Here is a 57,671-nt window from a genome sequence, read left to right as displayed (position 1 = left end):
ACTTTCATTAACACTTGTTAACAAATAAAGTAGGCACTTTAAAAGATTCCTTATAGATTTGCCCCTGTCAAAACCAATAAAATTTCAAAATGATGAAAAGATTCATTCTCGTAATCATAATGATGATTTCAACCCTTGGTATTTATTCTTTCAAAATGAATGCCATAGATGCGAAAAAAACAAGTTATGCATCGTACTACCACGATAAATTTAACGGTAGAAAAACAGCAAGCGGAGAGATCTTTGATAATGCAAAGTTCACCGCAGCCAACAGAACGCTTCCATTTGGAACAAACATTAAGGTAACCAACCTTAATAATGGTAAAGAGGTAATAGTGAAAGTAAATGATAGAGGACCTTACCATTCATCAAGAGCTTTAGATATGTCTAAGGCAGCGTTCGATGAAATCGGAGATACCGGCAGAGGTACAATTCCGGTGGAATATGAAATTGTCGACTAAAATTTATGATTTAAATTTTAAAAAGCCAACTGATTCAGTTGGCTTTTTGCTTTGTTTTAAAGGCTTAATTCTACCAGCGCAGGACAATGGTCAGAATGTACGGCTTCCTTCAAAATAACGGCTCTGGAGAGCTTATCTTTTAAACTGTAGGAAGTGAAATTATAATCCAGTCTCCATCCCTTATTTCTTTCCCGGGAATTTTGTCTGTAACTCCACCATGTATAATGGTCGGGTTCATTATTAAAAAACCTGAAACTGTCGATCAGTTCACATTCATTGATGAAATTTGTCATCCATTCTCTTTCCATCGGTAAAAAACCGGAAACATTTTGTAAACCTTTCGGATTATGAATGTCTATTGCTTCATGACAGATATTAAAATCTCCTGAAATAATAAGATTCGGAATTTCTTTCTTTAAATTTTTAACGTACTCTAAAAAATCATGGCAAAACTGCATTTTAAAATCCAGCCGTTCGATGTTTGAAGCAGAAGGAACATATACAGAAATGGCAGAGAATCCATCAAAATCTGCACGGATGATTCTTCCCTCATTATCATAGCTTTCAATACCGCAGCCGTATTCTACATGATTGGGCTTTATTTTAGACGCAATTCCGACGCCACTGTAGCCTTTTCTTACTGCGGAATGCCAGTAACTGTGATATCCCAGTTTTTCGAGACTTTCAATATCGATCTGGTCGTTTCCTGCTTTACTCTCCTGAATGCAGATAATATCCGGATCAGCCGTTTTCAGCCAGCCTAAAAAATCTTTCGTAAAAGCAGCACGGATTCCGTTGACGTTATAAGTGATTAATTTCATAATTCAAAAGTATTAATAAAAAAGAAGCGGAAAAAATCTTTGATTTTTTCCGCCCCTCTCTTCACCCGAAGTCAAACTATGAAAAACTACTTGGGTTCCAAAATACTGAATGGAATGATACACTCTTCCAGTGAAATCCCTCCATGCTGGTACGTTTCTTTATAATAATTCACAAAGTGATTGTAATTCTTTGGATAAGCAAGGAAAATATTATTCTTCGCAAAAATATATTTAGAACTTAAATTTCCTTTCGGCAAAAACAGCTTTTCAGGATTCGTAATTGCCCAAACATCACTGTCGTCATACGTTAAGCTCTTTCCGGTCTTGTAACGAATATTCGTGGAAGTTTCTCTGTCTCCTACAACTTTACTCGGTTTTTTAACATAAACCGTTCCGTGATCCGTAGTAATCACCAGTTTGAAACCGTTTTCTGCGGCAACTTTAATAATTTTCAATAAAGAAGAATTTTCAAACCAGTTCAACGTTAAAGACCTGAAGGTCTTATCATCACGGATCAGCTGATCTACAATATGATTATCCGTTTTCGCATGAGAAAGAATATCAATAAAATTATAAACAATTACCAACAGATCATTGTTTTTGTGCTGATTAAAATCGTCGTAAATTTTTCTTTCGAAATCAGCATTCAGAACTTTCAGATACTTCATGGATTTTGAGCTCAGACCGATCCTTTTCATTTGATCTTCTAAGAAATCACGCTCAAATTCGTTTTTATTTCCTTCTTCATTGTCGTTAAACCATTTGTCAGGAAAACGTTTTTCAATCTCTGAAGGCATTAAACCTGCAAAAAAAGAATTTCTTGCATACTGGGTTGCAGTCGGAAGAATACTGTAATAATAATCCTCAGAAACCTTGTTGTAATACTTCGTAAATAAAGGTTCAATAACTTTCCACTGGTCATAACGAAGATTATCAACCATCAGAAGCAAAACCTTATCTTTTTCAACCTCAGGTTTCACTTTATCCTTGAAAAGCGTATGGCTCATGATCGGTTTATCCGAATCGTGAAGCCAGTCTTCATAATTCTTTTCAATAAATTTGGCAAACTGAATATTGGCTTCCTCTTTTTGTGACTGAAGAAGATCCGCAAACTCATTATCCGTTACTTTATCAAATTTAATTTCCCAGTTAAGGATTTTCTTATAATATTCCGCCCAATCCTGATACGTTCTTAAATAAGAAAGCTCCATCGAAAGATTTCTGAATTCCTGCTGATACTGCAGAATCGTTTTCTGCTCCACAAGATTATCCTGCTGAAGATTTTTCTTTAATGACAGTAAAATCTGGTTAGGATTTACCGGCTTCAGGATGTAATCTGCAATCTGCGATCCGATTGCCTCCTCCATAATATGCTCTTCCTCACTTTTCGTTACCATAACGATTTTCAGCGAGTTGTCCTTATCCTTAATCATCGGAATCGCTTCAAGGCCTGAAATTCCGGGCATATTCTCATCAATCAGCGTCAGTGCAAACTTCTCCGAGTCCATGAGTTCAAGAGCCTCATTAACATTATTAACGGGAGTTACCTGATATCCCTTTTTTTCAAGAAAAACGATGTGTGGTTTAAGTAGATCTATTTCATCATCTATCCATAATATCTTTTCCGACATAATTATTTTTTTACATGGTTATTGTATCAAATTGCTGACCAATTAATTCTAAAATCTGCCAAAATCCGCAGACGTAAAGTTAAATATAAGTTAAATGAAATAACGGAATAATTACGTTTTTCTTTTATTTAATTTCCACTTTTTAAATATTCCAGAGCTCTTTCCAGAATTTCGTCTTTTCCATGCTGTATTCCTTTCACTGTAGGACGTACGATAATGTCCGGAATAATCCCGATTCGCTGCGTTTCTCTTCCGTCCGGATAATACGCTCCCAAACCCGTAAAACACGTTTTAAGACCGGCAATATTAAATGAAATGACATCACCATTTGCTCCCGAAGTGTATCCTCCGATTACTTTTGCTTTCGGATGCTGCTTAAGCATCATTACGGTTGTTTCAGCCTGACTTTGCGTAACCTCATTCACCAGAATGACCACATTTCCTTTATAATAATCCGGATTATTTCTTCCGATGTTGTTTTTGCGGCGGTAAAATTTGCTTAAATAATTGGTTTCTGGAAAAATAAATTCATAATAAATTTTATTTTCAGGAAGCAACAGTCTGCTCAACGGCAAAATCGTCATATTCGGATAATTTCTGGAATCGAAAATGATCGATTCTGTATTTTTCAGATTTTCGAACATATCATTCAGATCAGATCTTTTGATTAATCCCATGTTCACATAACCCATCTTTTTTTCATCATCGAGAAACTTCCATTTTTCAGGAACCGTAGGATTTTCGCGAATAATTTCTTTCTGAAAATATGTTTTTACTTTTATGGCTAAATTAATTCCGTCCCTTTCAATTTTAAGCCCGAGAGAATCTTTATTGGTGTACAGAAAAAGATATTTCGACTTATTGATCTTTCCCCATGAATTCGAAGCCGGAAGATATTTCCCAAACGAATTAATTTTCTGCGGAATCGTTAATCCTTCAACATCGTAGATCACATCACCAATTTTGAGCGGATTTTCTTCATTAAAAATAGTCGGATATATTTTTGTTACAACCAGCTTTCCTTCCGCATAAGAATACTGTACCGGAACATTTTTTCTTCCGTATTGGTTTAAACTAGTCAGCCTTGAAAATAAATAAGCGTGCGAATCATCCGTTTTGGTCACAAGTTCCGCTAAAGCTAAATGATAGCTTTCATCATTATCAACAGCAAGAAATTTTGGAATCATTTCCCGTAAAACATCATTCCAGTTCTGATCGGTTTTGTATTTGTATGCAAAAAAATATTCTGCATAATTCCAGTATCTGAAGAATTCCAAAAGAGCAATTTGTTTTGAAGTAAATTTCGAGCCGTAAGAATTTTCATTCCTGAAATAAACCTTTCTTCCGTTTAACCCGAAATAATAATTTTCACCGGTATTCCTGTTGTTCTCAATAAATTTCAGCTTTTCACGTACATTTTCAGAAAAAATACGCTGATCATCCATCCATCCGAGATCAAAATTTTTTAAGAAATAAACTTTATCGTTATCATTTACACAATTTTTACAAACTTCAGTTTTTCCGAGACTTTCAATCCAGTTAGAATACAATTCATTCAATTGATCTTTATTGTTAATATTTTCAAGTTCATCAATTTTCTGAAATAATTGTTGATCCCAGTTGAACTGTCCTTTCGATACATTCGGATGATAATATTTTAAAAATCCCCATACTTTACATAACGATTCAAGCTTTTGGGTTTCCGATAAAGTCTGCGCCGAAAAATGTAAGTTTAAAAATAAGATAATGAAAAGGGAGAATTTTCTCATGAAAAGGTTATTCAATCAAAGATAGCTTTTAAACACAAACAGCACAACTATTTATTCAAAGAAGATTTTATCCAGCCTTTGCTGAGTGAAACGCCTTTCCGAACGAAAATATGCAGCACAACTGTAAAAAAAATCTTTGCGGACTTTGTGTTAAAAACAAATTCAACAAAGAAAGTTACTTTTAAAACAACAAACAGTTTAATGAAAATTAATTACCTCTAAAATATAAAATTCCTAAATTTGTTTGCAAATACAGACGTTTTCAATGCAGAACAAGCTAAAAATCATCAATGATCCCGTTCACGGATTCATCAAAATTCCCCATGAAATTTTATTCGACATCATAGAGCATCCTTACTTCCAGAGATTAAGAAGGATAGGACAGACGGGACTTTTGAACCTCATTTTTCCGGGCGCGACACATACAAGATTTCATCATGCTTTAGGGGCCATGCATTTGATGTTTATGGCTTTGGAAACCTTGAAGCAGAAAGGCGTGAAAATTTCAGAAGAGGAAGAAAAAGGGGCAATGTTGGCGATTTTAATGCATGATATTGGTCATGGTCCGTTTTCCCACGCTCTGGAAAGTATGCTGATGGACGATTGGCATCACGAAAAATTATCTTTATTACTCATGAATCGCCTGAATGATGAATTTAACGGAGAATTATCCTGCGCTATCGAAATGTTTCAGGGAAAATACCACCGAAAGTTTTTTAACCAGCTTATTTCTTCACAACTCGATGTCGATCGTTTGGATTATCTGAAACGGGACAGCTTTTTTACGGGAGTTTCCGAAGGAAGCATCAATACACAAAGAATCATCTCCATGATGAACGTCTGTGATGAAGGTGAGCTGGTAATTGATGCAAAAGGCGTTTATTCTATTGAGAATTTCCTCACAGCCAGAATGTTCATGTATTGGCAGGTGTATTATCATAAAACATCCGCTCTGGCAGAATTTCTTTTGGTTAAAATTCTGGAAAGAGCCAAGCTTCTGGTTTCACAGGGAATCGATTTGCCGGCAACTGAAAACCTCAAATATTTTCTGCATCGCGGAAAAAGTGCAGCCACGGATGAAGATGTGGAACGTTTTACACAGCTTGATGATAATGATATTATTCAGGCAATGAAAAACTGGCAGAATGCAGAGGATATGATTCTCTCGTATTGGTGTAAATGTGTGATCCAGAGAAACCTTCCGAAAACCATTATTTCATCTCATCCTTTTGAGCCGGGTTTTATTGAAGAAAAAATAAAGAATGTGAATGAATTTTTCGGAATCGATAATGGGAGCGAACTGGTACACGAAATAAAAAGAAAACTCCTTCCTTACGATACCGAAAAACAGCCGATTTATCTGTTGCAGAAAAACGGTAAAAAAATCCGTCTTGACGAATCGGAAGACCAGCTTTTATCGGGCTTGATGGTAAACAAAACCACAAGGTATATTCTTACATTTCCAAGAAATATTTCACACATTATTTCTTAAAGAATATTAAAATTCACGTTCCGAAAACTAAAAAATGTTTGCGAATTACAGAATTTCTTATCTTTGCAGAATATGGAATTTACAGCTTCGCAAATTGCAAGTTTTATCGACGGAAAAATAATAGGTGACGAGAATGCACTTATTACTGGAGTTTCGCCCATAGAAAGCGGGGAAACAGGACATCTTTCTTTCATCGCGCAGGATAGATTTTCGCATTATTTAGAGACTTCAAAATGTTCCGTTATCATTGTTTCGGAAAAGCTTATCTCAAAAGATTCTTACCTTCCTACTGTTATTGCAGTAAAGGATGCTTATCTTTCTTTTCAGGTTCTCATGAATTTATATCAGGAAATGCAGGGAAGAAGAAAAGGAATCGAAAATGGTTCATCCATTCATGAAACTGCCGTAATCGGAGAAGATGTGTATATCGGAGCTTTTACCTACGTTTCAGAAAAGGCAAAAGTGGGAGAGGGAAGCCAGATTTATCCGCAGGTTTACATCGGAAAAGGGGTGAAGATCGGGAAAAACTGTAAAATTGACAGTGGAGCGAGAATTTACGATTACTGCATCATCGGAGACAATTGTGTTATTCATTCCAATACCGTAATCGGAGGAGACGGTTTCGGATTTCAGCCGACTCCGGACGGATTCAAAAAAATTCCGCAGTTAGGAAACGTTATCATTGAAGACGATGTGGAAATTGGTTCCAACTGCAGTATAGACAGAGCAACCATTGGTTCTACCGTAATCGGAAAAGGTACTAAAATTGATAACCTGATCCAGATCGCACACAACGTAAAAATCGGAAAAAACAATGTAATTGCCGCACAAGCCGGAATTGCAGGATCTACAACCATCGGAGACTGGAACCAGATTGGAGGTCAGGTAGGTGTTGTAGGACACATCAAAATAGGAAATCAGGTGAAAATACAGGCTCAGAGTGGCGTAAATTCCAGCGTAAACGACAGAGAAACCATCTACGGTTCTCCGGCGATCAGCTACAACGACTACCTTAGAAGTTATGTACATTTCAGAAACTTACCTGAAGTGGTAAAAAGAATAAATAATCTCGAGAATAACTCAAAAGATTAAACTAATGAGTGATATGCAAAAAACACTTCAGCAGGAAGTGACACTTTCCGGAATCGGACTTCATACTGGTAAAGAAGTAAAATTAACCATGAAACCTGCAAAAGAAAATACAGGTTTCGTATTCGTAAGAACAGATTTGGAAGGGCATCCTCAGGTCGAAGCAGACGTTAATTACGTTGTGGCTACAGAAAGAGGAACAACATTAGAAAAACTGGGAGTAAAGATCACAACTTGCGAGCACCTTTTAGCGGCTTTGGTAGGATGTGATATTGATAATGCCTTTCTTGAAATGGATGCTTCCGAACCGCCGATCTTAGACGGTTCTTCAAAATTCTTTGTAGAAGCAATCGAAAGCGTAGGAGTAGTGGAGCAAAATATAGCAAGAGAATATCTTGTGGTAAAAGAAGTTCTTACCTACAGCGATCCGGCTACAGGATCAGAGATCACTATTATTCCTTCAGATACCTATGAAGTAACAACAATGGTAGATTTCGGGACCAAAGTTTTAGGAACTCAAAATGCTACGCTTAAAAATATTTCTGAATTTAAAGAAGAAATTTCATCCGCAAGAACATTCAGCTTCTTACACGAACTGGAAATGCTTTTGGATCACGGTTTGATCAAAGGCGGAGATATTTCAAATGCGATTGTTTATGTAGATAAAGATCTTACACCGGAAACTACAGAAAAACTAAAGAAAGCCTTTGGTAAAGATAACGTATCGATAAGACCAAACGGAATTCTTGATAATTTGAACTTAAATTATCCTAACGAAGCCGCAAGACACAAATTACTCGATGTGATCGGTGATCTGGCTTTGGCAGGAGTGAAAATAAAAGGGAAAGTAATTGCCAACAAACCGGGACATTACGTAAACACACAGTTTGCAAAAAAACTGAACCGTCAGTGGAAACTGCAGAAAAAGAAAAATGTTCCTGATTTTGATTTAACAAAAGAACCGGTTTTCGATATCAACGGAATCATGAGACTGATGCCTCACAGACCACCGTTCTTATTGATTGATAAAATTCTTGAGCTTTCAGATTCTCACGTTGTAGGTCTTAAAAATGTTACAATGAACGAACCTTTCTTCGTTGGACATTTTCCGAAAGAGCCTGTAATGCCGGGAGTTTTACAGGTAGAAGCTTTGGCACAGACCGGAGGAATTCTTGTTTTGGCAAGCGTTCCGGATCCTGAAAATTACTCTACGTACTTTATTAAAATAGATAAAGTAAAATTCAAGAGAAAAGTAATTCCGGGAGATACGCTCATCTTCAAGATTGAATTGATAGAGCCTATCAGAAGAGGAATTGTTCATATGCAGGGTTATGGTTATGTAGGAGATACGGTAGCGGTAGAAGCAGAACTTATGGCCCAAGTTGCAAAAAATAAAGTTGATTAAATGATTCATCAGTTAGCAGCCGTAGATAAACGTGCGAAAATCAGCAAAAATGTAATCGTAGAGCCTTTTACTACAATTGCAGGGGACGTGGAAATTGGGGAAGGAACATGGATTGGTCCCAATGTTACCATCATGGATGGTGCAAGAATCGGTAAAAATTGCAGAATTTTTCCGGGAACGGTAATTTCTGCGATTCCTCAGGATTTGAAATTTGATGGTGAAGATACGCAGGTCATTATCGGCGATGAAACAACGATCAGAGAATGTGTAACGGTAAACAGAGGAACAAAAGCCCTAGGTTTTACCAAAATCGGGAAAAACTGTCTTATTATGGCAACTTCCCACATTGCTCATGATTGCGTAATCGGAGATCATGTGATCATCGTAAACGGTTGTGGTATTGCAGGTCATGTGGAAATCGGAGATTATACTGTAATGGGTGGTTTATCTGCTGTTCATCAGTTCGGAAAAATCGGAAAACATGTAATGATTTCGGGAGGAACTCTGGTAAGAAAAGATATTCCGCCTTATGTAAAAGTGGCAAGAGAACCGATGTCTTATGCAGGAATTAATTCCGTAGGTTTAAGAAGAAGAGGATTTACCAACGAAAAAATCTTTGAAATTCAGAAAATTTACAGAGCGATCTTCCAGATGAAGATGAATGTTTCCCAAGCGTTACTTTACATCGAAAAAGAGATGCTTCCGACGGCTGAAAGAGATGAAATCCTTCAGTTTATCCAAAACTCTCCTCGAGGGATCGTAAAAGGATACGGAACAGGGAAGGAAAGAGAATAATAAAGAAAAATTTAGCGCTGTTATCAATGAAAAGTCTGATTTTTGTTTTAATGTGTTTTACAGCATCTTTTTTGTCCGGACAAGAAGGATTAAAAACGGAGAAAACAGCCAAGACTTCTATTCTGGAAAGAAGACTACCTTCAAAATCCAGTGACAGCATTGCTAAACATAATCTCAATGATATTCTGAAACAGAATAATTCCGGCAGTAATTCAATTTTTGGAACCGCCAATCCCTATCATTCCGAGATACAGACGAATGTAAACAGACTGAATAATAATGTGAATTCATTCAATAATAATGTTTTCAACAGACTGCCAACTCAGGGAGAAGGAATACAATTTAATAAAAGAAAATAAAAAATATATAATAAATTAATGGCAACAAGTAACGATATCAGAAAAGGACTTTGCATCGAATACAGCAACGATATTTATAAAGTTATCGAATTCCTTCACGTAAAACCGGGAAAAGGTCCTGCTTTCGTTAGAACAAAATTAAAATCTGTAACCAACGGTAAAGTAATCGACAATACTTTCTCTGCAGGTCACAAAATTGATGAGGTAAAAGTAATCACAAGAAAATACCAGTATCTTTACGATGATGAAAATGGTTTTCACTTCATGAATAACGATGATTTCTCTCAGTTATACCTTAACAAAGAAATGATCGAAAACTCCAACCTGATGAAAGCGGGTGAAGAAGTAACCATCATTTTGAAAGAAGCAGACGAAACTCCGCTTTCGGCAGAATTACCGCAGTCCGTTTATCTGGAAGTGGTGGAAGCTGATCCGGGAGTAAAAGGAAATACGGCAACCAACGCTCTTAAAAATGCAATTGTAGAAACAGGAGCAAGAGTAATGGTTCCTCTGTTCATTGAACCGGGAGACAAAATCAAAGTAAGCACAGAAGACGGTTCTTACCTTGAAAGAGTAAAAGAATAATTATTCACAAATAATATGAGGCTGGAAGTATAACAACTTTCAGCTTTCATTTTTTATGGCAGTTTTGTAGTTTACCCTGAGCTTGTCGAAGGGTTCGGTCGGGCTGCAATTAAAATTGGAAAAACAAAACCGTGTCAGGATTCCAAACCTAGACACGGTTGAAAATTTAAAACATCATTTAAAAAAATATGACGTTTCATCAACCCCAAAAACTGAAAACCATTGCCGAACTTATCGGGGCAAAATTTGTAGGTTCAGAAGACTTCGAAGTGTTGGGAACGAACGAAATTCACATGGTAAAAGCCGGTGAAATCGTTTTCGTTAACCATCCCAAATATTACGATAAAGCATTAAATTCCGCTGCGACGATTATTTTGATCGATAAAGAAGTAGAATGCCCGGAAGGAAAAGCATTGTTGGTTTCAGAAGATCCTTTCAGAGATTTCAATAAAATCAATACCCATTTTACAAGAATCTATAACTTCACGGAAGAACTTCATGATGTAGAAATAGGAGAGGGAACAAAAATTCATGCTTCTGCGGTTATCGGAAATAACGTGAAAATAGGAAAAAACACCCTGATTTTTCCTAATGTTGTCATTGGCGACAGAACAATAATCGGAGACAATGTAGTGATACAGTCCAATACCGTTTTAGGCGGTGACGCTTTTTATTACAGAAAACTGAACGGCAATTTCGACCGTCTTATTTCAGTAGGAAATGTAGTGATCGAGAACAATGTAGAGATCGGAAACGGTTGTACTATCGACAGAGGAGTTACAGATTCTACCATTATCGGAGAAGGTTCTGTTCTGGATAATCAGATCCAGATCGGGCACGATACCGTGATCGGAAAAAAATGTCTTATCGCTTCTCAGGTCGGTATTGCAGGATGCTGTGTTATCGGTGATGAGGTTACCTTATGGGGACAGGTCGGTATCGCCTCAGGAAATAAAATCGAAAGCGGTTCTGTATTATTAGGGAAAACCGGAGTAAACAGAGATCTCGAAAAAGGAACTTACATCGGGATGTTTGCAGAAGATTTTAAAACGTATCTTAAAAAAGAAGTCAAACTGAGAAATCTCAAATAAACAAATTAGTTAGATTTATCTTAAATCAAAGAAATTTAATTAAATTTGTGTGCATTTAAAAAAGTAATAAATAAATTAAATAAATAATAAAATGTCAATTTTAGTAAACAAAGATTCTAAAGTAATTGTACAAGGATTTACAGGGAACGAAGGTACTTTCCACGCAAGCCAGATGATCGAATACGGAACCAACGTAGTAGGTGGTGTTACTCCGGGAAAAGGAGGAAGCGAGCACTTAGGGAAGCCTGTATTCAATACGGTAGCAGATGCTGTAGAAAAAGCCGGAGCTAACGTAAGTATTATTTTCGTACCGCCTGCATTTGCTGCTGACGCTATTATGGAAGCTGCTGAAGCTGGGATCAAAGTTATTGTATGTATTACTGAAGGTATTCCTGTAGCGGATATGGTGAAAGTAAAATCTTACATTGCTGACAGAGACTGCAGATTAATCGGTCCGAACTGCCCGGGAATCATTACTTCTGAAGAAGCTAAAATTGGGATTATGCCAGGTTTCGTTTTCAAAAAAGGTAAAGTAGGTATCGTTTCTAAATCCGGTACTCTTACTTACGAAGCTGCAGATCAGGTAGTAAGAGCGGGTTACGGTATCTCTACAGCAATCGGTATCGGTGGAGACCCGATCATCGGAACAACTACAAGAGAAGCTTTGGAATTATTCATCAACGATCCTGAAACTGAAGCGGTTGTAATGATCGGAGAAATCGGTGGAGGTCTTGAAGCGGAAGCAGCAAGATGGTACAAAGCAAGTGGTTCTACAAAGCCGGTTGTAGGTTTCATCGCAGGACAGACTGCTCCTAAAGGAAGAACAATGGGGCACGCAGGTGCAATCGTAGGCGGAGCAGAAGATACAGCTCAGGCTAAGATGGAAATCATGAGAGAAAACGGAATTAACGTGGTAGACTCTCCTGCAGATATTGGTGCTACTGTTGCAAAAATTCTAGGATAACATAAACATAACGATATGAAAAAATTTTTATTAGCCTCTGCATTGGCACTTTCTACCATGTCTTTCGCACAGATCGATTTTAGTAGCACAAGATTTGGTGTCACTGTCGGAGGAAACTATTCCCGAGTGAAGAATGCTCACAATCCTTCCGGTCCTAGATATACCGTTCAGGCAGGAGTATTGGCTTTAATACCGATAGGTTCAGACAACCAGTTCTTCATACAGCCTGAAGTAGTTTACTTTGGAGCAGGAGAAACAGGAAAAGATAAGGATGCTAAAAACTATCCCGGTTATGATGCGGTATACGCAAATAACTATCTGAGTGTACCGATTTCATTTAAAGGGTATTTTTCTGAAGCTGAATCTGAATTTTTTGGATTAATAGGTCCTAGATTTAATTTTTTATTAAGTCAGAACGTTAAAAACGCACCTAAGATCTACTACACAAAAGATCAGATTGATCCGAATTATCCTAATGTAAATGGTAAAGCGAGTTCATTTAACTTTGGAATAGGACTAGGAGTAGGATATAGCTATAAAAGACAGCTGGAGCTTACGGCAAGATATGATTTCGGAGTTACGAATACATATCCGGGACTTAATCAGGAGCCGAAAGGAACTGATAAAGGTAAGTCTGAGCAGGTTCTTAGCTTAAGCTTAAGCTACATCTTCAAATAAAAATTGATTCTAATCAGAACATAAAAACTCCCGAAACTGAATGTTTCGGGAGTTTTTTATATAAAATAATTCTGCTTACAGCTTATCCTTTAATCCATTTCCAGATTTCCTTCAGAGTAGCTTTATTTCCGTACATTAAAATTCCTACACGGTAAATTTTACCTGCCAGAAATATCATAAAAAGAGTCGTTCCTAGAAGCAAGCCAATAGACAGCGCAATCTGCCACGCCGGAACTCCGTAAGGAATTCTCGCAATCATGGCAACAGGAGACGTAAACGGAATAATAGAAAGCCAGAATCCTAAAGGACCATCCGGATTATTCATTAACGTGAAACTCCCATACATTCCAAGCATTAAAGGCAGAACTGCAAATAATGTGAACTGCTGCGTTTCTGTCTCGTTATCTACAGCAGAACCGATTGCGGCATAAATGGAACTGTAAAAGATATATCCTAAAAGGAAAAATGTTATAAAAACGAAAATAATTAAAGGGAAATTCAGTTCCAGTAAACTATGCGAAATCTGAGTTCCCATCTGTAAAACATCAAATTTTTCAGCAACACCTTCATTCCCGGGAATATTTTTCGGAATGGCAGAAAATCCGGTATTCAGAACCAAAGCTCCGATAACCGACATCGTGATCCAAACGATAAATTGAGTAAGTGCAACCATTGTTACCCCCAGAATTTTACCCATCATCAGTTCAAAAGGCTTCACCGAAGAAATAATAATTTCCACAACACGGTTATTTTTCTCTTCCAGTACGCTTCTCATCACCCTAACTCCGTAGATAATGATAAACATGAATGTCACGTACATTAAAAGCATACTCAGAACGCTTTTTACGCCGAAAGCAAGATCAGAATCTTCTTTGTTATTTTCCGAGACGTTAATCGTTTTTAAATTGAAACTTTTGTCAAGATTATCAAGCTGTACTTCAGCGATACCCAGTTTTTTTATTTTCTCTTTTTTGATGACTTCATTAATGTCCGAAACAATCTTCTGCTTCGTATCGAACCCGATTTTATTGTTGATAACAAGCCTCGTATTCTTTTCTAATTCATCAAAATTCTGATCTTTCAGTTCAGGCAGAACCAAAATCCCGTCTAGAGATTCATTATTCTTCAGATTGTTGATCTTTGACTTTTCATCTGCTGCAGAAACAAAAACATAGTTCAGTTTATCATTCGATTTCAGTTGATTTTTAAACAAACCGTTTTTGTCAACTACTTCAATAATGCTGTGAGATTCGTTAGCCTTAAACATCAAACCGATAACTGCGCCAAAACCAAGTAAAAGAATTGGAGCTAAAAGCGTTAATATGATGAAAGATTTTTTCTTAACCTGCGTAAGAAATTCTCTTTTTGTAATTAAAAAAATGTTATTCATAATTAAGAATTATTGCTTACCGCATTAATAAACACCTCATTCATACTCGGAATTTTTTCGTCGAATGATCTTACTTTTCCCACATGTACAAGATCCAGAAGAATATGATTCTGGTCAGTCTCATTTTTCAGATCAAAAGAAACCAGGTTATTTTCATGATTGATATTGAAAATTTCATACTTACTTTGGAAACTTTCCAGTTGATCGTTTTTTACATCAGAAAGCGTGATCCCAAAAATATTTTTCTTGAATTTCTCGCGTACATCGAAAACCCTTCCGTCGATAATTTTTTTTGAGTTATTAATCAAAGCCACATAATCGCACATTTCCTCCACACTTTCCATTCGGTGAGTAGAAAGGATAATGGTAGTTCCGTTATTCTTAAGATCAATAATCTGGTCTTTAATTAAATTGGCATTTACAGGATCAAAACCAGAAAAAGGTTCATCAAGAATCAACAAATGCGGACGGTGAAGAACGGTAACCACAAACTGTATTTTCTGCGCCATCCCTTTTGACAGCTCAGACAGCTTTTTTTTCCACCATTGGTCGATGTGAAGTTTGTCAAACCACTTTTTGGCTTCCTGCAAAGCATCATTCTTTTTCATACCTTTCAGCTCACCGAAATAAAGAAGCTGATCTCCAACCGTCATGTTTTTATACAGCCCGCGTTCTTCAGGCATATAACCGATATCTTTAATATGATCCGGATTAAGCTTTTGTCCGTTGATCTGTATTTCTCCGGAATCTGCCTGCGTAATTTGATTGATGATCCGGATAAAAGAAGTTTTTCCGGCTCCGTTTGGACCTAAAAGACCATAAACACTTCCTTTCGGAACATGGATGCTAAAATCATCCAAAGCTACCTTTTTTCCTGCGTTATAGGTCTTTCTAATATGTTCAGCTTTTAGCATTAATTTGTTTTTATAATTAGTATAAAAATGTTCCGAAAGTTACGGAATAATTAAGCTAAAAGAAAAAATCCTGATGATTATCAGGATTTAAATTATTGTTTCATAATCTGTGTGACTTTCATCGTGTTGTCACTCAGAATATATCGGATTAAATATTTACCGGGCTTTAGTTTTTCAATATTAATCTCACCGGAATTCATGTTTACCGAGTAGCTTGCGATCTGTGTACCCAAAATCGAGTAGAAAATCACACTTCTTATTTTCAGGTTCGGATCTTTCGCTTTTACGATAAGGAAATCCTTAGCCGGATTAGGATAAGCAACAAGCACTCCGTCATCAGACTTCTGAGAGAAGGAAGCCGGCTCCTTTATCTGCGCTTTCATATTGCCGGAAAATCCAACAAATGCGCCTAAAAAGATAAACAAAAGTAAAAGTTTTCTCATCAAATTATAATTTCTAAGGGATATTTTAACAAAAATAAATAATTCTGCAATTCTACGCAATAGTTTTTTATATAAGTTGTAGTAAATTTGCATTAAATTTCATTCAAAAAGTATTCCAAAATGATACATTCAAGAAATAGAAGGCTGAGAGTAAATGAATCTGTAAGAAGTCTGGTAAGAGAATGTTCTCTTACAACCAATGATTTTGTAATGCCGATCTTCGTAATGGAGGGCGAGAATAAAGAAGAACCGATCCCGTCGATGCCGGGAATTTTCAGAAGAAGTATTGATCTGACGGTGAAAGAATGTAAGGAATTATTTTCTTTAGGTGTAAAAGCTGTTAATCTTTACATGAAGGTTTCAGAAGACCTGAAGGACAATACCGGAAAAGAAGCATGGAATAAAAACGGACTGATGCAGAACACGATCAGAGCGATCAAAGATGCGCTTCCCGAAATGGTGGTAATGCCCGATGTTGCTTTAGATCCCTATTCTATTTACGGTCACGACGGAATTATCGAAAACGGAAAAATTGTAAATGATGCTACAAACGATGCTTTGGCAAGAATGTCTGTGTCACATGCAGAAGCCGGAGCAGACATTGTGGCACCAAGTGACATGATGGATGGCAGGGTTCAGGTGATTCGTGAAGCTTTGGAAGACAGTGGATTTACCGATGTGGGAATTTTAAGCTATGCTGCAAAATATGCAAGTTCGTTTTACGGACCTTTCAGAAGCGCATTAGACAGTGCACCAAAAGATAATATGGAAATTCCGAAGGATAAAAAAACATATCAGATGGATTTTCATAATTCCAGAGAAGCGTTGAACGAAGTTTTTAAAGATATTGAAGAAGGAGCCGATATTATCATGATTAAACCGGGACTTCCGTATCTGGATATTGTTTCTAAAGTTCGTGAAGCAATTGATCTTCCGATTGCGGTTTACAATGTGAGTGGAGAATATGCTATGGTAAAAGCGGCTGCGCAAAACGGATGGCTGGATAATGACAAAACCATTATTGAAAGCTTAACCTGCTTCAAAAGAGCCGGAGCTGATATGATTTTCACGTATTTCGCGAAAGAAGCTGCAATGATTTTGAACAGATAATTTTTTCACATTTTACTTTAAATAAAAAAAACATTTCGGATCGAAATGTTTTTATTGATGAACTCCAAATTAGGCTTTAGCCAAAACTTATTTTGAAAGCAAAGAAAAAATAATTAATGATTGTAAGCTTTGGCTAAAACCTGATTATAAGAATATCAGGAAATATTAAAATCTTTTCCTTTCGTAAATTTTGCAGCAAAAGGAGCCTGATTTCCTGTATATTTCAGAACGAAATTTTTCTTTGTATCCGTATCAACATTGGCTTTCACTTCAACATCCTGTGTCTGGAAACTCACATCAAGATTTACGCCTGCGTTTTTTTCAAGATTAATTTCCACGCTTTCTGCGTAAAATAAAGAAGTACTCAGATAATTAAATTTGATGTTCTTTCTGTATGATCTGGATTCGTTTTGGGTAAATTCAGAATATTTTCTGAGGATTTCTATTCCCGGAGAATCTATGTTGGTGATTCTGGATTTTGTAACCCCGTTTACTTTTACAGAAAAATCTTTGGCACTTTTAATGTCGCCTTTAATTCCGATATTGAAAAGAGAGGGAAGAGCAAGCCCGAATTCAATCATGCTGTCTTTCGTAAATTCAAAATCAGGAATCAGAGCCGGAAATTTCTGAACATTCATCAATTGATTTTTAACGGTACTTAACTGATCACTGCCAAATAAATAGCCTATGAGATTATTATTCGTGGTTCTCCAGTTTCTTCCGTTCCATTCGTAGATTTCACAAAGCAAAGTATCGGTGGAAGAATGCGGAAGCAGATCCATATCCTGCCATTTGAAAACTTCTTTCGCATAAGGTCTTCGGTTGATGATGTTTACACCAAGATCTAAAGCTAAAAGCTCGGTAAGCTGTTGATTATTTTCCATAGTAATAATAAGTGTTGATGAAAGCTTAAAATTATGGAAATAAAATAAAGTTTTTAAAAATTTTGAGTTAAATATTATTCGAAGAATCTTTAAACGATGTATTAAAATTTCACAAAACTTTCAAGTCCATTTTTTAATCTAAAATTTGAATTCAAAAAAACTTTATCTTTGCCCTTATGATTTTACGCGGAGAAAACTTAATCAAAGAATACGGTCCTAAAAAAGTGGTAAAAGGCGTTTCTGTACAGGTTCAGCAGGGAGAAATTGTGGGTTTGCTTGGTCCGAACGGAGCAGGAAAAACCACTTCGTTTTATATGATTGTCGGTTTGGTTAAGCCTACTTCCGGAAAAATTTTCCTCGACAAACAGGAAATCACAACCGATGCCATGTATCGCAGAGCTCAGAAAGGTATTGGTTATTTGGCTCAGGAAGCGTCTGTTTTCCGTAAACTTTCCGTGGAAGACAATATCATGGGCGTTTTACAGTTGACCAAGCTTTCAAAACGCGAACAGCAGATGAAATGTGATGAGCTGATTGAAGAATTTTCCTTACAGCACGTCCGTAAAAACCGTGGAGATCTTTTGTCCGGTGGGGAAAGACGTAGAACAGAGATCGCAAGATGTCTTGCAACGGATCCGAGTTTTATTCTTCTGGATGAACCTTTCGCCGGAGTAGACCCGATTGCGGTTGAAGATATCCAGAAAATCGTAAGAAGTTTGACCGATAAAAACATCGGAATCCTGATTACCGACCACAACGTACAGCAGACTTTGGCTATTACCAACAAAACATACATTATGTTTGAAGGAAGAATTCTGAAAGAAGGACTTCCGGAAGAACTGGCAAACGATCCGCAGGTAAGAGAAGCTTATTTAGGAGAAAACTTCGTTTACCAAAGCATTTTCGATAAACCGCAAAAGAAAAGTTACGGATATAATATCTGGGCTGGAAATTTCGATTCTAAAACCCAGTTTCAGAATTTTGTGGATGAAAATTTTGCTCAGTTTGATGATCTAAGATTAATGCATGGCTTTGAAGACATCAGTTTTGCCTCATTGGGAAATTCCGAAATTCAGCATATTTTTAATGAGGTGGTCGATAAAAATGCCAATAATTCGTTTGTGTTTCAGAAGAAAGAGATTAATTCAATGTATTCTTTAGAACAGGCAGAATCAGACTCAAAAGCAGCGAGTAAACCTGAGTTGCATTACCTTACAACTTACGTATTCGAAAATTAAATTAAAGCAATTATTTGCTGAAAAATAGAATAAAACGTACCGTTTTCTCTGTAAAACGGTACGTTTTTTATTTAAAATCATCGTATGGCAAAACCTTTCAACAGAACTGTCACCTTATTCGGAATCTATAAACAGCTTGTTCCTTTCATCAGACCGTATCGTTTGATGATCTACGGAACGCTTTTTCTAACCTTTTTAGGAGCTTTGGCGGCGCAGGTCAATCCTTTGGTTTTAAAATATACGGTAGATGAGGTAACCAAACTTACGCATCTTCCGCATCCGATGTCGGAAGGAATTCATATTCTCGTAATCATCTCCGTTATATTATTGGGAAAAGAACTGCTGAATATTTTTATCAATTTCGGACAGAAATTCTATGGCGAAAAGATCAGGATTAATGTAAGTTCTATTCTCGCACAATCTGCCATCGATAAAATTTTAACCTACAGAGTGGCTTATTTTAATGATGAAAACCACGAATCCGGAAAGTTACAGATCAGAATAGACAGAGGAATCGAAAGTTTAACACGACTGGTGCAGAACTTTTTTATAGATATGCTTCCACTGTTTTCAAATTCAATTATTGCATTGGTTATCATGTATCTGCAAAATGTATACGTCGGAATTGTTTCCACCATCATTGTTCCCATCTATTTTTATGTAAGCTCATTACAGGCGAAGAAGTTAAGCGGAGTGAGAAGAACTCTGCGAAACCAGCGTGAACAGAAAACTTCAGGACTTTTAAATTTAATCAACTCCATCATGGTGATTAAAAGTTTTGTCCGTGAAAAATTTGAAGGAAAAAAACAGTACGACTTACAGATGCAGTTGATGGAGAGTCAGATGTTTACAAGAAAAACAAATTTTATTTATGATGGTTTAAAAACGTTCATTGAACAGTTCGGAGTGGTTTTGATAATCCTTCTTACGGTTTACCTCGTTCTGGATCAGCAGATGACCATCGGAGCGATCACGCTTCACATCATGCTTTTCAATAATGTTTCGGCTCCTATTCGACAACTGCACAGAATTTATGATGACATGAATGACGCGATGATCTATGCAGAAGGGTATTTTGATATTTTAAATGCGGACGACGAAAAAGAACCGAACGGTAATTTTGTAGAAAAAGAAATCAAAGGAAATTTTGAATTAAAAAACATCAATTTCACGTATCCGAACGGAACTAAAGCGCTTCACGATGTTTCCATGAAATTTGAAAACGGAAAAACAACAGCTTTAGTCGGCTTAAGCGGGGCAGGAAAATCAACGATTATCAATCTTCTGTGCAAATTCTATCTTCCTGATTCCGGAGAAATTCTTTTGGACGGGGTAGATCTCAATCATTTTAACAATACTTTTCTGAGAAACGATCTGGGATTGGTACTTCAGAAAAACCACATTTTTCAGGGAAGCATCGAAGACAATATCCGATACGGAAACATGAATGCAACATTCGAAGAAATTGAAGAAGCGGCTAAAAAAGCCTATCTCCATGAACAGATTTTAGATTTACCCGAAAAATATAATCATGATGCCACGCAACTTTCCGGAGGACAACAGCAGAGAATTGCCATCGCCAGATTATTCTTAAAAAATCCTCCGATTATTTTCCTTGATGAACCAACGGCGAGCCTCGATGCCATCGCCACAGAACAGATCAAAAATTCTCTGGATGCGATAAAAGAAGGCAGAACCGTAATTATTATTTCCCATTCTTTATCGCAGATTTTAGATTCAGATAAAATTTACGTCATGAAAAAGGGCAGGGTTGTGGAAAGCGGCACTCACGATGAACTGGTACAGACCAACGGAACCTACAGAGAAATTTTTGATGCCTCTGCAAGAAGTTTAAATCTGGATAAATTGGTTAATACTTATAATGATAAAAGATAAAAGATAAAAGATAAAAGATAAAAGATAACTTTGCTAAACACTAAAACACTAAAACACTAAAACACTAAAACACTAAAACACTCCGACCTTCATACCCAATGAACGACCATTACCTCAAAAAACTCGACCGCGTCACGGCAATTCTCACTCAATTACAGTCGAAACCGCTTGTAAGAGCGCAGGATCTGGCTGCCAAATTTGATGTGAGTGTAAGAACCATTTACCGCGATGTAAAAACACTGGAAAATGCCGGAATTCCAATCATTGGTGAAGCAGGAAGTGGCTATTCTTTAATGGAAGGTTACAAATTGCCGCCCGTCATGTTTACCAAAGAAGAAGTTCTGAGTTTCATCACTGCCGAAAAACTAATGCAGAAATTTTCGCATCAGAGTTTGGGAAATCATTATCAGACCGCGATGGAAAAAGTGCGTTCCGTTTTAAAATTTTCCGACAGAAATCTAATTCAAAATATTGAAAATCAGATTGATGTTTTTCAGTATCATGCAGAAACCGAAGATACCATTAAAGATGTTCTACCCACGATTCTGGAAAGCATAGCCGAAAAACGGCAGTTAATCATGGAATATAAAACCGTTGATGAAGCAATTTCCACAAGAACCATTGAAGCAGTCGGCGTTTTCTTTGAATTCAATTATTGGTACATCATGGCTTACTGTACCTTGAGAAACGACTTTCGGCAATTTCGTGTCGACCGGATTTTAAAGATTTCGAAAACCCAGAATCCTTTTTTAGGAGAATACGGGCAGATTAATGATTACAGACAAAGCAGCAACGGCAATAAAACACGCGTAAGACTTTTGGTGGAGAAAAAGATCATGACTTTTCTGGTCAATTCCAAAAAATACTACGGTCTAACCAAAGAAATTGATGCCGAAAACGGAATGGTAGAACTCACTTTCGAAACAGAATCCATTAAAGATGGATTTCCGCGCTGGCTGATTACTTTTGCAGATTATGCAACAATTTTAGAACCCGAAACCCTCAAAGTACAACTCAATGATTTGTTGTCAAAGATTGCAGACAAGCATCAATAAAAACCCCAACAATTTCTGTTGAGGTTTCTGGCAATAATTTAAAATGATAAACTTATTTAAACTTTTATTTTTTACCGCAAGAGAAGCATAAGATTAACACTTTAGTTATTTTAAGTTTAATGATTAATATAAAAATAACACATAAGTTAACAAAAATCAAAAGTTCCTTTTGCAAACCTTTTGAAATATCAATAAATTCTATAAAGTCTTTTGCTTCCTTTGCGGTTAAATTTAAAATTAGCTTAAACAAACTTCATTTTTAAATAAGAGCAGATCCGCAGATCATAAAAGTTCGTTAAAATTTAACCTATGAGACGCGTCTCCGCTCTGTTTCCTTACTGCGGTTTCGTGAGAGAATCAATGATTTCAGTTTGAACAAAGGCATTAACGAACCGAAAATCTCTCCCAAAAAAAAGGCGGTTCAATTCCCAAAGCTCTTAAATAAACATACCCTTGTCCACGGTGATGGATTTCATTATCAACGAAATACAGAATATTCTGATACACAGGAAATTCATACTGTCCGAATAAATTAAAAGTCTCCTGAAAACGCTCCTCCGAAATCTGCGCAAAATAATGATTGATTGTTTCCGTTTCTTCGTCCCACTTTTTCAGAAGTTCCTCCTTCGTTTTCGGCACAAAACCTTCTTCATTGTAAGCTTCCATATTCTTGTCGACAATCCCCTTCAAAGCAGGTCCGCCAATGCTGATTAATTCAACTGCTAACTTTGCGAACGGTCTCATTCCCGCAATCGAAAATTCAAATAAATCCTTTTCAGGAAACGCTTCGATCACTCTTCTCGTTAAATTTCTGTGACCCTGCCAATGTTCTAATAATTGTTCCGAAGTCATAAACTGTTTTGTGATGGTTGCTGTAGTTGTCATAGTTTTAATGTTGTTTGTTATTGTTGATACAAAGATAAACCGTGGTGGTGACAACAGTTTGTCAGTAGGATTTTCAGGATAAAAATTTTTTTTCTTTTTTAAAATAATTTTTAATATTTCTCCGTTAGATAATCATACTTAAAGCAATGTTAGGTAGATAAATAATTTGAGGATGACCGGTTTTTAATCGGTCATTTTTTTGAATCATGGTTTCAAACCCGAAACCCAAAACCAAAAACCATCAACATTAATTATTTGAAGCTGTTTCCAGCTTTCCGCACTCGCTATTTATCTTTTCGGCGGCAGCTTTGCTGCCGCCGAAAAGATAAATGAGCTCAGACAAATGCTGCAATCTGGGCTAGGTCGCAGCCGGAATCACAAATGTAAAGTTCCTTAAACTCAAAATTTGTAAACCTAATTTTAAAAAACTAATTTAGTCCTATGAAAATTTATACAAAAACAGGAGATAAAGGTCAGACCGCTTTGTACGGGGGAACAAGAGTTTCAAAAGCAAGTGCTAGAGTCGACAGTTACGGAAATATAGACGAGTTGAATTCCTTTATCGGAATTGCCAAAAGCCATATTGAAGATGAAGAAGTGTTAAGCCAGCTGAAAAAAATTCAGTTCGATTTATTTACCGTAGGTTCCGAAGCGGCAACACCGGTGGATAAACTCATGTTGGCAAACGGAAAATCGCGCCTTCCTTTAATCATTTCAGATGCCGAAATCGAAGAACTCGAAAACTGGATGGATGCTTTTGACGAAAAATGCGAACCGCTTCAGTATTTTATCCTTCCCGGAGGCGGAAAAGCAGCAACATTCTTACATGCAGCACGTACAATATGCAGAAGAGCAGAACGTTCCTTGGTTTTCTTAAACGAATCGGAAGAAGTGCGTCCGGAACTCATTAAATACCTGAACAGACTTTCCGACTATCTTTTCGTTCTGGCAAGATACATCTCAAAAATCAACAACGAACCGGAAGAATACTGGAACCCGAATGAAAGATAAAGTACTGCTTTTCATCAACGGAGATCCTCCCAAATCTTTTCCCAACCTTGAAGAATACAGCTTTATTGCCTGTACAGACGGTGCTTTTCATTATCTTAAGAACCTGAATTTCCCTCTGGAGAAGCTGGATTTTATTTCCGGAGATTTCGACTCACATTCCGGTTCGGACGAAAATGTATATGAAAACAAATTCATTTATACGCCCGATCAGGATAAAACGGATTTCCTGAAAGCTTTGGAAATTATTGCAGAAAAAGATTTTAAAAAAGTAGATGTTTTTGGAGGAAGTGGAGGAGAGCAGGATCATTTTCTGGGAAATCTTACCGTAGCTTTTGGATTTAAAGATCAACTCGATATCAAATTCTATGATGAATTTTCAGAATATTATTTTATCCCGAAACAATTTGCTGTAACAGGAGTGAAAGACAAAATGATTTCTTTGTATCCGTTTCCGGCAGTTGAAAATATTACGACCAAAGGATTAAACTGGGCTTTGACAAACGGAAATTTAGATATTACTTCCAGAATCGGAACGAGAAATTTTGCTGTGGAAGATGAAGTTTCCATTGAATACGAAAAAGGAGATTTGCTTTTGTTTGTTGGGAAAAACTATTTGTAGTTTAAACACAAATTCCACGAATGTTTTCACAAATTGCACAAATTTGATTTTATATTGTAAAATATGCAGAACAACGGATCAACAGGAACTATTTTAGTCCATTTTTAATTGCTAATGTTTTCACAAATTGCACGAGCTTGGTTTTATAAAAATAAATAATAAAGTTATCCGCATCAATAGGAACGGGCTTTAGCACGTTTTAAAATTAAAAAACATCAACTGGCTTTAGCCAAAACATAAAAAATCAACGCGAACATCGGTGTAGATTCTTGAAATATGTGAGAAAATAAAAATGAAAAACCTCATCACAATATCATTCCTTACTATCACATTACTCTGTGTTTTATCCTGCAAGACACAACAATTTTCCACACCCGAATTTGGAAAAAGAGAAGCTGGAAAAGATATTCAGATTAAAAAAGTCAACAATTTCAGAACAGTTGGGAACATCAGAAATATTGACGGAAGAACCCTCAAAGAAGGAAAACTGTACAGAAGCGGAAATTTATATAAACTGAAAAATTCTTCTTTTAAACAACTTGAAAATTTAGGCATCAGAGAAATTATCGATCTTCGGAATTCAAAAGAAATTGCAAAGAAGCCCGATCATCTTCCGGAAGGAATTGTTTACAAAAATTATTCAGCGTTTGAAGACAAAGGCGATCAGTTGGATCAGGCAAAGAAATTGGTCTTAAAAGGAAAAGTCAGCGGTTCCGATGCAGACAAAAGAATGCATGACTTTTATAAAGACTACGTCACGGAAAACCCAGAAATCATAAGAAAAATTATCACAGAAATTTTAGAATCAGATCAGCCTGTTTTATATCACTGTACTGCAGGGAAAGACAGAACCGGAATCACCACCGCTCTGATTCTGACAATTTTAAAATTCGATAAAGATACCATTTATAACGATTATCTTTTATCCAATAATTACAGGAAAAAGTTAATCGATAAAAGACTTCATCTCGCCGACAACCTGCATTTTATATACCCGAAATTAGACATCAAAGTTCTGGAAAAATTAAGCTGGATAGAAACCGGTTATCTGGATGCTGCTTTTAATGAAATTAACAACAAATACGGTTCTATGGATCGATATATTCAAGAGGCTTTGGGAATTTCTGAAAATAAAAGACAGGAATATATTCTTAAATTTACATATTGATAATTTAGCTTTATTTTCTTCAATAAAATCCATTAAAATTTATAATAATTTTAACGCTAAAAAACCAAACTTTTTTAGCAATTTTGCATTCTTAATTCACTTGTTTAGAAATGAAAATAAAGTACTCGGAACTTATTGATCAGACGTTGTATTTCCCTACCGAGGAATTCAATGTTTCTGAGAACAATTTGTTGTTTCACGACATTCCTTTAATGGATGTTGTTGAAAAATTTGGCACTCCGCTAAAAATTAGCTACCTGCCGAGAATTTCTCAAAATATCCAGAAGGCCAAAAGCTGGTTCAGGGAAGCCTTTGAGAAAACCGATTATAAAAAGAATTATAGATATTGCTACTGTACAAAATCCAGTCATTTTAAATTCGTACTGGAAGAAGCTTTAAGAAACGATATTTCCATAGAAACTTCTTCAGCCTATGACATGGATATCGTAAAATCTCTTTACAAAGAAGGAAAAGTAACGAAAGATATAGAAGTAATCTGCAACGGTTTCAAAACAGACGATTATCTGGCGAAAATTTCAGAGATGATTAACAGCGGTTTTGAAAATATTACCCCGATTTTGGATAATTACCGCGAGCTGGATAAACTTACAGAAAGTATTGATACCACTTTCGATATCGGAATCAGAATTGCTTCTGAGGAAGAACCGAAGTTCGAATTTTATACCTCAAGATTAGGAATCGGATACAAAGATATCATTCCTTACTACAGCCAGAAAATTGCCGAGCATCCGAATGCAAGACTGAAAATGCTTCATTTCTTCATCAATACCGGAATCAAAGACACAGCCTATTACTGGAACGAATTGTATAAATGTCTTCGTGTGTACGCGCGTCTGAAGAAAATTGCACCCGAAGTCAACTCTCTGAACATCGGAGGAGGTTTCCCGATCAAAACATCTTTGCAGTTCGATTACGATTATCAGTACATGGTGGAAGAGATCGTTTCTCAGATCAAAAAATTCTGTGAAGAGGAAGGAGTGGAAGAACCGAATATTTATACAGAATTCGGAAGTTTTACCGTTGGTGAAAGCGGTGCGAATATTTATAAAATCATTTCCCAGAAACGCCAGAACGACAGAGAAAAATGGAATATGATCGATTCTTCTTTCATGACGACGCTTCCCGATACTTGGGCAATTTCCAGACACTTTATCATGCTTCCGTTGAATCGTTGGGAAGATACTTACGAAAGAGTTTTCTTGGGTGGATTAACTTGTGATTCAGATGATTATTATAATTCTGAACAGCATACCAATGCGATTTATCTCCCTGTTTTCAGCGATACAAAACCTTTGTACATCGGATTTTTCCATACAGGAGCGTATCAGGAAACCATCGGAGGATATGGCGGAGTTCATCACTGCTTAATGCCGCAGCCAAGACATATTTTGATTCAGAAAGACGAAAACGGTGAGTTACAATACGAGATTTTCCGTGAAAAACAGGAACCGGAAGACGTGCTGAAACTTTTGGGTTACAAATAAACAGAAAATTGTCATTGCGAGGAGCGAAAGTGACGAAGCAATCTCAAAAATATCATAAAAGAACCGTTTCAAAATTATGAAACGGTTCTTTTTTATTTTTATAAATTAATCATTTACATTTAGCCTTTTCAATAATATCATCGATCTCGGTATTGCCAAATTGTTTACTTTTTAAATAACATTCACAAGCTTTTTCATTTTTCCCTAAAGCTAAAAGAACTTCTCCTTTTTGATACAAAACCAATGGATCATTCGGATTGTATTCTAAAGATTTATCAAAGTCAACCAGAGCCAGATCATATTTTTTAGATAAAGCATAAGCTGTTCCCCGGTTGCCAAATCCTTTTTGGCTTTTCTTTATTTTCAATGAAGCTGTGAGATCATTTATTGCTTTATCATAATCTCCCATTCTCAGATAAACGTATCCTCTGTTAAGATAAGAGTTATAATCTTTGGGAAGATGCTCTACGGAGACATTTGCGTCGGTAATAGCTTCATTAAACATTTCCAATATGGCTTTTACACCTGCTCTTTCGCTATACAGATCGTAGTTATTCGGTTTTCTTTCCAGAGAACCGTTATAATATTCCAAAGCTTTTCCCATCTGTCCTGTAAGATAGCAAAAGCGGGCAATGCTTGTATATATACTGTAGTCGGAAGAATCAAGCTGAAAAGAAGTCTCAAGATCTTTTTCGGCTTCCTGCAATTTATCGCTATACAAATAAGCCATTCCTCTGTAGTTATAGGATTTCGCAACTTCTTCCTTCTTTTCTATAGATTGAGTGTACAGTGATATTGCTTTTTCGTAATGATCATTATTAAATTCCTTTGTTGCAAGTTTATACGTTTCCTGAGCCTGTGTAAAATGTAAAGAAGAAAAGCCGAAGACAATTAAAAGTAGAGTTTTTTTCATTGATTCTTAATTTTTATCGGTTTTAAACCTACAGAATATGCCTGTTCTATTTAAAAATATTTTGAAATCTTATCCAGTTCCAGTTCGGCATAATCCGAAACCACAATATTTGCCAACGTATAATCCTGATTTTTAGAATGCGGACTTCTGTACGCAGCACAGAAAATATTTGCCCGATGCGATGCTAAAATTCCATTCGTGGAATCTTCAATTACCATACAGTTTTCTACAGGTTCATTAGCCATTTCTGCGGCAAGAAGAAAAACTTCAGGATGAGGTTTGGATTCCTTCAGATCGGCTCCGCTTATCTTTCCTCCAAAATATTGTTCAAGTTCAAATTTTTCAAAAACCATGTTGATGGTTGTCATCGTTGCGGAAGAAGCGAGAATCAGTCTGATCCCGTTGTCGTAATAATGCTGTATCAGTTCTCTTACGCCTGAAATCAGATCAAACTCTTCATCGTTATAAAAGTATTCCTTAAAATAATCTCTTTTGGTTTTTGCAATTTCTTCGTACGTCTGTTTTAAATTAAATTCCTGAATCAGAGTTTCGCAGACTCTTTTGGTAGAAGCTCCGGTAAATGAAGCGTATAACTCTTCCGAAACATCGATTCCAAGATCATTAAAAGTTTTAAAATAGGCTTTTCTGTGCAGAGGTTCCGTATCCACAATCACGCCATCCATATCGAACAGCACAGCTTTTAAAGGCATATCTGAATTTTTTCACTAAAATAATAAACGTTTCAGAAATGATGAAACTATTTTTCGATTACTTTTTAAGTTTTGCAATCCAGTCTGCCATTTCAGTCAAAGCTTTTGGAGAAATGGTTTGTTCAATGTCTGCATATTCTGCAAATGCTCCCGTTTTCGCTTCCTGAAATAAATGATTTAACCCGGTAAGTTCCTCCGTTTTGAAATTTTTGTTTCCTGCTTTGGTTAAAGATTGTTGAATGGCTTCCAGATTTTCTTTAGCCGGAACCTGAAAATCCAGACTTCCGTTCAGTGCCAGAACAGGAATTTTTATGGTTGAAAGATATTCGTCGGGATTGAATTTTATAAAATATCTGAACCAGTTTTTCTTGGTCTGGCTGATGGTTTGTGTCAGCTCTTCCTTACTCATTTTACCCTGAAAATTTTCAGTCATAAATTTTTTCAGATCTTCTTCATAGGTTGTTCCGCTGTAACTTTTAATAAAGTCATAAATCTTTTTATTCATTACATTGGCTTCAGCTAAATCTTTTTCAGTCATTCCTGCGAGTTTGCCGCCCAGATAATTTTGCTGAATCAGTAATTCCTCAATTTTAGTTCCCGGAGCAGCCATTAACACTAAAAATTTTACTTTGTTGTTCATTTTTGCTACGATCGGCGCAATCATCCCGCCTTCGGAATGTCCGATCAAGCCTATGTTCAGATATCCTTTTGCTGCAAGAAAATCAACCGCTGTAGAAATGTCTGTTGCAAAGTTAGCAGTTGTGTCATCATTTTTTCCCTGACTTGAACCACCAATCCCACGGTCGTCAATTCTTAAAGTGGCAATGCCTTTTTTGGCAAAATAATCTGCAATCACGGCAAAAGGTTTATGTCCGAAAAGTTCTTCGTCCCGGTTTTGTCTTCCAGAACCTGTAATCATGACTAAAACTTTATCCGATTTTTTAAAGTTTTGAGGTATAGAAATGGTTCCTGCCAAAGTATTTTTATCTACAGGATTTACAAAAGTCACCTCTTGCGTTTTGTAGTCGAAAGGAGGTTTGGGAGTTTGGGGACGGTTAAAACTTACTTTTTCTTCCCCGATAAGAGTTTCGAAAGTAAGAGGAAGAGACATCGATCCCTGTTGGAAAGTTCCTTCAATTTTTCCGTTTTTCAAAGTTCCTTTATAAGAAACAGAAAGTGCTTTTACTTCAAAAATAAGTTCGTTGTTTGTAAAGGTTGTGTGGTCTACAGTAATATCTTTTGCTCCCTGTTTCGGGCTGTCTACTGTGGATTTTAAATTTTCACCGTCTTTGCTGATGTGCAGAACGAGTGGGAGTTTCATTCCCTGAATATCAAGGTCGCCTTTCCAGTTTCCTGTTATTTTCTGGGCGTAAAAAGTCTGTGCCAATACAATCAGCACCAATAAAAGTTTGGTTTTCATAATATTATTTTTTTAAGTTATAGGCTGAATTTAGGTAAAATAATTTGACAGATTAAAATTCCTAAAAGAGTTACAAAGGCAAAAATGACGATCTGTTGCCATTTTTTAATATTGGTTGCGGTTTTGAAACCGTTGAAAAGCAAGGTAAAACTGTAAATGATTAAAATTAAGTTGGCAAATGCAAAAACCGTTAGACTGATTAAATCCAAAATATTAATATCCGGAATCTTATCTTTTGCAGATGTTTGGGATATTTTTTCTGAAAGTTTTTCAATATCAAAAAGTTTGGTGGAAATTACGGTAAACAGTACAGGAATTTGTGAAACCAAAATGGCATTAGCAATATCAATCAGCCTTGTTCTTTTATTGAAAATTTTTCCTAACCCGAAAAGCAGTAAAACCGCATATACTAAACTGATTAAAACATAGAGACTGATTGAAACCAGATTTAAACCTTCGCCGGAAGAAAAATGGAGCAGACTGTCCATTTTTGTTTGAGTAAAGTAACAGGAAATAATTAAGAATACACCTGTAACAGAACCAATAGCTAAAAGAGTTTTTTCCGAAAATTTAGAAAACGGATTGAATAGAGTTTGCCAGTTCATTACTTCAGGTTTTTAATTTTTTCGATTAAGTCATCCATCTTATTTCGCATGGTAGGATAAGAATTCCCTGCCTGCTTCGCCATTTCTTTAATGCTTCCACTGGACAGAAAAAAGCTGAGGATAAATTCCTGCTCTTCGCGCGTAAGCTGTAAGTATAACGGAAGCTCGTAATTTCCGCTGACGGTGGTTTCGCAGTTGTTGCATTTCATCTGGCTTACCTGTAATGCAGATTCGCAGCTTGGGCAAACGATGGGTAGTTTCATGTTCTTAACTTTTTGTAAAAATAAAAATTATTTTAATAAAGTTAAAAATTATTTTAATAAAATTAAAGTTTGAGTGATTTTTGTTTTACTGGAGTTGTTTTTAGAATGGAGATTTGAATTGTAAAATTAACGGATCTTTTATTTTTTAAAGAAATAGAAATATATATTTTAAAAAAAGTTTTTCTAAATAAATTAATACATCCCACTTGTTAATTGTGTTGTGTCAAATCGCCATAAAAATTGATCCGAACTCTCTTTTTGGTTATAGAAAAAGTCCAGGGCTAAGTTGGTTATGATTTTTTTTGCTTGTCTTTTTACAACTGCATCTTCCAATGTTTCTTTGAAACTTCCACCATATTTAAAGTCTTCTCCACGAACAGCGCAAACAAGAATAAGTCCGTTTAGTAATTTTTTTCTATTAATTTGAGAAGTTATCAAATTGTTTTTTTTGAAATAAGTCTTACACGCATTTGTTAGTCCTTCTAAAATTCCCTCCACTAATGATCCTCCGTAAATTGTATGAATATTATTGGCAAAACTTATAATATTTGGAGTTGGATACCAATCCGTACGATAAGCAAGTCCAATTTGAAAATTATTGGAATTAACTTTGCCATCAAAAGTCAATTTAAATTTTGGTTTGCCTAAGACTTCTGCTGTTGTCCGATTAAACAGATAGAAAATACCTTGGGGAAAGTGAAAATAATTTTGATTTAAATATTTCTGTCTCTTGTCAATGGTGATTATTTTGCATTGTCGATTTAATAATGCGAATTTCAAAATTTTTTCTGTTAGTTCTAAATAGTCAATGTGCGTATTTGTAATTATTTTCCTGTCAAATGAAAAATGTACTTCAGTTTTTGAAGTATTCTTATTGATTATTTCAAATCTCTCAGAAACAATCTTAAGAATCGTCGGGAAATAATTTATAATCTCTTTATTTTTATAGTCTTGCAAAAAAGGATTTATATCGCCCTGTGAAGTAATTCCCAAAATAAATTGGTTGTCTCCTAAAATAATGATTTCAAAAGTGATCTCTTCAGTATTGCAAAGTTCTATACAGGCTGTCAGGAGTTCTTTAAAGAGACCAATAATACCTTCATTGCCAATATACATAAATGGTCTTTTCCTTACCGATTCTTCAAATATTATTGTTTCTGTAATATCTTTCATTGTAACGTTTGATTTTGTGAAAAATAAATTCAAAAAAATTCAAAACTGCTAATTTTTCTTTTACCAACATTTTGGCAGAATATTGCCTGTAAAAGTTTTTACATTTATTCCCATTCTATTTCAAATCTATAATGTTTCCAACTAGAATTGTCACTATTTTCTATTTCTTTATTATTGTTATCAATTTGAATAAGAAATTTATGATATTTATTGTCATTAATGATATAATTTTTATATTTCACAATTTTCATTCTGTTTGAATTTATTGTTCCATTATTTAGGTTTTTATCAAAAGTAATTATTGAATCTTTTTTATCAAAATTATATTTACCATAATAATGGATTTTCGAAGCCCAACTTCCAGATTTGATTATGTAAGTATTGTCTGTTTTTAAATCAATATAAGTTCCATGCATATTTGCTTTTAAAAATGATTTTTTATTAATCTTATATTCAAAAATACAGAAAGTCAAAATAATCGTCATAATTGAAAGTAAGGATATTCCGATTCCAATGTTATGTTTAATTCTTAAAATATTAAAAAATTGAACGAATGAAATTATCCCCAAAATTATATAAATGAAAATTGCAAAAAGATTGTCGAATTGATAAGAAAAGTAAGCAGTCAGTGTTATAATGAGGTTACAAATTATTAGTATTCCTAATCTTACATAAATTATTTTAATATTTTCATTATTGTTTTTCATATTCTTCCCCATGTTTACGGTAATTTGGAAAAATGTCATAACCCAAGTGTTAAAGCTATCGACAATACAAATATCAAATATAAAAAATAATTAAAGTTTTTTTATCAACCCATTTATCAACATTTCTTTACTGATCAGAATTCATTTCCTTATTCATAGTGATGATGATTTTATTTTTCTTGTGGCAAACAAGCACAGATTGTCCACAATGGAAACCCGTTTCCTGAAGCCATTTTCCCCAAAGTCGGATTTTAGGAAATACAACATACCGATGATACGGTCTTAAAATGTACTTCTGATGCACTTTCAATTGTCTTATTCCTGATTTTTGATATTTTTTTTCTTCCTTCATGATGGTTATTTATTGTTGTAAAAGTATAATAAATTATATTTTAGTAAAAATAAATTATCGTAAAAATATAATTTATTGCTTTTTTGAATTGATTTTCAAGTGTTTAAATTTTAACGATATTTGCAGGAGAAGTCAATAAATTATCATCGTGTCGAAAGTAAACTTAAATAGAATAAAATCTGTTCTGGTTGAAAAAAACAAAACCAGTAAAGAATTAGCCCGTCATTTGGGAAAAACCGAGTCAACAGTTTCTCGCTGGTGTACGAATGAAGTTCAGCCTTCTATTGAAACCCTTTATGAAATCTCGAAATTTTTGAAAGTGGATATTCGGGAACTACTCGTGTCGACGTTATAATCTGCGAAATATATTGATCATACTTTAAAGTTTATCAGATGACTTCATGAAGTTGTTCCTTTCATCATCCACCAACTTCTCCAAACTTCTTTGTATCTTTGCCGAAATCATTTAATTTTTACATAAAACATGAAAACATACGCAGGAATTCCTGAGGAAAATGCATCGTTAGAAAACTCGAAAGTAATGTTGGTTACTGTTCCTTACGACGGAACATCAACGTGGGGAAAAGGAGCCGATAAAGGTCCTGAATTATTCCTTGATGCTTCTGAAAACATGGAACTGTATGACATCGAAACGCAGACAGAACCATATTTAGAAGGAGTATATTTAGCAGGAGAAGTTTCTGAAAACTCTTCACCGGAAGCCATGACAGAAGCCGTTTACCAGAAAACAAAAGAGCTTTTGAATAATGACGGAAAACTATTCACGCTTTTCGGGGGAGAACACTCTGTTTCTATCGGTTCGATTCGTGCGGTAGGAGAGAAGTTTGAGAATTTAACTGTTCTTCAGTTGGACGCTCACACAGATCTTCGTCCGGAATTCCACGGTTCTACTTCCAACCACGCATGTGCAGTTTTTGAAGCTAATCAGAAGCATAATCTGGTACAGGTGGGAATCCGTTCTATGGATGTGGAAGAAGTGGAATATTTACCTGAAGGAAGGGTATTTTTCGCTCACGAAATTGCCAACAACGAAAATTGGGTAAATGACGTTTTGGAAAAAGTTTCAGGAAATGTGTACATCACGATTGATCTTGATGCTTTCGATCCATCGCTTTGTCCGTCAACGGGAACTCCGGAACCGGGAGGTTTACAGTGGTATCCTACGTTGGAATTATTAAGAAAAGTATTCGAAAAATGTAACGTTGTCGCTTTTGATATTGTAGAATTAATGGATTCTCCGATGGCAAAACCAAGCGCATTCTTGGCGGCGAAGTTATATTACAAAATGCTTGCTTACTATCATATCTATAACAACAACTAAATTCCGCAGGAAACGGATTTTTTCTGCCGTAGATTCTTTGGAAATTTGTGAGGTAAATTCAATGTTATGTCTACACAGAATCAGATAGATTACGAAAGAATTGCCAAAGCGATAGACTATATCCGGAGCAATTTTAAGCTTCAGCCAAGCCTGGAGGAAGTAGCGGAGAAAATTCATTTAAGTCCGGCTCATTTTCAGAAAATGTTTTCTTACTGGGCAGGAACAAGTCCGAAGAAATTTTTGCAGTTCATCAGTTTGGAACATGCCAAAAGTTTGCTGAAGGAAGAAAAGGCGAGTTTATTTGATACGGCTTACGAGACAGGATTATCAAGTACAAGCAGACTGCACGATCTGTTTGTGAAAATAGAAGGAATGTCTCCGGCAGAATATAAAAACGGAGGAAAAAGCCTCAACATCAATTACAGTTTTTCCGAAAGTCCTTTTGGAAAAGTAATTGCAGCTTCCACAGAGAAAGGAATCTGCTATATGGCTTTTGAAACCGATCATCATAAAGCATTGGGAGATTTACAGGCTAAATTTCCCAATGCTTCTTTTTTTGAAAGAAAAGATGATTTCCAGAACAACGCCCTTTCTATTTTCAGTAAAGACTGGACGGAACTGAACACCATAAAGCTTCATTTAAAAGGAACGGATTTTCAGTTGAAAGTCTGGGAAAGTCTGCTCACTATTCCGATGGGAAAATTATCGACCTATGGAAATCTGGCGGATAAAATTGGAAATCCTAATGCTTCAAGAGCCGTCGGAACTGCGATTGGCAGCAATCCTGTTGCATTTTTAATTCCGTGTCACAGAGTCATTCAGTCAACCGGAAAAATCGGCGGTTATATGTGGGGAAGCGAAAGAAAACAACTGATTATCGGCTGGGAAAGTTCAAAAATGTACTCTTGATTTCAAACACAAATTGCACTAATTTTTTACGAATAGCTAATAATTTTGATTGAAATTTTAAAAATAAAATTATTCCATCAATAGAAACGGGCTTTAGCCCGTTTAAAATAATCAATTGACCAAATTGGCTTTAGCCTAAAACTTATTTTAATAAAAAAATCAACGAATTATTGTCATTCTGTAGGAATCTGGGATCATTTAATAGAGGTTAAAATTTAAAAATACTTAGCTTAGATTCCTACAGAATGACAAAGAACTTGAAACATTAATCACAAAACATTAAACTTTATGATGAGTTTATTCGAAGACGTATCAGATTATCCTTTAAATATCCTTCCCAAAGACGGAACCGTTCATTATTACGGAAAAGTGTTCTCCAAAGAAAAAGCTGATTTTTATTTCGATTATCTTTTTAACGAAATTCCTTGGGAAAATGATGAAGCGGTTATTTTCGGAAAACTGATTGTAACCAAAAGAAAAGTTGCCTGGTTTGGTGAAAAACCATTTGAATACACCTATTCAAAACGGACAAAATATGCAAAATTCTGGACTCCCGAATTATTGGAGTTAAAGAAAAAATGTGAAGAAATTACAGGCGAAACCTACAATTCCTGCCTTCTGAATTTATACCACGACGGAAGCGAAGGAATGGCGTATCACAGTGACGCCGAAAAAGATTTAAAAAAACACGGAGCCATTGCTTCCCTGACTTTCGGAGCGGAAAGAAAATTCTTATTTAAACATAAAACAACAAAAGAAAAAGCCGAAATATTTCTGGAAAACGGAAGTTTATTGGTGATGAAAGGAACCACGCAGGACAATTGGCTGCACCGGCTTCCTCCAACCACAAAAGTAAAAACACCGCGAGTGAATTTAACTTTCAGAACGATTGAAGAGTGATTTATTTACATTAATCTACAGTATGTTTGTCATGCTGAAAGCATCTAAACAAAGTTTTCAATATGCTGTTGAGATCCTTTTATGATTATAAGTTGCATGATTATCATCTCCCGCAGATTAAGCAAATTTAGCAGATGATTGAGTGGGAAAATCTGCACAATCTGCTAAATCAGCGAGAAAATAAAATAACTTTCAGAACGATTGAAGAGTGATTTATTTACATTTATTTACGTTATGTCTGTCATGCTGAAAGCATCTAAACAAAGTTTTCAATATGCTGTTGAGATCCTTTTATGATTATAAGTTGCATGATTATCATCTCCCGCAGATTAAGCAAATTGAGCAGATGATTGAGTGGGAAAATCTGTACAATTTGCACAATCCGCGAGAAACTAAAAACATAAAAAAAAGCTGTTCCAACCGAACAGCTTTTAAATTATTTCAAAACTTCAACTTCAATCGCACTGTCATCAAAAACTTTGATAAATGCTTTGGTGTAATCCTCCTTCGTTGCAAAATTCGGATTTTCCATAAACTTCTGCGGGTTAATCGCAAAAAGCGGGAACCACGTCGAAGAAATCTGAATCTGGATTTTATGTCCTTTTTTAAAAGTATGCACCACATCCTGCAATCTGAAATTCACGGCTGTTTTCTGGTTCGGAACCAAGGCTTCCGCTTTTTCTCTTGAATTTCTGAATCTTGCAGGCATAATTTCACTTCTTACCATCTGATGATAATTTCCATAGATCACCCCGTCTTTTTTCTCAGCAGGTTTAAAATCTTCAGGATAAACATCAATTAATTTTACCGCAAAATCTGCATCCGTAGAAGTGGAAGCAATATTTAATTTTGCCATAATTTCTCCTGCAAAAGTAATGTCATCCGTTAGAACATCCGTTGTAAACGTTAAAACATCAGGTCTTCCTTCTGCAAATCTCTGGTCTTCCGACATATAATTTTTCGGGGTGAAGCCGTTGAAATCTCTTAAATTATCAGAGCTTAAAACCGGATTATTCGGATCGCTGTAGTATTCTGAAGAACCTTGTCCCGCTGTGTTTTTCAAAGTTCCTTTCGATAAATAAAAATTCACTTTCTGTGCTTCTTTTGGCGGATAGGTTGCAAACTCTCTCCATTGTTTTGCACCGGTGTCGTACATCAATGCTTCCGGTAAACCTGCATCCTGTTTTGTATTTCCTTTCAGGTAATGATTAAAGAATTTTGTTTCCACATTCTTCTGGTAATACGTTGCAATGCTGTCTCCGAAATAAACCTGGTTGTGGAAATGTTTTCCCTGTTCATACGCCCAGGCTCCGTGAGAAAAAGGTCCCATTACAATTGTGTTTTTCGCTTTCGGACTTGTTTTTTCAATGGTTTTATAAATATTTAAAGGCCCTGAAAGATCTTCCGCATCAAACCATCCTCCCACAGTCATTACCGCATGATTTACGTTTTTAAGATGAGGCAGAAGACTTCTTTTCTGCCAGAATTCATCGTAATTCGTATGATTCATTATTTCCGTCATGAAGAAATTATCCTTGTAGTACTTTTCATAACCGTCTTTTAAGGTTCCCATGTCTCTGTAAAATTTCAGACCGTCTTCAGAAGTCGCTTTAATCATAGAATCAGAATACCATGCTTTATTTTCCGGCTTTGTTTTCTGAACTCCGAAAACCGGGAAAGTTCTGAAATAGCCCATCATAAATCTTCCGTTGTGAAGAAAATCGTCATTCCAGAAATCTGAAATCGGCGCCTGTGGAGAAGAAGCTACCAAAGCAGGATGTTCAGCTAAGATTCCGACTGCGGTATAAAATCCGGGATAAGAAGTTCCGTATTGCCCTACTTTTCCGTTGTTGTCTTTGATGTTTTTCAATAACCAATCGATTGTATCGTAGGTATCGGTACTTTCATCAACGTCTTTTTTCGTTTTATGATCCACCTGCGGCGTCATATTGGTGAACGTTCCTTCACTCATGTATCTTCCGCGAACATCCTGAAAAACAAAGATATATTTGTCTTTCATCAGATATTGGTTCGGTCCCAGTTTGGTTCTGTACTCGTTTTCACCATAAGGAGCAACGCTGTAGCAGGTTCTCTGCATCAGAAAAGGATATTTGTTTTTGTTGGAAATATCCTTTGGAATATACACCGAAGTAAAAAGTTTTACTCCGTCGCGCATCGGAATATACATTTCCTTTTTAATAAAATTATCCTTTACAAAAGTATCGGGTTGCTGTTTAGTCTGAGAATTTCCAAAAATAAACAGAAAAACAAACAAAATTGAAAAGTGAATCTTCATTGTTTAAAATTTGCAGCTAATTTAATCATAAAATGGTTTTTAGCATAAAGTTTTAACAACAGGTTGTCATTCTGACGAAGGAAGAATCTAAATTAAATATTATTTTATGGATCTTTTATTTTAAACTTTACCACAAAAGATGCAAAAGATTTAAACACTTTGGTTTTTTAAGTTTAATACTTAAATGGAAAAAAGATTTTGAATATCCGTTAAACAACCTATTACTATGCATTGATATGAAAATCAATTATTTATAACAGGCACTTCGACAAGCTCAGTGTGACACCTCTAATAATAAACGCTTGATTTCTAGCGATGTCAAGCTGAGCCTGTCGAAGCTTTAGGTTAATAAACGGACAATCAAAAAAAGATTATATAAGTTAAAAAAAAATCAAATAAAATTATTTCTTCTTCCCTCCAAATTTATTCAGTTTCATCACCAGAGAAAACATTACATACCTTTTCAAAATCAAATCTTCTCTGTCTTCAACGCCTGAAGCGGAAATCGTTCTGGTAACACTTTGGTTCTGGTTGAGAACATCATATACTTTTACGCGAGCAGTAAGCTGTTTTTTAAAAAAAGTATAGCTCACACTTGAATTTAAAAAATAAAAATCTCTCTTGAAGCCTGGTGCGATATTCGAACTCGTGTTGTATTCAAAATCATTTTCAAAGACCAGATTGGTTTTAAAAAAATAATTCGTGAGCTCCAGACTGAAATTCTGGGACGTATTTTTAATGCTTTCAATGCTGTAATTTTTATATCCTGAAAAATTATAATTGACGCTGTAAGATGGTTTTACTGTAATTTTGTCCTTCTTTTCATAGGTAAGATTAATTCCCGGGCTGAAATTGTAAGAGTTTCCTGTGAATTGCTGTCCGTTGATAAAACCTCTGTTAAAACTGTAACTAAATCCTGATCTTGGTCTTACATTCAGTTTATGATCTTCCCATTTATACGTTTTTCCTAAACCTGCAATGAAATTGACGCTTTTATTTCCGCTGATGTTCGCGTAAGTCACAAACTGCTTTCCTGAATCATCGTAATATGAATAATTGGTTGTGTTGTTGTTATTGTACACAAAACTGAAATTGAAATAATAGTTTAAATTTTTCTGAATATTATAATTGTTGAAATAAACATTCGTAGAATTTGTCCATGAGTTTTTCAAATCAGGATTTCCTTTGTACGTTACCAGAGGATTGGATTCATCCAAATACGGAATCAGGTTTGCAGAAGAGGGAAGAGTGGAATAGGATGAATTATTGATGCTTACATTAGAAGTCTGGCTAAAATTGTAAAGCAGTCCGAAATTATATCTCGGAAGCGCAAAATTTCGCTGAAGCTCATAATTTTGTCCGTTGAAAGTGGAATGATAGTTCAGATCCGTAAGATTTAAACCTAAAGAAGTCCACATTTTCAGCATTTTTTTATCTAAATTAAAACTGATCTCCGGCGAAAGCTGATTGTTTTTTTCATCCGAGCTGTTGGATAAAGCCAGATTGTACACCGTATATTTTCCGGTAGCGGTATCAAAATCATTAACAATTCTTTCATTCACAGAATTTCTCGAATTATACTCCATACTCATCGTCACACTTGCAGAATCCGAAACAGGTTCCGTATATTTTGTATTAAATGAATAATTGTTATTCTGATTTTTACTTTGGCTCAGCTGATTTCTTACATCTCTTTTCGCAACATTTTCCACTCCGTTTTCAAAAAATAAAGTACCGGAATTGATGAGGTTATTGTTTTTATTCTGCTGAATCGAAGTAATTAAATCGGCATAAAAGCTTCTGTTTTTCTTTCTGAATTTTCTTGCGTAATGAAGATTAGGCGAGAAACTGTTGTTTTCAGAATCCGTTACGGTAGAAGACTGACTTTTATTTAAAAGTTCATCATTCTTAAAAGTCGCTGAATTTCCCGTTCTGAAATTATTTGATTTTGTAAAAGAAAACGACGGCGAAAAAGAAATGGTACTGATTGTATCCGGCTTTATTTTCAAAGTAGAATTAAGTGTGTATTGCTCTCTGTCATTTTCGGCGCGGTTTTCTGAGTCTGTTTTTAAATTGGAATCGGGAAGAAAAGTGGTTTTAGAAACTTTTGAAGCTGTTTCAAGATTGGTCGTATTTCGTTTGATTCCCAGTTCCTCAATTTCGACTTCTTTACCCAGTTTATCACTGTAATTCACCCCGATCATCGAAGATTTCTGAATTCCCAGCTTTGAGTTTTTACCATTGTCATCATCCATAGAAACACCCTGCGAATTGATATTATTGGCATAACCCAGCAAACTGATCTTGGTCTTATCTTTAAAATAATTAATCAGTCCTTTTTCGTCATACCGTTTATCTGAGCCGTAACCTGCAGAAATTCTCGAAATCCAGCCTTTGTTTTTCTTCTCATCAATATTGAAATTAATGGTTTTATTCTGCGATTTAGGCGTTTTTCCGGTAAGTTCCTCTTCTTTGGTTTTGGTGGTGGTAAACTGTATGTTTTTAATAATATCGGCGGGAAGATTTTTTAACGTAATTTTTCCGTCTTTATCGAAAAAAGGCTTTCCGTTCACCATGATCTGGTCGACTTCTTTTCCATTGACGGTAATTTTTCCGTCGTTGTCGATCTCCACACCGTCAATATTTTTTAATAACTCTTCAATATTGCTGTTGGGACGTACTTTGATGGCATTTGCTTTATATTCAATTGTGTCTTTTTTTATTTTAATCGGCGAAACGGTAATTTTTACCTCTTCAATATCCGAAATCTGGTTTTTATCCAACTGGATGTCTCCCAGATCAATAGATTTGTCGATGGTATCGAATTTTGTGGAGTAAGAAATTAACTTTTCAGCATCAATCTGTAGAATTGTAGGTTCATTAAGTTCTTTGGTTTTTATTGCAAACAGACCTTCCCTGTTAGAAGCTGTATAATCGACTAACGAAGAGTCTTTCTGTTTTAAAAGATAAATGGTTGCATTCTCCACAGGTCTTTTCCCAAAATCTGTAATTTTTCCTTTAATGACGTACTTTTGTCCATTCAGCATAAGAAAGCTAAACAAAAAAAGCAGCAACCATAAGATTTTCTTCATTGAATGTTTTTGAACGCGCTAAAATATAAAAAAACATCCCCTAAAAGGGATGTTCCTATTTTAAATATTGTTAAATCTTTACAATTAAGCTCTCAAATATCTTGAGTAAGCATAACCTTCCTGTCCGTCTTCAGTTTTTACTTTCCACCAGTCGTCTGATGTCTGCTCAACCAAAGTTACGGAAGAACCTTTTGACGCTTTACCTACAACAGCAGCATCCGTAGAAGGTTCCTGTCTGATGTTAAGATTAGATTCGTCCGTTGCAACCGTAAGAGCTGCACCTGCCGCCAAACCTGAAACCTGTACATCAATATTGATGTCTGAAGCAGAATACGTAGAATCAATTGCTCCTAAAGCATTCCAAACCGCATCTTTCGCTGCTGTGTTGGAAGCACTTCCTGAAACGTAAAGAATTCCGTCCTGTTCCTGAACCTGAAGATTAGAAATCCCTGCAGACTGAGCTGCAGAAACTACACTTGAATATTTATCTTGTAATGTACTCATCTCCGGATTATTTTACAGTATACTTATAATTTACTTTACCCACTTTCAAAGCATCAACAGATTCTTTTACTTTTCTTGCATCAGCAGAAGATACGCTTCCTGTAAGAGTAAGTTCACCGTTTACTACTTCTACTTTTACTCCCGGAATATCTTTTACGGCATCCTGTACTTTTTGCTGTACCATCGGATCTACCGCGCTTTTAGTTTCCACAGGAGCTACAGCAGGTGTAGCAGGAGCTACAGTCGCCATATCCATTACTTCTTTAACACCGGTAATGGCTTTCAGTTGCTTAATCATTGCATCTTTTGCCTCCTGAGTTTCGAAAGTCCCGCTCAGGTGTGCAACTCCGTCCTTCACCTCTACAGAAGCACTAGGATTTGCTGTTACTACCGTAGTAGCCTGCGTTTGAAGATCGGCATCAGAAACTTTCTTTTTACAAGAAACAGCTCCGAAAGATACAGCTATAGCTAATGCAGCCATTGCGATCGTTTTTTTCATAGTTGTATATTTTTTTATGTTGTTAATACAAGTAAATGTAATAATAAAATTTGTACCAAAAGGATAAAATTCAAATAAATTTTTGTAAATTTTTCTACAATATTTTACTAATCAGATAATTAATTTTAAATCGTGTTTGATTTAACATAATATTGTTTGTGGAGGAAATGAAATCTTTCTGCCAATTGTAAAAATATTATATTTGCGAATCTTGAAACATATATATGAAAGGACAGAATAAACTTTTTATAGCAATTATTATTGCACTCGTGATCGGTGTGGGAATCGGCGGACTTGTACACACACAATATCCGGAAAGTGCAGAATCTTTTTCTAAAAATATAAAACTTCTGGGAACGGTGTTCATCCGTCTCGTTCAGATGATTATTGCTCCGTTGGTTTTCACAACTCTTGTTGTAGGAATTGCCAAAATGAGCGATATTAAAATGATCGGAAGAGTAGGGACAAAAGCGATGCTGTGGTTTATTTCTGCTTCATTAATTTCACTATTCATTGGATTAATGCTCGTAAACTGGCTTGAACCGGGACACGTAACCAAACTTCCGATTCAGGATGCTGCCTCCGCAGAAGAATTATTGAAAACGAGCAAAGGTTTTTCTATGGAAGATTTTGTAAAGCATATTATTCCTAAAAGTATTTTTGAAGCTTTTGCAACCAATGAAGTATTACAGATCGTGGTATTTTCCATCATGTTCGGAATTGCTCTTGCCAATTTAGGTGAAGAATATTCTCAGCCTGTTATCAAACTATTCGACATTATAGCACACGGAATCCTGAAAATGGTAGGATACATCATGTGGTTTGCACCGCTTGGAGTTTTAGGCGCTATTGCTGCGGTAGTCGCGACCAATGGTTTCGAGATTTTTAAAGTCTATGCCATTTATTTAAGAGATTTTTTCTTCGCTTTAGGCGTACTTTGGCTCGTGCTTTTACTGGTAGGATATTTAATTTTAGGCAACCGTCTTTTCGAGTTGTTAAAAAGAATAAAAGAACCATTGCTGATTGCTTTCTCCACGACGAGTTCAGAAGCCGTTTTCCCGAAACTGGTAGAAGAACTAGAGAGATTTGGCTGTAACAACAGAGTGGTATCATTTATTTTACCTTTAGGATACTCTTTTAATCTGGACGGAAGTATGATGTATATGACATTTGCATCAATTTTCATCGCTCAGATCTACGGAATTGAAATGACGTTAGGACAGCAGATTACAATGCTTCTGGTATTGATGTTAACTTCAAAAGGAATCGCGGGAGTTCCGAGAGCTTCTTTGGTAATTATTGTGGCAACCTGTTCCATGTTCGGTATTCCGCCGGAAGGAATTGCTTTAATTCTGCCAATCGACCATTTCTGCGATATGGGAAGAAGTATGACCAACGTTCTCGGAAATGCTTTGGCAACCTCAGCGGTTTCTAAGTGGGAAGGACAATTGGAAAATCATGGGGGAAATCTTTAATTAATAGGTGAAAAGTCAATTTCACTTCGTTTGTGAAATGTGAATTATTAAAGAGAAAGTTTACAAGCAAAACGAATTCACCATTGACGATTTATATCTTATAAAAAATCAAGCTAGGCTGTGAGTGGTCAATAGTGAATTCTTAATTTTCATTATTGACCATTTATTTTTGACCACGACTTATAATCACGTAACCATTGCTATCATTTGCTGAGTGAAACGCCATTGCGAATGAAAAATATTTTCAATCCTTTTAAATATAATCTTTGCAATCTTAGCGTTTATAAAAAAGATTCTTCACTCCGCTGTACTTCAATCAGAATGACAGCTCCATTTAAAGAAATTTAATTCAAAAATTAGCAATGAGAAAAATTAGAATTACACTGCTATCATTTGCTGAGTGAAACGCCTTAGCGAACGAAAAGTATTTTCAATCATTTTAAATAAAAACTTCGCGATCTTAGCGTTTATAAAAATATTCTTCCCTCCGTTGCGCTTCGATCAGAATGACAGCTCCATTTAAAGAAATTTAATTCAAAAATTAGCAATAATAAAAACTAGAATGATACTTTTATCATTTGCTGAGTGAAACGCCTTAGCGAACGAAGAATATTTTCAATCCTTTTAAACATAATCTTTGCGATCTTTGTGTTAAATAAGATTCAAAACAATCAAATGAATTTACAACATCATAAAAACTCAATTACAGAAAACGGCTTTACCGTTATCGATCAGATTTTTTCCGATGAAGAAATTGGAAAGATCAGTGAAGTTATCCAAAATATAGATACTTCTAAAGAAACTTTCAGAAAATCAGAGGATCTTTTTGCTATCCGACAGTTTTTAAAGGAAATCCCGGAAGTGAAAAATTTGATTTTTAATGAAAATTTAAAAACAATCATCAAAGAAATTTTCGGCGAAAAATATTTTGTGGTAAAAAGTATTTATTTTGATAAACCTGAAAAATCAAACTGGTATGTTGCGTATCATCAGGATTTAACGATTTCGGTTGATAAAAAGCTGGAATTGGAAAATTTCGGATCATGGACAACGAAACAGAATCAGTTTGCGGTTCAGCCTCCTTTGAATATTTTGGAAAATATTTTCACCATAAGAATTCATCTGGATGAAACGAATGAAAACAATGGAGCACTCAAAGTGATACCTAAATCCCACGCCAAAGGAATTTACAGACCGGAAACCATCGATTGGAACGCAGAAACTGAAACCATCTGCAATGTCGAAAAATGTGGAATTATGATTATGAAACCATTACTTCTTCACGGTTCCAACCGAACAACAAACGGCAGAAAAAGAAGAGTGATCCATATTGAATTTTCTGATATGGAATTGCCCGCAGAACTAAACTGGTCGGAAAGAATGAATTAATTTTTAACTACAAAGTTTTTATTCAGAACGAAACGGAAAATCTTTTTTCTCCCGCAGATTACACAGATTTTGCAGATGTTTGTATTAAAAAGATCAGCAAGATTTGCTAAATCAGCGAGATTAAAAAAACAAAACCTCTTTCAAGCCGAAAGAGGTTTATTATTTAGAATAAATTTTAAAAATTATTTCACAGAAATCTCATCCACAAAAATATAAGCATCACCGCCCGCTCCCTGATGCCACTCCGGAAGTTTCCCGAAATGATAGGCTTTTACCTTTACATATCTTGCCTGTGTAGGAAGAACTTCTGTTGAAAAATCCTTTACCTGAACGGTTTCATCTTTCGGATCCAGAGTATTTTCAACCGTTTTCAGCAAAATAAAATCTTTTCCGTTGTTGGAAACATAATATTCCACTTTTTTAGGCATTAAAATCCATGCGCGGCTGTCCTGAAGATAGGTTGAAGATAACTGAGTGAATTGTTGAGGTGATTTCATGTCGATAATCGCTTCAAAAGTCTGTCCCTGATAACCCAGCCATTCACCTTTTCTCCAGTTGGTGTCACCGTTGATTCCGTCGATTAACGATAATTTTCCGCTTGCTGTGTATTGCGGAGTAGGAGTGGAATTTACCATAATGTCCCAATTATTCGGTCTTCTGTTGAAATTGGCTCTTACAATTGAGCTTTTTTCGCCATTTCTTTCCGCGTAAGCCGCAACCTGAGTGGTTTTAGTAATAGTAAAAGGACCTTTATAAGCGGTAAACATTTTTCTTACGTTTGCATCACCCTCATCCAGCGTCATATAGTAAATTTTGTCATCAGGATTTAGCGCTGTGATCTCAACCTTTGTATTCAGGTCGAAAATTCTTGATGCAGAAATAACGGGAGAAGCCGTTAATTCATCATATTTAAAATCTTTGAATGATTTTGCGTTTTCAAGACCAAGTTTTTTAAGCTCTTCTCTTTTTGTATTGGGAGTAATCGTTCTTGTTGTTCCGTCTTCAAGATGAATTTTAACCTCATCAAAATAAGGCTTCGTCGTCTGCCATTCCGGTAAACCGGGAGTTACAGAGTAAATTCCCATAGAACTTAAAATATACCATGCGCTCATCTGTCCGCAGTCTTCATTTCCGATCAGTCCGTCCGGTGTGTTTTTGTAATAATTATCAAGGATGAATTTAATTTTTGCATCTGTTTTCTCAGGCTTTCCTACGTAATTATAAAGATAGGCGATATGGTGGCTCGGTTCATTTCCCTGTGCATATTGTCCGATTAATCCGGTAATATCCACTTGTTCTCTTCCTGTGGTTTTGTCCGGTGCAGAAAAAATACCATCAATAAACTGTTCAAATTTCTCTTTTCCGCCATGCGCCGCGATCAGTCCCGGAATATCCTGCTGAACAGAGTAGGAGTAATGCCAAGAATTTCCTTCTGTATAATTGTTATTAACTTCTCTCGGCTCAAAAGGTTCATACCAGTTTCCGTTTTTTCTCGGCTGCATAAACCCATTCTTTGGATTGTACAGATTTTTCCAGTTCTGGGAACGTTTCATGAAATACTGATAGTCTTCTTTTTTGCCTAAAATTTTAGCCATTTGGGCGATACACCAGTCGTCGTAAGCATATTCCACGGTTTTGGAAACACTTTCATGCTCATCATCAATGCTGATGAAATTGTTCTGTTTGTAAGCATTTAACCCAAAAATATCCAGCATAGCAGAGTTTTTAGAAGCCTGAAATGCCTTTTCATAATCAAAACCTGTAATTCCTTTTGCCATCGCATCGGCAATAACGGAAACTGCATGGTAACCAATCATGCATTCCGTTTCGTTGGAAGCCAGTTCCCAAACCGGAAGTTTTCCCCCCTGTTCATATTGTTTAATAAAGGTATTGATAAAATCTGCCGTTCTTTTTCTGTCGATCAATGTCATCAAAGGATGCGCTCCGCGAAAAGTATCCCAAAGTGAGAAAACCGAATAATAATCGAATCCGTTTGCCATGTAGAATTTGTTATCGCGCCCTCTGTATTTTCCGTCAACATCCATATTGATGTTCGGTTGTGTAAAAACGTGATACATGGCGGTGTAAAAAACTGCCAGTTTATTTTTGTCGGAAGATTTAACCTCGATTTTAGATAATTCTTTATTCCAGTCTGCAACAGCATTTTTTTGAATGTCATTAAAATTATCAGACTTTCCTTCAGCCAGCATATTTTTTGCCGCTCCTTCGTACCCTGTAGGAGAAATCGCCACTTTTACAAGAATTTTTTCGCCTTTTTTGACCTTTGTAGAAAATGCTATTTGAATTTCATCACCTTTTGTAACTTTCTCAGGTATAGAAACCCCTCTTTCGCTAGGCTTTACAACATGATCTTTAGATCTAAACATCGGTTTTGAAAACTCAATTCTTGCATAAATGTACTGGTTCGTTGCCCAAGCTTCACTTCTGCGGAAAACTTCAATGGTTTTATCATCAATGATTTTTACTTCGCCTTCCAGCAGTTTATCTCTGTGATTCAGATCTAAAATAATATTTGCATCTCCTGCATTGTTGAAGGTATATTCGTGGTAACCGACTCTTTTAGTTGTTGTTAAACGAACATCAATATTGTGTTTGTCTAATTTAACGGAATAAAATCCTGCCGTTGCTTTTTCGTTCTTGTGAGAAAATCTGGATGAATATTCTTTAGGTGTTAAACCCGGTTTTCCCATCGTTGGCATCAGCATAATATCACCATAATCCGAAACCCCGGTTCCGTTAAGGTGAGTGTGAGAAAATCCGTAGATCACAGAATCTGAATAATGATAACCGCTGCAGCCGTCCCAGCTTCCGTCGATTCTGGTATCAGGTGAAAGCTGTACCATTCCGAACGGAACAATAGCTCCGGGAAAGGTGTGACCATGACCGCCGGTTCCTATAAACGGATTCACATACTGCGAATAATTCTGGGCTTTGATACATAGGGAAGTGAGAAAAAAAAGTAAGATGAATTTTTTAGAGTTCATTGGTTTGGTGATGTAATTTTTACTTGATATAGATTTCAACAAATCTAACAAAATTTCATTAATAATGAGGAAATACACATTGCGCCGAATTAATAAGGACTTATGAAACCGTTTTTATGATTAAATGAAGGGAAATAATTTATTTTTAATAAGCTTGTTTCTGCTAAATCTTTTTTCCTCAAAAGAAAATATCTATCAGTCTCTTTACTTATTCTAAATAGCTAAAAATTACGTAAATTTGTAAACAATTTATTTAGTTTATGTTGACGAAAGAAAAGGTACAGGGTTTCCTTAAAGAGATAGAAGTTGATGATTTGGTGAATAATCTTCAGATAATGGGCAATGATGTCTATATTGACATGACGGCTCACTCTCCCGCAATGCACGAAAAGAAAAAGCTTGAAGCAGCAATGAAGCAGGCTTTCGCAAGCGAGTTTGGCGAAGATATTAATCTGAAATTAAAGATCGTTTCTCCGGAGCCGAGCGAAATTCAGCAAAGCCAGATCAAAGGAAAGCAAATTCCGGGAATTCAGAATATTATCGCCATTGCTTCCGGAAAAGGAGGAGTTGGTAAATCTACAGTTTCTGCAAATATGGCAGTGACTTTAGCAAAAATGGGCTTCAAAGTAGGATTGTTAGATGCAGATATTTACGGTCCTTCAGTTCCTACGATGTTCGATACAGAAGGCGAAAAACCAATTTCCGTAGAAGTGGACGGAAGAAATCTGATGAAGCCTATTGAAAATTATGGTGTAAAAATGCTTTCGATAGGATATTTTTCAGGAGCGAACCAGGCAGTAGTCTGGAGAGGTCCGATGGCTTCAAAAGCATTGAACCAGATGATCCGCGATGCAGCTTGGGGAGAACTGGATTTTTTGCTTATTGATCTTCCTCCGGGAACGGGAGATATTCATTTATCTATTATTCAGGAGGTTCCTGTGACGGGAGCAGTAATTGTAAGTACACCACAACACGTTGCTCTGGCAGATGTAAGAAAAGGTATTGCAATGTTCCAGATGGAAAGCATCAACATTCCGGTTCTTGGATTAATCGAGAATATGGCGTACTTTACACCGGAAGAATTGCCGGACAACAAATATTATATCTTCGGACAGCAGGGAGCGCAGTATCTTGCAGATGATCTTGGAATTCCTGTTTTAGGGGAAATTCCTTTAATCCAGAGCATCAGAGAAGCAGGAGATGTCGGAAGACCGGCAGCTTTACAGGAAGGTTCCAAAATTGCTGAAATCTATACGGAAACTGCCCGAAAAATGGTAGAGAGCCTTGTGGAAAGAAACAAATATCTTCCGCCAACAGAAGCGGTAAAGATTACAACCATGGCTGGCTGCTCACCAAAAGCAAAATAATGATTTTTTTTTAATCTGAAAAAAAACAGAACTGAACTGAAAAAAATATGGAAACAAATATAACGCACGAAGATACTGTAACAAGAGTTTTGGAAGCTCTGGAAAGCATCCGTCCGTTTCTGAATAAGGACGGTGGTGATATCGAGCTCATCGATGTGAAAGACAGTCTGGTTTACGTAAAACTTTTAGGAAACTGTTCCGGATGTTCTTTAAATTTTTCAACCTTAAAATTAGGCGTGGAAAATACCATTAAGCAATATGCTCCGGAAATAGAAAGGGTAATAAATGTAGAGTAGAAGAGTAAAAAATAAATATTTTATAAGACAGATCGTTTAAGGTCTGTCTTTTTTTTATTCTTAGCCTACCGTAACAGATTTTCTAATTATTTTAATATAGATCTTAAAGTTTCTGACGAGAATGGTGGCAGAAGCGGATGTAATTTAAATTACTTACCATGTCGAATGCCATTGTTTGGTTAGAAGATATCCCTGAATCTGGAATTTATCAAAAAAAATGTGATCAGCATGAAATAGAGAAATTATCTATATATTGCTTTCAGACAGGTCTTTAAACCTGATATTGCTGTTTTTTAAGAAAAATTTAAAGAATATTATGAAATTTTTTATAGTAATAATTCTAAGTGTTCATGAATATTTTATGTGCTATTTTTGTACAGAATTGTTTACAATGCGATATGGGGATGTATGCTTGTAATATACTTTTATTCTTATGTTTTAGATGTTTCATATTTTTTTAGCAGTTGGTGTAAAAAAGTGGAAATAATATGTTCTGAAAAATTTCAGGATAATACAGTATATTGAATGTTCGTAAATCTCTTTAATCAGGTAAAATATAACAAAAAATAATATTGGTCTGTAACTTGTATTGAAACTGTAAAAATTGAATGGAAAGCAATTTTCCGAAAAGGGAAATTATTAAAACTAACACTATGAAAAATATACTCATTGCTGACGGTCATTATGTTGTAAGAATGGGAACTTCGCTCATTTTAGAAACTAAACTTGAATATCAGTGTACTATAGATTTCGCAGGAACTTATCTTGAAGCAAAAGAAAAAGTTTCTGAAAAGATATATGATCTTTTAATTATTGATATTGATATTCCGCAAAGTATTTTCAAAGCAATGGTAAAGGAACTGAAAAAGAAACAGAAACAATTAAGGATTCTTATCTTTTCCAATTACGATGAAAATGTAGGAATTCAGTACATAGAAGAAGGAGCGGCGGGATATCTTAATAAAGGCGCAACAGAAGAAGAAATCTTAGCAAGCGTGAAGGCAATATTCGAAGAGGGATATTATTACACGGTAGATATGATGAAGAAACTCGTTATGCAGTCTACGGATATTCACTCTGTGGAGCGGCTTTCAAAAAGGGAATTTCAGATTTTTAAACTTCTCGCAGAAGGCAACGGAAATATAGAAATTTCGAATAGTCTGAATCTCAAAATGTCTACGATCAGTACCTATAAGAAGAAAATTTTTGAGAAACTGCAGGTTAAAAATGTAGTAGATCTCGTAAGAATCTATGACGATATGCATTAAAAAGCAGTCGCGGCGAAATTCTTTCGCCGCGATTTTTATTTTACAGTGACTTGAATTTCGAATTCCTAAAATAGATGCAGAATACTTTCGAAGTTTGATTTCAGCAGTTTCTTACTTATTTTCTCTTTTTGCAAGCCCTTTTATAGCTTCATGCCTTATCTGATGGTCTTTAGAAAAACAATTTTTATACAAGACACTTCTGATTTCTTCATCATCATATTCGATTTGTGTTCCAAGACCAAAAGTAGCCCAGTCTCTCACTCTAAGACTCCTGTCCTGTGCCAGTTTTATCATCATTTTTACTGCTTTATAATTCTCAACTCCCAGCAAAGAGAAAGTAAGTGCATACCTTATCTCTTTAGATTCTGAGTTTTGAAATTTTTCTAAAGTTCTGAAATGCTTTGTTTTTAAATGCTGGTTGTTGTGACCAACGGCAAAAAGGCATGTACAAATAAGATTTTCATCAGATGTTGTTCTTAAAATTTCAAAGATTTTATCAAAAAGAGGCTCAACAAAGTTTCCACGTTTATTTCCTAATTGGCATAGAATATCAATCCCGATTTGTTTAAATTTTGCATCATCAGAATCTATCATTTCAAAACATTCCGAAATCATTTCATCATTTACATATGTTCTTAATTTTGAAATATGATTCCAGTAATAACTTTTATATTTTGCTTTGAAAGCTTTTGTAATTAAAAAATTAATGTCCGGATTATCCATCTTAAATTTCAGATAAATTTTCAATAATCTCTTTAATCACCTTTAAAACCTCAGTAGACTTTTCCCGGATGATCAGCTTATTTTTTTTATTTACAATCAGTTCCGTGAAATGGTTGTCTTCTGTATTGATGTCAACAATGAAGGCTCCGTATTTCAATGCGGTTTCAGCAATGGCAAGCGGAAGATTTGTCGCTCCGGAAGTTCCGATAATGAAAAGCACTCCGCTGTTTTTTGCCACTTTCAGAGAACTGAATTTCTTATTGGTTTTTTCATCATAATATTCATCAAACCACAAAATATTCGGGCGCATCCAGTGTCCGCAATATGAACAGGTAAGCAATTCAATATCTTTTGCTGTAAGATCTTCATCGATGTCTTTGCCTTTAATTTCTTCCGGAAGATTCAAAATTTCCTTACATCCGTTCGAACATTTAATTTCACGGTTATTTCCATGAATTTCATAAATTCGCTGATTTCCTGCTCGCCGGTGAAGATTATCTATATTTTGAGTAATCAGATGAAACCGGTCCTGCAGCATTTTTTCAATTTCAGCTAAATGAAAATGGCTTTCATTGGGTTCTGCACTATCAAACATTTTTTTCCTGAAAAGAGAAAATTGAAGAACTTCTTCAGGATGTTGCTTAAAATATTTCAGCGTTCCGAATTCTTCCGGCTTATGAAACTGCGTTCCTTTTACCCAGATTCCGTCTGTTCCGCGATAGGTAGGAATTCCGCTGTCGGATGAAATTCCTGCTCCCGTTAAAAAAGTGAAAAGATTTCGTTTTTCTTTATGGTAAACCTGATGGATGATTTCTTCTAATTGCGTTTTCATGGTATTTCAAAGTTTAAAACTACTGAATTTCTTTAAAACAAAAAAGCCCCGAAAATTCGAGACTCATTTAATCAACTAAATAATATATAATCTACTTTACAATAACTCTTTTCAGATGTCCTTCGGAAGTTTTTATAAGATAAACTCCTGTGGAAAGCATCGAAGTGTCGATTGTTAAAGCATTTTTTTCTTTTCCAATCTGTTTTCCGGACATATCATACAATTCATAGCCCTGCGCTCTGTTGAAATACAGAATATTTCCTTTTGTTACCGGATTCGGGAATACATTGAAGGTTGCTTTTTCAGATTTAACCTCCCCGGTTGCCAGAGTAGGAGCATTAGCAATTTCATACATCGATAATGTACCGCTGATTTCATTGGCAACAATTACATATCCTTTTCCGGTCGTTGTATTTTCGGGAGCAATGTAGATAAGTCCTTCCGGTCCGTTATCGCCTCCGTATGCAGAAGTCATTCTCGAATGCTTGTAATCTGTAAAAGCAGGATTGTTAGGATCAGTAATATTATAAACCATTACTCCGCCGGTTCTTTCCAGTGTAATGAAGGCGTACGTTTGTCCGTTAATATTTCCTAAAGCAACTCCTTCAGGTTCAGGACCTTTTGCACGGCTTCTGCTTTTAACAGTATTGGATTCATTATCTGCATTAAAGATCAATGGATGATTGGCTGCTATATATCTCTCAAAACGGTCTCCGCTGTCGTAAACGATCTGTTTTGTATCTGCATTGAAGATCGAGAATGAACGCGCTCCCAAAGCTGCTATTTCCTCGAAATCTGTATCTCCGTCTGTATTTCCTGTTGCATTGGAAACTCTGAATCTTCCTAAATTATAAGAAGCCTTTAAAACAGAAGACTGTGGAAAAATAGCCGGATCTAAAGTATAATCATTTGCGCCTACTGTAGTTCTTTCACTGAATCCTGCAAGATCTTTTTCATCTCCTTCATTGGCAGTTACAATATAATTGGTTCCTCCAACTTTATAATTCTGTACTCCATCCGGAAGAAAATAAGCTTTCACAGGCCAGTTGGCAATTAAAATCTCTCCGTTGTTATCGGAAGCATCAAAGCCGTTTCCGGGAATGCTCATGTCTTTTTTGCCCAATCCCCAAATTCCCGTAATGGTTTTTGTGGCTAAATTAACTTCAGCCACTGCATTGTTTTCCTGAAGCGTAACCCATGCTTTCTGACTGTCTGAGCTAATTGTAATGTATTCAGGTTCCAAATCCTGAGAAAGCGTATTGTTTGTTCTTACTTTTCTTACACCGGTTGCAGCTAATGCAGAAACCTGAGAATCGAAAGCATTAAAATTAAGCGTCGTAACATTGCTTTGCGTAAGATTCGCAATTCCGCCCGAAATATCAATAATGCTGATTGTTCCTTCCGGATCTACGGTATAAGCATCGTTCGGCTCGCCTTCATTGGCGGTCATTACTTTTGTTCCGTCCGGTGAAAAAGTAATCATATCCGGTAAAGCTCCTACGGTAACCTGCTTCAGGAAATTTCCGTTGATATCAAAGAAAACTACAGAACCGTTCAGCTGCGGATTGGTGTTCGGAGAAGCCGCAGCAATAATTCCGTTTTTTACGGCAATGCTTGTAATTCCGCCGTAAGGAGCCATATTAATGGTATTAACAACGGTTGGCGAAGTAGGATTGCTGAAATTAATAATATCAAAAACATCGGTGATGGAACTGATGGTAAATAATCTCTGTGTGGCAGGATCATGAACTACAATTTCCGTAGAACTGGTATTGGTTCCCGAAGGATCAAAACTTCCGATATAATTTAAAGAAATCTGATGAGTTGGAACCGGAGCGGGTTTATCATTATCAACAATATAAACTGTTGCATTGCTGTCTCCCGAAATGGTTGCTCCGACCGGATTTTCAAGGCTTACTACAAAATATTCAGCCTGCTGTTCTTCCAGCGAATCATCGATGATCGGGATGTTTACGGTATAACTCGTTGTGGAAGGAGTAAGATTAATCGTCTGATTCGTTAGTGTAAAGTCGCTGCTGTTTGCCGTGCTGAAAGGAGCAGGTTTCACCACTAAGTTCACTGTTGAATTTGACGGATTTGTAACATTTATTTTAAATGCCAAAGTTCCTGCATTTTCACTGACTTTAATAAAGTTTTTATCCAGTGAAATTGAGGTTCCTGCGGTGGTAAAAGTGGTGGAAGTAACTGCCGTCACTGCATTATCACTTGTATCTTCTACCATGTTGGGTTTTAAAGCCAGATAATACGTTTGGTTGGGGATTAAAGCTACAGTCGGGATCACTGTAATTTTATTGCTGGAAAACGTAGTTGTAAAGGGAACCTGAGAACCTGAAGCATTTCCAAGGCGGAAATCGACAAGCATTTGTGCATTAGAATCGTTGATCGCGGAATTGTCTGTTAATCTTACACTTTCATTAAAAGAAATCGTAGGATTTACAGTCGTTAAAGCATTGTTTGTGTTGTTTGAGGGAAGGTAAGTTACGGTGGGTGGAGTAGTGTCGGCTGCATTAATTGAGGTTGCATCGACGGTGAAATTATCGAAACGGTTGTTTCCCACAGTTCCTCCTGAACCTTGTGAGAATTCAACTTTAAGTTTAAAATTAGGATTGTTAGATACTCCGGAAACGGCTGAAAAGTCCAATGTAATGAATTGCGGATTGGCATCTAAAGGAGAAACCGTCTGAAAAGTAACGAAATTTGTTCCGTCCACAGAATATTTCCACGTCTGCGTTCCTGCTCCGGAACCGGATCTTCTTGTCGTAAATTTCACGACAACATTATTGTATCCTGTTGTTGGCAAATTGAACTGAAGGTTTCCGTTGATCGGGAAATTATAACGTAAATGCGTTCCTGAAACATCTCCGTTTCTCGCATTGAAATTGTCGATATTGAAATTCTGTCCTGTTCCGTTGGCGAAATCTACATCAGTAGTTCCGTTGATTACGGCTGTCATCGAACCTCCCAACAAAGTGGAAGTCGGGGTAGTGATGGAAGCTGCCGAAGCATTGTTGTTGAAATTCCAGTAGTGGATAAGAGAGGTCTGCCCGAAAACCGCTCCCTGAAGAAAGAATGCGGCGACAACAGAACTTTTTAACAGGTAGTTGTTAATCATTTTTTACTTACATTAAATTTATGCAAAAATGAACGTTCTACTTTGCAAAGATTTTAAGCAAATTTTAAAAAATGATTAATAAATAACAGGTAAGAATAAATTTAAGTTAATAATAAAAATAATAGCCATGAAATACAGAAATCGATTTCAGTTGAAACGATTTTAGAACGGATGATTCCCAAAAATATTTTTATTTTGAGACCTGACCGGAAAAACGCAGATTTTTACCCGTGAATTTATTTCCTTCCATGGGATGCTTCTGCATATAAAAAAATCCTGAAATTGCCGTCAGAACCAATAAAATAAAAGCTACCAGAAAAATTCTTTTTAACATTTCCTTCATATCGCCAGATTTTTAATGTCCTTAATTTCTAATGTCGAAGTCGGATATCCTTTTAGTACAGCATTAATCATTGCGATACCCACTTCTTGTAAAGTTAATGATTTTGATGGTAATAAAACAGGAAAAATCCAAATTAAAGGTTTAAAAAACCATTTTACATTTTCCTGACCTTCAATGGGTTTCATGAATCCCGGTCGAAAATTATATGCTGCCCTGAATCCAAGTTTTCTGAGTGCATTTTCTGTTCTGCCTTTTACTCTTGCCCACATTATTTTCCCGCTTTCCGTTTTGTCGGTATGCGCTCCGGAAACATAGTTGAACACCATATCCGGATTCTGATGAAGTACTGCTTTTGCAAAATGCAGTGTCGTATCATACGTAATTTTTGTATATTCTTCCTCGCTCATTCCTACACTGCTGATTCCTGCACAGAAAAAGACGGCATCATATCCTTTGAAGTTTTCATCATTCAGATTTATCTTTAAAAAATCTGAAACAATATATTCTTTTAATTTGGCGTGTTTTTTACCCGACGGTTTTCGGCTTACACTGAGAATTTCAGAAATGTTCGGATTCTCTAGACATTCCATTAAAACGCCTTCACCCACCATTCCTGTTGCTCCCGTGAGAATTATTTTTATTGAATTCATTTCTTTACTGTTATTACTGTTGTTGACGTTTTCAGTAATGCTTTTACTTTATGTGGTATCAAAAATTATACAATTTTTTTTAGTTTTTTGAAATTTGGGTATTATTTAACCTAGTTGATAAGGGTTTGATAGTTTCGGGGGGGGGGGAGCCGCCCCCGCCACCAGACAAAAAAAAAAAAAAAAACAGAAAACAAAAATAAAAAAAAACAACCCAATTAAAAGATAGGCTGGTTAATTTTATTTAAAA

Annotated in this window: 52 protein-coding genes and 1 pseudogene; 27 read left to right on the top strand and 26 right to left on the bottom strand. The window is 35.9% G+C overall.

Annotated features, from left to right (window positions below):
* Window positions 1-89: 89 nt before the first annotated feature.
* Complete coding sequence (locus WFH39_RS18705) at window positions 90-461, top strand: septal ring lytic transglycosylase RlpA family protein (RefSeq protein WP_214590622.1); 372 nt, start codon at window positions 90-92, stop codon at window positions 459-461.
* Between the two features lie 56 nt (window positions 462-517).
* Here WFH39_RS18705 and WFH39_RS18700 read toward each other — a convergent pair whose 3' ends face one another.
* The 3 genes from WFH39_RS18700 to WFH39_RS18690 form a co-directional block, all read right to left on the bottom strand.
* A complete protein-coding gene (locus WFH39_RS18700) occupies window positions 518-1,282 on the bottom strand; it encodes an exodeoxyribonuclease III (RefSeq protein ID WP_336690983.1) in 765 nt (254 codons plus the stop codon).
* 86 nt (window positions 1,283-1,368) lie between these two features.
* Window positions 1,369-2,913, bottom strand: a complete 1,545-nt coding sequence (gene porX / locus WFH39_RS18695) for a T9SS response regulator signal transducer PorX (RefSeq protein ID WP_214590620.1) — start codon at window positions 2,911-2,913, stop codon at window positions 1,369-1,371.
* Window positions 2,914-3,041: 128 nt separating this feature from the next.
* Window positions 3,042-4,682 carry a S41 family peptidase gene (locus tag WFH39_RS18690; RefSeq protein ID WP_336690982.1) on the bottom strand — a complete coding sequence of 547 codons (1,641 nt, stop codon included), beginning with the start codon at window positions 4,680-4,682 and terminating at the stop codon, window positions 3,042-3,044.
* Between the two features lie 265 nt (window positions 4,683-4,947).
* On the opposite strand from WFH39_RS18690, the gene WFH39_RS18685 reads away from it, so the two are divergent.
* From WFH39_RS18685 to WFH39_RS18645, 9 genes are all read left to right on the top strand, one after another.
* Window positions 4,948-6,174, top strand: a complete 1,227-nt coding sequence (locus tag WFH39_RS18685) for an HD domain-containing protein (protein WP_235129865.1) — start codon at window positions 4,948-4,950, stop codon at window positions 6,172-6,174.
* Window positions 6,175-6,246: 72 nt separating this feature from the next.
* A complete protein-coding gene (gene lpxD / locus WFH39_RS18680; RefSeq protein ID WP_185204981.1) occupies window positions 6,247-7,266 on the top strand; it encodes a UDP-3-O-(3-hydroxymyristoyl)glucosamine N-acyltransferase in 1,020 nt (339 codons plus the stop codon).
* Window positions 7,267-7,270: 4 nt separating this feature from the next.
* Entirely contained in the window at window positions 7,271-8,668 is a 1,398-nt protein-coding gene (locus tag WFH39_RS18675; protein ID WP_336690981.1) for a bifunctional UDP-3-O-[3-hydroxymyristoyl] N-acetylglucosamine deacetylase/3-hydroxyacyl-ACP dehydratase, read from the top strand.
* The gene (gene lpxA / locus WFH39_RS18670; RefSeq protein WP_076395592.1) at window positions 8,669-9,463 is read left to right on the top strand and encodes an acyl-ACP--UDP-N-acetylglucosamine O-acyltransferase; all 795 of its coding nucleotides are present in this window, start codon (window positions 8,669-8,671) and stop codon (window positions 9,461-9,463) included. It abuts the gene before it with no gap.
* A gap of 26 nt (window positions 9,464-9,489) precedes the next feature.
* Window positions 9,490-9,822 (top strand): hypothetical protein, encoded by a 333-nt coding sequence (locus WFH39_RS18665; RefSeq protein ID WP_336690980.1) that lies wholly within the window; start codon window positions 9,490-9,492, stop codon window positions 9,820-9,822.
* Between the two features lie 18 nt (window positions 9,823-9,840).
* Window positions 9,841-10,407 (top strand): elongation factor P, encoded by a 567-nt coding sequence (efp, locus tag WFH39_RS18660; protein ID WP_027379799.1) that lies wholly within the window; start codon window positions 9,841-9,843, stop codon window positions 10,405-10,407.
* Between the two features lie 188 nt (window positions 10,408-10,595).
* Window positions 10,596-11,498, top strand: coding sequence for a UDP-3-O-(3-hydroxymyristoyl)glucosamine N-acyltransferase (locus WFH39_RS18655; protein ID WP_336690979.1), 903 nt, complete (start codon window positions 10,596-10,598; stop codon window positions 11,496-11,498).
* A gap of 91 nt (window positions 11,499-11,589) precedes the next feature.
* Complete coding sequence (gene sucD / locus WFH39_RS18650) at window positions 11,590-12,462, top strand: succinate--CoA ligase subunit alpha (protein WP_047488432.1); 873 nt, start codon at window positions 11,590-11,592, stop codon at window positions 12,460-12,462.
* A gap of 15 nt (window positions 12,463-12,477) precedes the next feature.
* On the top strand, window positions 12,478-13,140 hold the full coding sequence (locus tag WFH39_RS18645) for a porin family protein (RefSeq protein ID WP_214590615.1): 663 nt from the start codon (window positions 12,478-12,480) through the stop codon (window positions 13,138-13,140).
* A gap of 82 nt (window positions 13,141-13,222) precedes the next feature.
* Here the strand turns inward: WFH39_RS18645 and WFH39_RS18640 are convergent, their stop codons facing one another.
* The 3 genes from WFH39_RS18640 to WFH39_RS18630 form a co-directional block, all read right to left on the bottom strand.
* Window positions 13,223-14,530 carry an ABC transporter permease gene (locus WFH39_RS18640; protein ID WP_336690978.1) on the bottom strand — a complete coding sequence of 436 codons (1,308 nt, stop codon included), beginning with the start codon at window positions 14,528-14,530 and terminating at the stop codon, window positions 13,223-13,225.
* A 2-nt stretch (window positions 14,531-14,532) separates the two neighbouring features.
* Window positions 14,533-15,444, bottom strand: a complete 912-nt coding sequence (locus WFH39_RS18635; RefSeq protein ID WP_336690977.1) for an ABC transporter ATP-binding protein — start codon at window positions 15,442-15,444, stop codon at window positions 14,533-14,535.
* A gap of 92 nt (window positions 15,445-15,536) precedes the next feature.
* Window positions 15,537-15,887: a T9SS type A sorting domain-containing protein gene (locus WFH39_RS18630; protein ID WP_214590612.1), complete on the bottom strand. Its 351-nt coding sequence runs from the start codon at window positions 15,885-15,887 to the stop codon at window positions 15,537-15,539.
* 120 nt (window positions 15,888-16,007) lie between these two features.
* Here WFH39_RS18630 and hemB point away from each other — a divergent pair, with 120 nt between their 5' ends.
* Entirely contained in the window at window positions 16,008-16,997 is a 990-nt protein-coding gene (hemB, locus tag WFH39_RS18625) for a porphobilinogen synthase (protein ID WP_076395578.1), read from the top strand.
* Window positions 16,998-17,152: 155 nt separating this feature from the next.
* Here hemB and WFH39_RS18620 read toward each other — a convergent pair whose 3' ends face one another.
* The gene (locus tag WFH39_RS18620) at window positions 17,153-17,881 is read right to left on the bottom strand and encodes a hypothetical protein (protein WP_336690976.1); all 729 of its coding nucleotides are present in this window, start codon (window positions 17,879-17,881) and stop codon (window positions 17,153-17,155) included.
* A gap of 176 nt (window positions 17,882-18,057) precedes the next feature.
* On the opposite strand from WFH39_RS18620, the pseudogene lptB reads away from it, so the two are divergent.
* The 3 genes and pseudogenes from lptB to WFH39_RS18605 all read left to right on the top strand — a co-directional run.
* Window positions 18,058-18,783 (top strand): annotated as a pseudogene (gene lptB / locus WFH39_RS18615) (LPS export ABC transporter ATP-binding protein); the annotation flags it as partial.
* 501 nt (window positions 18,784-19,284) lie between these two features.
* Window positions 19,285-21,015 (top strand): ABC transporter ATP-binding protein, encoded by a 1,731-nt coding sequence (locus tag WFH39_RS18610; protein ID WP_336691006.1) that lies wholly within the window; start codon window positions 19,285-19,287, stop codon window positions 21,013-21,015.
* A 98-nt stretch (window positions 21,016-21,113) separates the two neighbouring features.
* Complete coding sequence (locus tag WFH39_RS18605; RefSeq protein ID WP_336690975.1) at window positions 21,114-22,070, top strand: helix-turn-helix transcriptional regulator; 957 nt, start codon at window positions 21,114-21,116, stop codon at window positions 22,068-22,070.
* Between the two features lie 384 nt (window positions 22,071-22,454).
* Here WFH39_RS18605 and WFH39_RS18600 read toward each other — a convergent pair whose 3' ends face one another.
* Window positions 22,455-22,955, bottom strand: coding sequence for a DinB family protein (locus WFH39_RS18600; RefSeq protein WP_087709278.1), 501 nt, complete (start codon window positions 22,953-22,955; stop codon window positions 22,455-22,457).
* A gap of 441 nt (window positions 22,956-23,396) precedes the next feature.
* Here WFH39_RS18600 and WFH39_RS18595 point away from each other — a divergent pair, with 441 nt between their 5' ends.
* From WFH39_RS18595 to WFH39_RS18580, 4 genes are all read left to right on the top strand, one after another.
* Window positions 23,397-23,966 (top strand): cob(I)yrinic acid a,c-diamide adenosyltransferase, encoded by a 570-nt coding sequence (locus tag WFH39_RS18595; RefSeq protein WP_108410175.1) that lies wholly within the window; start codon window positions 23,397-23,399, stop codon window positions 23,964-23,966.
* Complete coding sequence (locus WFH39_RS18590; RefSeq protein ID WP_336690974.1) at window positions 23,956-24,585, top strand: thiamine diphosphokinase; 630 nt, start codon at window positions 23,956-23,958, stop codon at window positions 24,583-24,585. Before WFH39_RS18595 ends, WFH39_RS18590 begins: the two co-directional genes overlap by 11 nt.
* Window positions 24,586-24,877: 292 nt before the next feature.
* Window positions 24,878-25,753, top strand: a complete 876-nt coding sequence (locus tag WFH39_RS18585) for a tyrosine-protein phosphatase (RefSeq protein WP_336690973.1) — start codon at window positions 24,878-24,880, stop codon at window positions 25,751-25,753.
* 110 nt (window positions 25,754-25,863) lie between these two features.
* A complete protein-coding gene (locus WFH39_RS18580) occupies window positions 25,864-27,258 on the top strand; it encodes an arginine decarboxylase (protein ID WP_087709214.1) in 1,395 nt (464 codons plus the stop codon).
* A 109-nt stretch (window positions 27,259-27,367) separates the two neighbouring features.
* Here the strand turns inward: WFH39_RS18580 and WFH39_RS18575 are convergent, their stop codons facing one another.
* The 8 genes from WFH39_RS18575 to WFH39_RS18540 all read right to left on the bottom strand — a co-directional run bounded on the left by WFH39_RS18575 (window position 27,368) and on the right by WFH39_RS18540 (window position 33,401).
* The gene (locus tag WFH39_RS18575) at window positions 27,368-28,171 is read right to left on the bottom strand and encodes a tetratricopeptide repeat protein (protein WP_336690972.1); all 804 of its coding nucleotides are present in this window, start codon (window positions 28,169-28,171) and stop codon (window positions 27,368-27,370) included.
* 50 nt (window positions 28,172-28,221) lie between these two features.
* The gene (locus WFH39_RS18570; protein ID WP_336690971.1) at window positions 28,222-28,881 is read right to left on the bottom strand and encodes an HAD family hydrolase; all 660 of its coding nucleotides are present in this window, start codon (window positions 28,879-28,881) and stop codon (window positions 28,222-28,224) included.
* 58 nt (window positions 28,882-28,939) lie between these two features.
* Window positions 28,940-30,301, bottom strand: a complete 1,362-nt coding sequence (locus tag WFH39_RS18565; RefSeq protein WP_336690970.1) for an alpha/beta hydrolase family protein — start codon at window positions 30,299-30,301, stop codon at window positions 28,940-28,942.
* Between the two features lie 17 nt (window positions 30,302-30,318).
* Window positions 30,319-30,906, bottom strand: a complete 588-nt coding sequence (locus WFH39_RS18560) for a YIP1 family protein (protein WP_336690969.1) — start codon at window positions 30,904-30,906, stop codon at window positions 30,319-30,321.
* Window positions 30,906-31,169: a DUF2089 family protein gene (locus tag WFH39_RS18555; RefSeq protein WP_214590601.1), complete on the bottom strand. Its 264-nt coding sequence runs from the start codon at window positions 31,167-31,169 to the stop codon at window positions 30,906-30,908. Before WFH39_RS18555 ends, WFH39_RS18560 begins: the two co-directional genes overlap by 1 nt.
* Before the next feature lie 192 nt (window positions 31,170-31,361).
* Complete coding sequence (locus WFH39_RS18550) at window positions 31,362-32,342, bottom strand: hypothetical protein (protein ID WP_336690968.1); 981 nt, start codon at window positions 32,340-32,342, stop codon at window positions 31,362-31,364.
* Window positions 32,343-32,446: 104 nt separating this feature from the next.
* Window positions 32,447-33,049 carry a hypothetical protein gene (locus WFH39_RS18545; RefSeq protein ID WP_336690967.1) on the bottom strand — a complete coding sequence of 201 codons (603 nt, stop codon included), beginning with the start codon at window positions 33,047-33,049 and terminating at the stop codon, window positions 32,447-32,449.
* 127 nt (window positions 33,050-33,176) lie between these two features.
* The gene (locus tag WFH39_RS18540; protein ID WP_336690966.1) at window positions 33,177-33,401 is read right to left on the bottom strand and encodes a SymE family type I addiction module toxin; all 225 of its coding nucleotides are present in this window, start codon (window positions 33,399-33,401) and stop codon (window positions 33,177-33,179) included.
* 148 nt (window positions 33,402-33,549) lie between these two features.
* Here WFH39_RS18540 and WFH39_RS18535 point away from each other — a divergent pair, with 148 nt between their 5' ends.
* The 4 genes from WFH39_RS18535 to WFH39_RS18520 all read left to right on the top strand — a co-directional run bounded on the left by WFH39_RS18535 (window position 33,550) and on the right by WFH39_RS18520 (window position 36,552).
* Window positions 33,550-33,756, top strand: a complete 207-nt coding sequence (locus tag WFH39_RS18535) for a helix-turn-helix transcriptional regulator (RefSeq protein ID WP_336690965.1) — start codon at window positions 33,550-33,552, stop codon at window positions 33,754-33,756.
* Window positions 33,757-33,885: 129 nt separating this feature from the next.
* Window positions 33,886-34,743 (top strand): agmatinase, encoded by an 858-nt coding sequence (gene speB / locus WFH39_RS18530; protein WP_087709204.1) that lies wholly within the window; start codon window positions 33,886-33,888, stop codon window positions 34,741-34,743.
* 66 nt (window positions 34,744-34,809) lie between these two features.
* Window positions 34,810-35,652: a bifunctional helix-turn-helix domain-containing protein/methylated-DNA--[protein]-cysteine S-methyltransferase gene (locus WFH39_RS18525; protein ID WP_336690964.1), complete on the top strand. Its 843-nt coding sequence runs from the start codon at window positions 34,810-34,812 to the stop codon at window positions 35,650-35,652.
* A gap of 291 nt (window positions 35,653-35,943) precedes the next feature.
* The gene (locus WFH39_RS18520) at window positions 35,944-36,552 is read left to right on the top strand and encodes an alpha-ketoglutarate-dependent dioxygenase AlkB family protein (protein ID WP_336691005.1); all 609 of its coding nucleotides are present in this window, start codon (window positions 35,944-35,946) and stop codon (window positions 36,550-36,552) included.
* A 436-nt stretch (window positions 36,553-36,988) separates the two neighbouring features.
* Here WFH39_RS18520 and WFH39_RS18515 read toward each other — a convergent pair whose 3' ends face one another.
* The 4 genes from WFH39_RS18515 to WFH39_RS18500 all read right to left on the bottom strand — a co-directional run bounded on the left by WFH39_RS18515 (window position 36,989) and on the right by WFH39_RS18500 (window position 42,943).
* Window positions 36,989-38,848, bottom strand: coding sequence for a CocE/NonD family hydrolase (locus WFH39_RS18515; RefSeq protein ID WP_336690963.1), 1,860 nt, complete (start codon window positions 38,846-38,848; stop codon window positions 36,989-36,991).
* Between the two features lie 401 nt (window positions 38,849-39,249).
* Window positions 39,250-41,940 carry an outer membrane beta-barrel protein gene (locus WFH39_RS18510; RefSeq protein WP_336690962.1) on the bottom strand — a complete coding sequence of 897 codons (2,691 nt, stop codon included), beginning with the start codon at window positions 41,938-41,940 and terminating at the stop codon, window positions 39,250-39,252.
* A gap of 84 nt (window positions 41,941-42,024) precedes the next feature.
* Entirely contained in the window at window positions 42,025-42,444 is a 420-nt protein-coding gene (locus WFH39_RS18505; protein WP_336690961.1) for an SH3 domain-containing protein, read from the bottom strand.
* A 7-nt stretch (window positions 42,445-42,451) separates the two neighbouring features.
* Window positions 42,452-42,943, bottom strand: a complete 492-nt coding sequence (locus tag WFH39_RS18500; RefSeq protein ID WP_336690960.1) for a BON domain-containing protein — start codon at window positions 42,941-42,943, stop codon at window positions 42,452-42,454.
* A 224-nt stretch (window positions 42,944-43,167) separates the two neighbouring features.
* Between WFH39_RS18500 and WFH39_RS18495 the strand changes: the two genes are divergently transcribed.
* Window positions 43,168-44,418 (top strand): dicarboxylate/amino acid:cation symporter, encoded by a 1,251-nt coding sequence (locus WFH39_RS18495; protein ID WP_336690959.1) that lies wholly within the window; start codon window positions 43,168-43,170, stop codon window positions 44,416-44,418.
* 675 nt (window positions 44,419-45,093) lie between these two features.
* On the top strand, window positions 45,094-45,807 hold the full coding sequence (locus WFH39_RS18490; RefSeq protein WP_336690958.1) for a phytanoyl-CoA dioxygenase family protein: 714 nt from the start codon (window positions 45,094-45,096) through the stop codon (window positions 45,805-45,807).
* 182 nt (window positions 45,808-45,989) lie between these two features.
* On the opposite strand, the gene WFH39_RS18485 is transcribed toward WFH39_RS18490, so the two are convergent.
* A complete protein-coding gene (locus tag WFH39_RS18485; protein WP_336690957.1) occupies window positions 45,990-48,812 on the bottom strand; it encodes a GH92 family glycosyl hydrolase in 2,823 nt (940 codons plus the stop codon).
* Window positions 48,813-49,072: 260 nt separating this feature from the next.
* On the opposite strand from WFH39_RS18485, the gene WFH39_RS18480 reads away from it, so the two are divergent.
* From WFH39_RS18480 to WFH39_RS18470, 3 genes are all read left to right on the top strand, one after another.
* On the top strand, window positions 49,073-50,179 hold the full coding sequence (locus WFH39_RS18480; protein ID WP_336690956.1) for an Mrp/NBP35 family ATP-binding protein: 1,107 nt from the start codon (window positions 49,073-49,075) through the stop codon (window positions 50,177-50,179).
* Window positions 50,180-50,226: 47 nt separating this feature from the next.
* Window positions 50,227-50,475, top strand: coding sequence for a NifU family protein (locus WFH39_RS18475; protein WP_214590583.1), 249 nt, complete (start codon window positions 50,227-50,229; stop codon window positions 50,473-50,475).
* Window positions 50,476-51,128: 653 nt separating this feature from the next.
* On the top strand, window positions 51,129-51,743 hold the full coding sequence (locus tag WFH39_RS18470; protein ID WP_214590582.1) for a response regulator transcription factor: 615 nt from the start codon (window positions 51,129-51,131) through the stop codon (window positions 51,741-51,743).
* 111 nt (window positions 51,744-51,854) lie between these two features.
* Here WFH39_RS18470 and WFH39_RS18465 read toward each other — a convergent pair whose 3' ends face one another.
* The 5 genes from WFH39_RS18465 to WFH39_RS18445 form a co-directional block, all read right to left on the bottom strand.
* Window positions 51,855-52,466, bottom strand: a complete 612-nt coding sequence (locus WFH39_RS18465) for a hypothetical protein (protein WP_336690955.1) — start codon at window positions 52,464-52,466, stop codon at window positions 51,855-51,857.
* Between the two features lies 1 nt (window position 52,467).
* On the bottom strand, window positions 52,468-53,298 hold the full coding sequence (locus WFH39_RS18460; RefSeq protein WP_336690954.1) for an SIR2 family NAD-dependent protein deacylase: 831 nt from the start codon (window positions 53,296-53,298) through the stop codon (window positions 52,468-52,470).
* A 91-nt stretch (window positions 53,299-53,389) separates the two neighbouring features.
* On the bottom strand, window positions 53,390-56,431 hold the full coding sequence (locus tag WFH39_RS18455) for a choice-of-anchor I family protein (protein WP_336690953.1): 3,042 nt from the start codon (window positions 56,429-56,431) through the stop codon (window positions 53,390-53,392).
* 190 nt (window positions 56,432-56,621) lie between these two features.
* Window positions 56,622-56,774, bottom strand: coding sequence for a hypothetical protein (locus tag WFH39_RS18450; RefSeq protein WP_157967229.1), 153 nt, complete (start codon window positions 56,772-56,774; stop codon window positions 56,622-56,624).
* Complete coding sequence (locus WFH39_RS18445) at window positions 56,771-57,424, bottom strand: NAD-dependent epimerase/dehydratase family protein (protein ID WP_336690952.1); 654 nt, start codon at window positions 57,422-57,424, stop codon at window positions 56,771-56,773. Before WFH39_RS18445 ends, WFH39_RS18450 begins: the two co-directional genes overlap by 4 nt.
* Between the last annotated feature and the right edge of the window lie 247 nt (window positions 57,425-57,671).

Source organism: Chryseobacterium sp. MMO-72 (assembly GCF_037146035.1).
Taxonomy (GTDB): domain Bacteria; phylum Bacteroidota; class Bacteroidia; order Flavobacteriales; family Weeksellaceae; genus Chryseobacterium; species Chryseobacterium indicum.
This window is presented reverse-complemented; position numbering and strand designations above follow the sequence as displayed.

Excerpts from the sequence above, each read along its gene's own strand:
- WFH39_RS18705 (WP_214590622.1), top strand. The coding sequence starts at position 90 with ATGATGAAAAGATTCATTCTCGTAATCATAATGATGATTTCAACCCTT.
- WFH39_RS18700 (WP_336690983.1), bottom strand. The coding sequence starts at position 1,282 with ATGAAATTAATCACTTATAACGTCAACGGAATCCGTGCTGCTTTTACG.
- porX (WP_214590620.1), bottom strand. The coding sequence starts at position 2,913 with ATGTCGGAAAAGATATTATGGATAGATGATGAAATAGATCTACTTAAA.
- WFH39_RS18690 (WP_336690982.1), bottom strand. The coding sequence starts at position 4,682 with ATGAGAAAATTCTCCCTTTTCATTATCTTATTTTTAAACTTACATTTT.
- WFH39_RS18685 (WP_235129865.1), top strand. The coding sequence starts at position 4,948 with ATGCAGAACAAGCTAAAAATCATCAATGATCCCGTTCACGGATTCATC.
- lpxD (WP_185204981.1), top strand. The coding sequence starts at position 6,247 with ATGGAATTTACAGCTTCGCAAATTGCAAGTTTTATCGACGGAAAAATA.
- WFH39_RS18675 (WP_336690981.1), top strand. The coding sequence starts at position 7,271 with ATGAGTGATATGCAAAAAACACTTCAGCAGGAAGTGACACTTTCCGGA.
- lpxA (WP_076395592.1), top strand. The coding sequence starts at position 8,669 with ATGATTCATCAGTTAGCAGCCGTAGATAAACGTGCGAAAATCAGCAAA.
- WFH39_RS18665 (WP_336690980.1), top strand. The coding sequence starts at position 9,490 with ATGAAAAGTCTGATTTTTGTTTTAATGTGTTTTACAGCATCTTTTTTG.
- efp (WP_027379799.1), top strand. The coding sequence starts at position 9,841 with ATGGCAACAAGTAACGATATCAGAAAAGGACTTTGCATCGAATACAGC.
- WFH39_RS18655 (WP_336690979.1), top strand. The coding sequence starts at position 10,596 with ATGACGTTTCATCAACCCCAAAAACTGAAAACCATTGCCGAACTTATC.
- sucD (WP_047488432.1), top strand. The coding sequence starts at position 11,590 with ATGTCAATTTTAGTAAACAAAGATTCTAAAGTAATTGTACAAGGATTT.
- WFH39_RS18645 (WP_214590615.1), top strand. The coding sequence starts at position 12,478 with ATGAAAAAATTTTTATTAGCCTCTGCATTGGCACTTTCTACCATGTCT.
- WFH39_RS18640 (WP_336690978.1), bottom strand. The coding sequence starts at position 14,530 with ATGAATAACATTTTTTTAATTACAAAAAGAGAATTTCTTACGCAGGTT.
- WFH39_RS18635 (WP_336690977.1), bottom strand. The coding sequence starts at position 15,444 with ATGCTAAAAGCTGAACATATTAGAAAGACCTATAACGCAGGAAAAAAG.
- WFH39_RS18630 (WP_214590612.1), bottom strand. The coding sequence starts at position 15,887 with ATGAGAAAACTTTTACTTTTGTTTATCTTTTTAGGCGCATTTGTTGGA.
- hemB (WP_076395578.1), top strand. The coding sequence starts at position 16,008 with ATGATACATTCAAGAAATAGAAGGCTGAGAGTAAATGAATCTGTAAGA.
- WFH39_RS18620 (WP_336690976.1), bottom strand. The coding sequence starts at position 17,881 with ATGGAAAATAATCAACAGCTTACCGAGCTTTTAGCTTTAGATCTTGGT.
- WFH39_RS18610 (WP_336691006.1), top strand. The coding sequence starts at position 19,285 with ATGATCTACGGAACGCTTTTTCTAACCTTTTTAGGAGCTTTGGCGGCG.
- WFH39_RS18605 (WP_336690975.1), top strand. The coding sequence starts at position 21,114 with ATGAACGACCATTACCTCAAAAAACTCGACCGCGTCACGGCAATTCTC.
- WFH39_RS18600 (WP_087709278.1), bottom strand. The coding sequence starts at position 22,955 with ATGACAACTACAGCAACCATCACAAAACAGTTTATGACTTCGGAACAA.
- WFH39_RS18595 (WP_108410175.1), top strand. The coding sequence starts at position 23,397 with ATGAAAATTTATACAAAAACAGGAGATAAAGGTCAGACCGCTTTGTAC.
- WFH39_RS18590 (WP_336690974.1), top strand. The coding sequence starts at position 23,956 with ATGAAAGATAAAGTACTGCTTTTCATCAACGGAGATCCTCCCAAATCT.
- WFH39_RS18585 (WP_336690973.1), top strand. The coding sequence starts at position 24,878 with ATGAAAAACCTCATCACAATATCATTCCTTACTATCACATTACTCTGT.
- WFH39_RS18580 (WP_087709214.1), top strand. The coding sequence starts at position 25,864 with ATGAAAATAAAGTACTCGGAACTTATTGATCAGACGTTGTATTTCCCT.
- WFH39_RS18575 (WP_336690972.1), bottom strand. The coding sequence starts at position 28,171 with ATGAAAAAAACTCTACTTTTAATTGTCTTCGGCTTTTCTTCTTTACAT.
- WFH39_RS18570 (WP_336690971.1), bottom strand. The coding sequence starts at position 28,881 with ATGCCTTTAAAAGCTGTGCTGTTCGATATGGATGGCGTGATTGTGGAT.
- WFH39_RS18565 (WP_336690970.1), bottom strand. The coding sequence starts at position 30,301 with ATGAAAACCAAACTTTTATTGGTGCTGATTGTATTGGCACAGACTTTT.
- WFH39_RS18560 (WP_336690969.1), bottom strand. The coding sequence starts at position 30,906 with ATGAACTGGCAAACTCTATTCAATCCGTTTTCTAAATTTTCGGAAAAA.
- WFH39_RS18555 (WP_214590601.1), bottom strand. The coding sequence starts at position 31,169 with ATGAAACTACCCATCGTTTGCCCAAGCTGCGAATCTGCATTACAGGTA.
- WFH39_RS18550 (WP_336690968.1), bottom strand. The coding sequence starts at position 32,342 with ATGAAAGATATTACAGAAACAATAATATTTGAAGAATCGGTAAGGAAA.
- WFH39_RS18545 (WP_336690967.1), bottom strand. The coding sequence starts at position 33,049 with ATGAAAAACAATAATGAAAATATTAAAATAATTTATGTAAGATTAGGA.
- WFH39_RS18540 (WP_336690966.1), bottom strand. The coding sequence starts at position 33,401 with ATGAAGGAAGAAAAAAAATATCAAAAATCAGGAATAAGACAATTGAAA.
- speB (WP_087709204.1), top strand. The coding sequence starts at position 33,886 with ATGAAAACATACGCAGGAATTCCTGAGGAAAATGCATCGTTAGAAAAC.
- WFH39_RS18525 (WP_336690964.1), top strand. The coding sequence starts at position 34,810 with ATGTCTACACAGAATCAGATAGATTACGAAAGAATTGCCAAAGCGATA.
- WFH39_RS18520 (WP_336691005.1), top strand. The coding sequence starts at position 35,944 with ATGAGTTTATTCGAAGACGTATCAGATTATCCTTTAAATATCCTTCCC.
- WFH39_RS18515 (WP_336690963.1), bottom strand. The coding sequence starts at position 38,848 with ATGAAGATTCACTTTTCAATTTTGTTTGTTTTTCTGTTTATTTTTGGA.
- WFH39_RS18510 (WP_336690962.1), bottom strand. The coding sequence starts at position 41,940 with ATGAAGAAAATCTTATGGTTGCTGCTTTTTTTGTTTAGCTTTCTTATG.
- WFH39_RS18505 (WP_336690961.1), bottom strand. The coding sequence starts at position 42,444 with ATGAGTACATTACAAGATAAATATTCAAGTGTAGTTTCTGCAGCTCAG.
- WFH39_RS18500 (WP_336690960.1), bottom strand. The coding sequence starts at position 42,943 with ATGAAAAAAACGATCGCAATGGCTGCATTAGCTATAGCTGTATCTTTC.
- WFH39_RS18495 (WP_336690959.1), top strand. The coding sequence starts at position 43,168 with ATGAAAGGACAGAATAAACTTTTTATAGCAATTATTATTGCACTCGTG.
- WFH39_RS18490 (WP_336690958.1), top strand. The coding sequence starts at position 45,094 with ATGAATTTACAACATCATAAAAACTCAATTACAGAAAACGGCTTTACC.
- WFH39_RS18485 (WP_336690957.1), bottom strand. The coding sequence starts at position 48,812 with ATGAACTCTAAAAAATTCATCTTACTTTTTTTTCTCACTTCCCTATGT.
- WFH39_RS18480 (WP_336690956.1), top strand. The coding sequence starts at position 49,073 with ATGTTGACGAAAGAAAAGGTACAGGGTTTCCTTAAAGAGATAGAAGTT.
- WFH39_RS18475 (WP_214590583.1), top strand. The coding sequence starts at position 50,227 with ATGGAAACAAATATAACGCACGAAGATACTGTAACAAGAGTTTTGGAA.
- WFH39_RS18470 (WP_214590582.1), top strand. The coding sequence starts at position 51,129 with ATGAAAAATATACTCATTGCTGACGGTCATTATGTTGTAAGAATGGGA.
- WFH39_RS18465 (WP_336690955.1), bottom strand. The coding sequence starts at position 52,466 with ATGGATAATCCGGACATTAATTTTTTAATTACAAAAGCTTTCAAAGCA.
- WFH39_RS18460 (WP_336690954.1), bottom strand. The coding sequence starts at position 53,298 with ATGAAAACGCAATTAGAAGAAATCATCCATCAGGTTTACCATAAAGAA.
- WFH39_RS18455 (WP_336690953.1), bottom strand. The coding sequence starts at position 56,431 with ATGATTAACAACTACCTGTTAAAAAGTTCTGTTGTCGCCGCATTCTTT.
- WFH39_RS18450 (WP_157967229.1), bottom strand. The coding sequence starts at position 56,774 with ATGAAGGAAATGTTAAAAAGAATTTTTCTGGTAGCTTTTATTTTATTG.
- WFH39_RS18445 (WP_336690952.1), bottom strand. The coding sequence starts at position 57,424 with ATGAATTCAATAAAAATAATTCTCACGGGAGCAACAGGAATGGTGGGT.